Source organism: Desulfosporosinus sp. SYSU MS00001 (assembly GCF_049943955.1).
GTDB lineage: Bacteria > Bacillota > Desulfitobacteriia > Desulfitobacteriales > Desulfitobacteriaceae > Desulfosporosinus.
In genome coordinates this window covers 230,687-288,357 of record NZ_JBNFTW010000003.1, presented here as the reverse complement: position 1 = coordinate 288,357, position 57,671 = coordinate 230,687, and the positions used below count along the sequence as shown (strand labels likewise).

Genomic DNA, 57,671 nt, shown 5'->3' with positions numbered 1-57,671 from the left:
TGGACAAAAATAATAAAATCATGGTGGATCCTGACAAGACTCAATTAGGAAAAGATCTTTCGATCCCTGAACTCAAGATTGGTTTGGCAAACAGTGCTTCCGGAGTAGCAGACTTTAAAGTAAGTGGCAATCGGTATTTCGGAAGCTTTGCTACCTTTAACAAAACAGGTTGGAAATTCGTAGGAGTTATGAGTTACACTGAAGTTCAAGCCTCGACCTCCCAAATCCTCCACCATACTGCCATTGCTTCAATACTTTTAGCTATTTTGGCTATCATTATTGGAATTCTTTTTGCTAAAACTGTTACCAAAGCTTTAAATCTATTAGTTGAGGATGCCCAAAAAATCGGAAATGGGGACTTTACCGTACGTTGTAAACTGACCTCAAAAGATGAAACAGGAATTTTAGCTGCAACTCTTAACGGAATGGTTGAAGAACTTGGAGCTCTGATGAAAAACATTCAAAATCTCTCCCTGAACGTCAGTACATCGGCCCATGATTTAGCAAATACTGCTATTCAAACGAGCAAATCTGCGGAAGAAGTATCAACAACCGTAAGCCAGATTGCCACCGGCGCCTCAGATCAAGCAACTCAGGCAGAACAGGGATCTCTGTTTGTGGAACATGTCTCCAATAATTTCCAATCATTAGAAATGAGCAGCAATAATATGATAGAAGCCTCCCAAGAGGCCGCTCAAGCTAATCAAAGAGGTATCGATTCGGTTAACGAGCTTACAACAACATCTCAAGCCAATAAAGATTCTATCGACAAAATCGAACGTGTTATTTCTCTCCTCAATAATAAAGTGCAAGCTATCAGTACCATTCTCCAAGCCATTACGACGATCTCTGAACAGACAAACCTCCTGGCACTTAACGCCTCGATCGAAGCTGCACGTGCCGGAGAAGCGGGCAGAGGCTTTTCTGTAGTAGCCGAAGAAATACGAAAACTTGCAGAACAATCCTCAGATTCGGCAAATGGCATCCGCCAAATTGTTTTAGACATTCAAAATGAAAGTCAGCATACTGTCGGGGTTATGCAGGAGGTTCAAACGCAAACTGCTGCCCAGATGTCTGCTGTAACCAAAGTCGATTCGTCATTTTCAGATATCTCCAAAGCAATTGAGACGATTCATGAAATTATCCAACAAAATACAGATCATATGAATGAAGCTTCAACTAACAATGCTAAAGTCGTTGAAGTTTTACAAAACATATCTGCTGTTTCCGAACAAACAGCGGCAGCCTCTGAAGAAGTTACGGCTTCAATGCAGCAAACATCAAACGCTGTTGAGCATGTTGCTGAAACCGCAGAGGCACTGGATAAAGTCGCCAAACAGCTTACCGAAGAAATTCTGAAATTTAAAGTCAATAACTAGTCAACCAAATATCCCTTTAATTTAAACAAGGTGCTTTGCTCTCAATGGCAAAGCACCTTGTTATTCTTTCCATTCCATCTAAATGACGAGTTCACAAAGCAGTTACAAAACGATATAATTGATGACAACAATTTATCTGGAGTTGATAAACCGTATGATTATGCGCGAGATCGGCAAGCGAGGCATTATTTTTACCTTCGAAGACGATATTTCTATATATTTAATTAAGGGAAATCATCACTATGTTTTGTGTGATACTCATTTAGGGCCTCTATCAATGAATGTCGTCAAGGAATATCTCACTTCTCAATTAACACCCAAAGATCTCCTTATTTTTAATTCTCATTCAGATTGGGATCATATCTGGGGAAATTGTGCTTTCGAAGATGCCATTATCATTGCTCATGACACAGCAAAAAAACGGATGCAGGAGATCGGAGATTTTGAATTAAATAGATTAAGGAAATTCCATCAGGGGGTAATCAAACTAAAGTATCCAACCCTAACATTCAGTGAAAATCTTTCTTTAGCCGATGAAAATATTAATTTTATCTATGCCCCAGGACATACTTTAGACTCCTCACTATGTTTTGATCAGAGAGATTCTGTCTTATTTGTCGGAGATCTTGTTGAATTCCCTATTCCCTATCTCGACTATTATGATCTTGATGCCTTTATTAAAACATTGGAATTTATTAAAAGCTTGCCTGCCAAAATTAAGATTTCGGCCCATTCCGGCATTATAGGAGATGATCTAATTGAACGCAATCTCTTTTATATTCGAATGATTCAACAGGGCCAATCCATCTCAAATGAAATGATTGGCCCAGCGATAGAAGTCCATCAATACAACTTAAATAATCGCTTACTCCTGAAGTATGAACCAATGATTCGAGAAAAGTTAGGCAAAGAGTTCGATTATGCATCATACAAAGCCCATTTTTCAGATTTAGGAACCATAAAATCTGCCGATTTCAAACGGACACTTAAAGATTATCTGCAAGAGTTAGAAGTGAACTCGTTCAGCTAAAGCTGAACATAGAGACTTCGGTGGGGGACTCTACCCCCACCGAAGAAGAGTACGGGGGAGACCCACTCCCACTTATAGAAGAGGGAGTCTAACGATTGGATTAAAATTGTTTTGAAGCGTTCCAGTATAAATTGAAGATATTAGGCAAATCATAAAAAGAAATTCTAATTCGAGCGGGAGGGAATCAGGGTGGCCAAACCAGATAATCGTGCCGATAACGATGTCCATTTGCAAGAGCACATTAACCATACTCTAGCAAAATTGCATGATGCTGAAGAATATCTTAATGAACATGCCGAAGAACTATCAGCAAATGAGAAACAAGAGATTGAATCCAAAAATGAGCGACGCAAAGAGAGTATTAATGCCTTTATTTCGGAAAAAAAAGACGAGTCTCAGAAATAATACCTTGGTGCATTTAATAAGAATGACAGTCTATCTCTTCCAAGAATAGGACTGCCATTCTTTATTTAGTAAGATTGGTTCTTATGACCTTGATAATAAGAAACTATAGATTAAAAATTTGGGAATACTAAGCCTGAATTTTAAAGGAGGTAATTGAAATGGCTGAAAATAAGTCCAAGGAAAAGTTTATCGCTAACCCTATTGAAAGACACGATACAGCTGCCTGGCGGGGACATATAGAAAATGTTAAACCTGAATCGAATGTTCCAATCCCCAGTGAAGAATCTGTACTCAACGCCAAAGAATGGGTGGATACAAATTCTCTTTCTTAAGTATTACCGGTGAAAGTAACGAGCCCATAACACATCTGTCATGAACGTTATAGTCTAATAATGAACTCCGTACCACTTTCTACCCTTGGAAAGCGATACGGAGTTCTTGTTTTTTATGAGTATCTGTTAATCGGGTGATAATTATAGTTTTTCCAACTTCAGACCTGTCTTATGACCATTAAGGTTCTGTTTTTCCAAACTCGGATCATTAACCTTCCCAATAGTGACGGCTAGAGTTTCCCGTTTAATATAGGTTTCAAACAATGTAACGGCTTCGCTTATTTCCTCATCGCCATCAAAGAAGATATTAATCCTATCCATCATTTCGTAGCCATTATTTTTTCTCAATTGTTGTACCTTGGAAACAAACTCCCTCGCATATCCTTCATTAATCAGATCTTTCGTAAGCGTTGTATCCAGGATTACAAATAAATTGTCCTCCACGGTCATTGTAAAGCCTTCTTTGGCAGAAATCGAAGTAATTACATGATCTTTAACCAGGTCTATAGTTTCTCCCTCTACCTCAAGCGAAACAGTTTCCCCCGCTTCTAATTTAGGCACGATCGAAGAAGCGTCTAAGGCTGCCAACACTTTGCTTAAAGATTTTATTTTCGAGCCAAAGATAGATCCTGCTACTTTAAAATTGGGTTTGAGACTAAAGCTCATATATTGATTTAAATCCTGAGCAAAAACAACTTCTTTAACATTTAATTCCTCTTGAATCAAGGGAAGCATATAGTCTATTAATTGTTGATATTTACCGTCGATCAAAATCTTTTGAATTGGCTGCCGAACTTTAATTTTAACTTGTTCCCTGGCCGCTCTGCCCAGGCCTACAAGATTTCTTACCAAATCCATTCTTGTTTCCAACTCGTTGTCAATCAGCTGTACGTCAACGACAGGATAATCCGCGAGATGAACTGACAGTTCATCTGTTAGTCTCTTAAAGAGCTCTTCAGAGATATAAGGTGCAAAAGGCGCCACCAGCTTGGACAGACCTACAAGAATTTCATAGGTGGTATTGTAGACAGCTTTCTTATCATCCGTCAGTTCTGTACTCCAGAAACGCCGGCGTGCACGCCTGATATACCAGTTGGATAGATCTTCATTGACAAACTCCTGAATCTTTCTGACAGTTTTGGTTAGATCAAAAACACTTAGATCTGACTCAACGGCTCGAAGGAGACTGTTATATTTCGACATGACCCACCGATCAAGCTCTGGGCGATCTTTATACTCAATAAAGAACGTTCTCGGATCAAGCTTATCCGTATTGGCATACAGGGAAAAGAAAGCATAAACATTTCTGAGGGTGCTGAAGAATTTACTTTGTACCTCTTTCAGCCCTTCGATATCAAATTTTGTCGGAGTCCAAGCCGGAGATACATAGAGCAAATACCAGCGTAAAGCATCGGCTCCGTATTGATCAAACAACTCAAAGGGGTTGACAGTATTTCCTTTGGACTTGGACATCTTATGACCATCCTTATCCAGGATCAGATCATTAACTAATACTCGTTTATAAGGAGCAACTCCTTTGACAAAGGTAGAGATCACGAGCAGCGAATAGAACCAACCTCTCGTCTGGTCAATCCCTTCACAGATAAAATCTGCCGGAAAGACTTGATCAAAAGTCTCGCTGTTTTCAAAAGGATAATGTTGCTGGGCAAAAGGCATTGACCCGCTGTCAAACCAGCAATCGATTACATCTGTAACACGGGTCATCGTTGAGCCGCATTTCTCGCATTTAAGATGGATACCATCAACAAAGGGCCGGTGTAATTCCACCGTTTCATCCAGGGGCTCCAGAGATTTCTCAATTAACTCTTTGCGGGAGCCTATGGATGTGGTATGCCCACATTGGCATCTCCAGATATTAAGCGGTGTGCCCCAATATCTGCTGCGGGACAGCGCCCAATCGTTAACATTCTCCAGCCAGTTGCCAAACCTTTTTTCTCCCACATAATCAGGATACCATTCAACACGATTGTTGTTTTCGACCAATTGGTCCTTAAATTTGGTAACTTCAATATACCAGCTCGGTTTCGCATAATAAAGCAGCGGAGTATGACATCTCCAGCAATGGGGATAATTATGATCTACTTTTTCCTTTTTGTATAATTTCCCTTCCCCGTGGAGCCACTTGATGATCTCCAGATCGGCATCCATAACAAAAGTACCTGCCCAGGGCGTGGTCACAAATTTTCCGGTTTCATCAACCGGTTGAAGCACAGGCAGGTTATACCTTCGCCCGGTGTTGTAATCATCTTCGCCAAAAGCTGGAGCTGTATGAACAATTCCTGTCCCATCCTCCGTCGTTACATAATCGCCTAAGGTAACAAAGAAGGCCTTTTTATCTGTTTTTACAAAGGGCATCAACTGTTCATACTCTACATGCTCAAGGTCTCGGCCAAGGATTTCGTCCAAAACCTCAAACTCTTCTCCCAGCACTTTAGCAGACAACGTCTTAGAAACATAATAGACTTCATTATTTTGTCTGACCTTCAGGTATAGTTCCTGGGGATTTACCGTCAGGGCCACGTTTGAAGGCAGAGTCCATGGCGTGGTCGTCCAGACTAAAAAGTATTCCTCAGCATCTTTTTTCTTGAACTTAACATAAACGGTATTGGTCTTTATTTCCTTATATCCCTGGGCAACTTCATGGGAAGCCAACCCCGTACCGCAGCGTGAACAATAGGGCAGGATTTTGTGCCCTTCATAGATTAAACCTTGTTTAAAGAACTGATCTAGAATCCACCACACGCTTTCGATATAGTCATTATTCAACGTTACGTAAGGGTGATCCAAATCAATGGAATATCCCATCCGTTTGGTCATTTCCCGCCACTGTTTCTCATAACTAAATACAGATTCCCGGCATTTTTGATTGAATGCAGCAATACCATAAGCTTCTATTTCCTGTTTATTGGAAAGCTTAAGCTGTTTTTCGACTTCGATTTCCACAGGAAGTCCATGAGTATCCCATCCGGCTTTGCGTTTAACTTGATAACCCTGCATAGACTTTAAGCGGCAGACGGAATCTTTAAGAGTTCTGGCGATAACGTGATGAATTCCCGGTTTACCGTTAGCGGTAGGAGGTCCTTCATAAAAGACAAAAGGAGTCTTACCTTCTCTAATTTGAATGCTTTTATTGAGTATCTCATTTTTGTCCCAGAAATCAGCTATTTCGCTTTCTTTATGAGCCACGTGTTGCTCCGCTAAAGGTTTGAAGTCAGCCATGATTATCTTCCCTTCTCAATGAGTTAATTGTGACAAAATACTACGGCGATAACAACAAAAGTCCCTAAGTCTATGACTTAGGGACGAGTTATCGCGGTACCACCCTTTTTATTAATGGATTGCTCAAGAAACAATCCGTTAATCACTCAAAACATGTAACGTATGTCACACGGAGCAGCTTAATTAGTTCAGCCGCCCAACTCCAAGGTGATTTTCATAAAGAACCTTCGTCATAATCTTTCAGCCAAGGATTATGTCTCTAAGAATCAGATTCTTAACTACTGTCCTTTTCATCGTTGTTTTCCATACTTTAACCGAAATTATAAAAACTTAAACCTTACACCATTAGTCTTCACTTATGGTTAAAATTTACAATCCTCCACGTATCCCCGAATTATAAGACGATACGCCAAAAAGATTGGAAGAAATAACGTAAAAACCCAAATCAGGCCATATGCGAAAGGATTAATAAAATCAGCAATTAGTAGATCTAATTAATAAAGTTTAACCAATATTTTGCTAAAAGTAAACCCTTTGTAGGATAATTCGTTACTTTTTTAACTGGATACTTCTCGCTGCCCACCCTTTACCTAAAAGCATAGCACCTGACATGGGACTGTAAAGTAAACTCCAATAAGAAAGCGGACGTTACAAAAACCTAAGGTTTAAGCAACGTCCTCCCTCTTCACTTCTTTACTTATAAACCGATTTTCAGTATTGCATTTCTGCAAAACGCTTTAAAGTTTGGTATTTATCCCGAGCATGGCCCTCGGCAACATTGAACATTTCTTGTGCCACATCCGGGAATACGTTTAGCAGAGAAGAGTATCGGATTTCGCCCTTTAAGAAGTCTTGGAAAGAAGCCGTAGGCTCTTTGGAGTCAAGTGTGAATGGATTCTTTCCTTGATCTTTAAGGCGGGGGTCAAAGCGCCAGAGATGCCAATAACCGGCCTCAACAGCCTTTTTCTGTTCAAGGATACTTGTTCCCATTCCGGATTTGATGCCATGATTTATGCAAGAAGCATAGGCAATAATGATCGAAGGGCCGTGATAACTTTCGGCCTCAGCAATCGCCTTAATCGTCTGATTCATATTCGCTCCCATGGCTATTTGCGCAACATAGACATAGCCATAGGTTGTGGCAATGAGGCCTAAATCTTTCTTGCGGACCTTCTTGCCTGCTGCTGCGAATTTTGCGATAGCTGCCGTCTGCGTGGCCTTTGAGGATTGTCCGCCGGTGTTGGAGTATACTTCTGTATCCATAACCAGAATGTTTACATCATCACCGCTGGCGATGACATGGTCAATTCCGTTATAGCCAATATCATAGGCAAAACCGTCACCACCGAAAACCCAAACCGAGGGTTTGATGAGATAGTCTTTCTTTTCTTTGATTTCACAGAGAAGCGGATTACCTGCAGCATCTTCATTCTCCATCACTTCAAGCAGACGAGCAGAAGCCCTTTTCGATCCTTCTCCGTCTTCCATGTTATCAAGCCATTCATGAAAAGCATCTTTAAGATTCTCGCTGAGAGAACTTTCTAATCCCTGACGCATTAATTGAGCAAGCTTTGCTCGAATCTGCTTGGAGCCTAAATACATGCCATAACCGAACTCGGCATTATCTTCAAACAGCGGATTCATCCAAGCAGGGCCTTTGCCTTCAGCATTAACCGTATAGGGTACCGAAGGGGCGCTGCCTCCCCAGATTGAAGAACAACCTGTGGCATTGGCAATAATCATGCGATCACCAAACAGCTGAGTTATCAGGCGAGCATAAGGTGTCTCACCGCAACCCGGACATGCTCCGTGAAATTCGAGAAGTGGTTGGGCAAATTGACTGCCTTTCAGGGACTTAACATCCATGAGATGACGCTTTTCCGCGACATGTTTAATCGCGTATTCCCAATTTTCGGATTCCATTTCTATTTCGTGGTCAGCAGGTTTCATGACAATGGCTTTACCCGGCGCAGGACAAACGTCAGCACAGTTTGCACAACCAGTACAATCGAGGGGAGCAACTTGAATACGGTAGTGGTAACCTTCCAGCCCTTTGCCGATCGGTTTCTTAGTTTTGAAAGTATCCGGAGCCTTCTCAAGTTCGCTGTCATCCAAGAGGAACGGACGTATCGTTGCGTGAGGACAAACATAGGAACACTGATTACATTGGATACATTTATCGATTTGCCATTCAGGCAAATAGACGGCAATTCCCCGTTTTTCGTAGCGTGTAGTGCTTAAGGGGAAGGTTCCATCTTCCACCCCAACAAAGGAACTGGTCGGCAAGTCCTCTCCTTCATGACGCGCCATAGGCCTTTGTATGTTTTTAACAAACTCCGGTTCATCTTTGACAGGCATTTCCTCATCCGGAACTTCAGCCCAGGAAGCAGGAACCTCCACTTTATGTAGAGCTTCAATTCCGCGATCCACCGCCTTATGATTCATCTCAACGATGTTGGAGCCTTTTTTGCCATAGACCTTCTGGATAGAGTCTTTAAGGTATTGAATAGCGTCCTCAACAGGGATGACATTGGCTAATTTGAAGAAGGCAGCCTGCATAACCATATTAATCCGCCCGCCAAGACCAATTTCCCCAGCAATGGAAATAGCATCGATAATGTAAAAATTGATATTGTTCTTAGCGATATATCGTTTTAAAGAAGCCGGTAAATGATCTCCGATTTCTTTAGCGCTCCAAGGACAGTTTAAAACAAATGTCCCGCCTTTTTTTAACCCCTTAAGGATGTCATAGTGATAAATAAATGACCTATTATGACAAGCAATATAGTCAGCGTCAAACACCATATAAGAGGATTTAATCGGTTTCTTGCCAAAGCGCAAATGAGAAATCGTTGTGCCACCGGATTTCTTACTGTCATATTCAAAATACCCTTGAACGTAAAGATCCGTATTATCACCAATAATTTTGATGGCACTTTTATTAGCTCCAACCGTACCGTCAGAACCGAGTCCCCAGAATTTGCAGCGTATAGTACCCTCCGGCGAGGTGTCCACAGTCTCCTCGATAGGTAACGAGGTATGGCTCACATCGTCAATAATACCAATGGTAAAGCGATCCTTAGGCTGAGCCTTCTTCAAATTCTGGTAAACAGCGATTATCTGTGACGGAGTGGTGTCTCTGGAACCCAAACCATAACGCCCTCCCACAATTATGGGCTTGGAAGATTCATGATTAAAGATCTGAACAATATCCAGGTATAGAGGTTCCCCCGTCGAACCCGGTTCTTTTGTCCGATCAAGAACGGCAATTTTTTTAACAGATTTAGGCAAAACATCAAAAAAGTATTTTTTAGAGAAAGGACGATATAAATGTACTTTTATTAGCCCGACCTTTTCTCCCCGCTGGGCTAAGAAGTCTATAGTTTCCTCAATGGTATTACAGACAGAACCCATGGCGACAATAATCGTTTCCGCGTCAGGATCACCGTAATATTGGAAGGGATGATACTCCCGTCCGGTTACTTTCTTAATTTCTTTAAAGTAATCTTCAACAATATCCGGAACGGCCTCAAAGAAAGGATTGGAAACTTCCCGGCCTTGGAAATAGATGTCGGGGTTTTGGGCTGTACCTCTGAGAACAGGGTGATTGGGATTTAAAGCTCTATCTCTGAATTCTTTAATCTTATCATAATCTACAAGCTTCCCGATCTCATCGTAGCTTGTCGTTTCTATTTTTTGCACCTCATGGGAGGTTCTGAAACCATCAAAAAAGTGCAAAACCGGAACCCTTGATTTAATGGCTGCAAGATGAGCAACAAACCCCAAATCCATGGCTTCTTGAACGTCATTTGAGCAGATCATCGTGAAACCGGTTTGCCGGGCAGCATTAATATCTTGATGATCACCAAAGATTGATAAGGCATGGGTCGCCAAAGCCCTGGCACTAACATGGAATACTGCCGGCACCAGGTTTCCGGCCATTTTATACATTTCGGGAATCATAAGCAGTAATCCTTGAGAAGCAGTGTAAGTTGTCGTCAGGGCTCCGGCTTGAAGGGAGCCATGAGTTGCAGCGGCAGCTCCTGATTCCGATTGCATTTCCACAACTCTTACAGGTTGATCAAATAAATTCTTCTTGCCGTGAGCAGCCCATTCGTCAACCCCTTCTGCCATTGGGGAAGAGGGCGTGATTGGGAAGATCGTTGCAACCTCAGTCAGAGCATACGATGCTTCTGCTGCGGCTTGGTTCCCGTCCATTGTTTTCATTTTTTTAGCCACACTGAGAGCCTCCTCTGAAAAAACTTTGAATCTGGTCTGAATTAGTATTCGTCATTGGAAAACTCTCATACATGTTTTAAGGAAAAAAAGCAAATTCAACACCCAACGTCAATAATTCGTTGGTTATTAGTGAACTCGCTTACGCTAAAGCTGAACATCGGGGCTTCAGATGCAATAATGTCTAGTGGACATTATTGCCGAGCCGCCTTTCCCAATGGGAATACTTAGCGGCGAAGGAGGACTCTACCCCATCTGAAGTTTACGAAGGACCCACCCCCACTTATAGACATGGAGGGCTTAAAAATTGGATGAACAGGGCCGTCGCAAAATACATAAGTGCCCCTCATAAAAGAAAGCCATGCATAAATAGTGGTTTAGATCATCCACTTATATGCACGGCTTATTCAGGACAGCACCTACCTAAGCGATATTTTTTCATACGCAATTTTAATAAGGTATAAAAACAAGCAAAGATTCAAAATTGAAGTCATCACCGGTATAGTACTAAAAGCCGCTTGGTTAATACCCTCGTTGGTCTGGTAAAGAATAAGGTAGGTATTGACAAAACCCGTAACACTCACCCCTATTGACAATAACATAAACCGCTTATCCTTGGTATAAATAAATGCCAGAAGCGCCAAGGCTGCTGCAGGAAACAAATACCGCTCATGCATGCTGGCCGAAAAAAGAAAGACACCGGATATCAAAATGAGAGCTGAAACCGAAAGAAAACTCTCCTTCTTGCCTTTAGCAAATACGAACCAAGCCAACAAGGTTACAAGAACAATGAAAATCAATCCCCAACTATGATAGTTTAAGAACAAGAAGGGTGAGGTGTCTTTTTTATAGTTAGCGCCCAATAAATAAAAGAAATTAAAAGCATTGACAGATGCATAAGGATATTCACCCAAAGTACTTGTAAAGAGCTTAACAATCCAGAGAGGATTTTGCTGAAGTGAAAACGGCAAAATAATGGTTATCGCTGTCAGCAACCCGGAGATAAGAACTTTACCAATACTTTTTAGGCTTTTCTGCCTTACCAGCTCAAAAAATAAGATGGGAAGGAAAATGATTCCCTGCGGCTTCATAAGGACTGAAGACGTGAAAAAGATGGCCGCATAAACGAGCTTCCTTTCCATTAATAAAACTACCGCAGTTACGATAAGCAACGTGAAAAAGGAATCCACCTGGCCCCAAATCGTCGAGTTGACAAAAACAGCAGGGTTAAAGATATAGAACGCTGCCACCATGGTACTTAATTCTGCAGAGAGATATTTGCAGGCCAGCTTAAAGAGCAGGAGAGCAGTGATTATATCCGCCAGGATCGAAGGAAGCTTAAGCAAAATGGTATAATAAGCACTCATCGCTTTGAGGCTGCCGATTTTACCAATCAAATATAATATGTAAATATACAGCGGAGGATAATCACTGGCATGACGTCCCATGTAGAATTGGGAGAAATTATTGGCTGCTGAGGCCGCCCAGGATTTAAAGGTATTGAGATCAAAGGGATGCCCTTCAATAAGGATACCTAAGGCAATTCTAAGTAATAGCCCGGCACAGATCAGAGTCACCATTATAATTCTTTGGTTACTTCTATCAATGATCAGCTTAGAAAGAATCTCTTTATATTTTTGGGAACTTTTAAGAATAAAGAAACTAACTAGAGCTGCCAGGAAAAATAATACGGTGTAGGCAACGACCTGAACGGTAAAGCGATTACCCGCATTCCTTCTTCTGCCTGGCCCAGGAAATGTGCCCCAATTAAAGGAACGGCCATTAGGGTTAAATTGCCCGTTGGGCGAAGCCTGGACTCCATTTTCATGGGGCCTAATTTTATTTTGCCCCTGGTCTGCGGGTTGCCCGCTAAACTGAGGAGTCTGGACGCTCTGAGACTGATTTTGGAAAAACACTCTGCCAGTAGATGCAGTGTTTGAATTATGATGAACTACAGCATAAAAACACAGAAAAAATGAGGCGGCAATGATCAGAACCGCGCTTAACCTGAATAAAGACCTCTTGACCGGCAACAATCCTCACACTCCTTAGGTACACTTACTCATCTGACTAACCCGAATCCAAGCTCCTGAAAGGTAAAATTACACTCTGGAATTACTTAGACATCACTAGGGTTCTAAATTTTAGTTCGCCTATTAACACTTGTGCTGTTTGCCGGCCGAAAAACCCAAAGACGGCTGCCTAAAAAATTAATGACTACACTTCCTGCTATGGAAAAAAGCCTGCTTACAAGCATCGAAAATCCCCAAGTGGTGTGAACCCAAAGCAATAGTCCATAAGTCAGGGACAGAGTCACTAGATTCAAGACAATAAACTGCACAAGTTGTCTTATAGACTGCTGCTGGACCGATTCCTTAAAGGTCCATTTCTGATTGAGCAAAAAACTGTTCATAACGCCACAGCTGTAAGAAAGAGTATGGGCCGGGAGCAAGGGAATTCCCCAGGCATAGATCATGGCAAAAACGGCAAAATCAATAGCGGAATTAAGGACTCCTACGATACAAAACTTAAGAAATTCCTGTTGACGCTTTGTAACCTTTGCCAATCTTCTTCACTGTCCGTTCATTCTCTTCATTTCTATAACATTCCTGTACGATATACAAGGGACGATGTCTCGCTTCATCATAGATACGACCGATATATTCACCCATAATTCCCATCATGGCAAGAAGAATTCCCGTTAAAATAAACTGGGAAGCTAAGACAAGATTCCAGCCGCTGATTGGAGAATGGTCGGCCTCAAATCCAATTAGAAGAAGTAAATATACGAAACCTATTACTAGGAAGAAAAACCCGCTATAATTCGCCAATTTAATCGGTTTAAAAGAAAAAGAGGTAAGACCGTCAAGACTTAACTTGATCATCTTTCCTAGAGAATACTTCGTTTCCCCGGCTAAACGGGGGTCTCTGCTGTACTCGACGGCAGTTTGCCTGAAACCAACCCAGCTTACCAAGCCGCGCACATAGCGGTTCTTCTCAGGCAATTGTTGTAAAGCATCACAAACTTTGCGGTCCAGCAAACGAAAATCACCGGTATCGACAGGAATATCAATATCTGTACAGGTACGCAAAATTCGGTAAAAAAGACGAGCAGTTAGTTTTTTGAAAAATTTTTCGCCCTTACGCTCACTGCGTTTGGCATAAACGACTTCATACCCCTCCTTCCATTTGGCAATCATCTCTATAATTAATTCCGGGGGATCCTGCAAATCGGCATCGATAACAACAACCGCATCCCCGACAGCATAATCCATCCCCGCCGTGATGGCGATTTGGTGGCCAAAATTACGGGAAAAGGAGATTAACTTTACGGATTTGTCATGATCGCAAAAACCTTTGATAAATTCAACGGAACGGTCTAAGCTCCCGTCATTAACAAAAACTAATTCATAAGGTTCTCGGATCGCATCCATAACCTTTTTTAAGCGCCGATAGGTTTGCTCAAGGACAGCTTCCTCATTAAAAACCGGAACCACAATAGAATAACGAATGTCCGTACTCATAGTTCTGCCTCCTTGTTAAGGATTGACTTCATATAAAGTCCCAGCTCCAAACATTCCTCTGCCTCCTTGGAGAGCGCTCCCCGAGCCGGATTGCCAAGCCGACTGCGGTACTTCCTTGCCATTTTGGCGAATCCAAGATTGTATTTCTGAGCTGCCACTTCCCTGTCCGCCTCCGGACAACAGAAAATATTTAACCTCTTTAGCAGCTATCATTTGCTTTAATTTGTCCACTGTAAGAATCGGGTCGGAACCGGAAAAACCACCCATAGCCATTACTGCCTTTCCGGTTTGGATAATATAAGCTTCCGCTGTACCGGCATTGGCAGAAGCAAACAGGAACTTTTCGCCTGTGTTATGAGCTTCTAAATATGTGACCAATTGAGTATCAACATTTTCCCTCATCTGCCCCGGCCCCTGTCCGGGAACTTGACTAAAGGACTGCTTTTGCCTGCCCTGATAATTAGAACTTTGATCTTGACCTTGACCGGTTATGAAATCGGCGCCGAAGCCTTGGCGCCCATCTCGCCCGGGCTGGGTTGTCAGCCTGGAGAAACCGCCATGATTGAGTTGAGGTCCGGCTTCAGGTATCATACTGTTTCCTCCGTAAAGAAGAGGTGTAGAAGCCCAATATAATGGCGCAGCCAGCAAAACAAGCAATCCGCTGATGGCAGCGGTTCTACTGAACAAAAGCTGACGTTGCTGAAGCTCTGAGCTTACCGACCTGCTCCTGATTAAAGACAAAGCTAAATACAGGGAAAAGACACATCCCAAAATTCCCACGCTTATCGTCCAAATAGAACCAATTTGCGACCGATAAGGCCAAAGAATGTAGAGTTGAAACAAGGTTGTACCGAAAACACCTATGGGCAGCAGCCATCCTTTCCAACCCTCGCGGTTACGATAGAAGCCATAAAACTCTGCCCATCCCGCTCCTGATAAAGCAGCGATAGAAGGCCCCAGCATGATTAAATAGTAGGAATGGAAAAACCCCGCAACACTAAAGAATCCCATCATTGGCAACAGCCAGACCAGCCAAAACAAACTCTCCTTTTGTTTGTCCGTCAAAGGCTGCTTCCTGCGGATTCCAATTAATAAACCAAGAGCTGACAACAGGGCAAAAGGAAGCAGCCAGCTGATTTGACCGGACAATTGAGATTGAAAGAGACGGAAGGGACCGGCTTTCCCCGTGTTAAACATGCCTCCTCCGCCGAAAAAGCTGCCTCCCTCCTGCCTTGATTGTCCCGTTCGGCTGGACGAATTATTACCGCCAAAAGGGCTGTTCCGCTGGATACTATTAGACCTGGCGGCAAAACCTTGACCTGATGCAAAGCCGCCGGAAAACTGTTCTCTGCTGCTTTGCCTTTGATTATTATTTCCGCCCGGACCATGTTGTCCGGTTAAACGGGATAGGCCGTTATAGCCAAAGGCCAGTTCAAGAACTGAGTTCGTTTGGCTGCTTCCGATATAGGGGCGATCCGCCGGAGGGATACTGTCCACAATCAGAGCCCAGGAAAAAGAAACAACGAATAATACCGCTGTCGAGGCGGAGAGAACGGCTAGTCTTCTTTGCCAATTAACCTTAAAAGCCAGCCAATAGAACAGGTAAAATGCAGGGAGCACCATATAGGCTTGAAGCATTTTAATATTGAATCCCAAACCGACTAGAGCAAAAGCTGCCATAAACCAGATTGGTTTGCTCGTTCTGGACCCTTTAAACAAACACCAAACGGCTGCTAAGAGGGTAAAAACCAACAAGCTGTCAACGTTATTGGTACGGCTGACAGCAGCGGCAATGGGAGTAAATGCAAAGATAAAAGCCGAAACTCTGGCTGCCGTTTGACCAAAGGAAGGTTTTACAAGAACATAAATCAGCAAGACAGACCCGATTCCTGCGAGAGCCTGGGGCAAGATAACACTCCAGCCATGAACCCCTAACACAGAAGCAAAAAGTGTCTGCACCCAAAAGGCAACCGGCGGTTTATCGACTGTGACAAATCCTCCTGGATCAAAGGAAGCAAAAAAGAAATTATGAAAACTTTGCAGCATGCTTGTTACTGCCGCAGTATAATAGGCATTGGCAACTTGGTCTTTCCAAATTCCATAACTATTTAAAAACCCGGCGAGTAACGCTGCTCCCATTAAGAAAGGATCGATGCGCTTGACCTTGGGAATCATAGGGTTTCAACTCCTTACCGTACATTAATAAATCAGTGAACTCACTTACGCTAAAGCTGAACATCGAGCCTTAACCTCAAGATATTAAAACATCGGGATAAACCTATGTAACAAATGGTTGACAGAATTTATCCGCAAGAAATACTACAAGTTAGTATAACCACGCACCCATACTAAGGATATTGCATTTGTATTAAGATATTGTGATGACTCTGTGGTGGGTATTTTAAGATCCTGTCAAGGTTATTTATCACACAATAGTAAAGAGGTTGACTTATCTCCGCCCGGGAAGATAAATCAACCTCTTCTCATTATTTTCGTAAAACTCCTCGTTTCTTATTTCATAATAATTCCTTCAGGATCAATAACTTTATAGAGCAAATCCAATTCTTCGTACGTAGGAGTCAGTGTTTCTCCCTGACACCGGGCAATATTAAGCTCGAAACTACAGTTTTCCCGACATTCCTCAGGTGTGAAACCAGGATGAACGGTGTCAAGATACATTTCGCCCTGCTTGTCAAAACGATAGACTCCCATATCAGAAATCACGGCGGCCGGACCGCCATTAAAGGCCGGTCCATAGACTTGTTGCTTGGGTACCCATTCTTTATCCGGCCAATGGGGAATTTTCCAACCCGGCGAGGTGATATAGCTGACTCTCTCCACAAAGCGCCGTTTTTGACCTAACTGAGGCATAATTAAAACACTTCTCTTCGCCAGGGAGTGAATATCTGAATTTCCGCCGCTGCCGGTAAGCCTTTTGCCCGTGGGCCCGCCCATAAAGGTGCAGTTAACGTTTCCATAGCGGTCAACTTCTGCCCCTCCCAGATAAGCTAAGTCAACCTTACCTGACTGGAGCTGCCCGAAGACATCCGTTAAACCATCGGCCACAGCTGCCTGATAACTGCAGCGGGCATCAGCTACCGAGGTCGGCAGATCAATAGGTCTGCCGTCAATTGACCCTGATTCATAAATGCATACAGCTGTAGGGGCTTGAGTATGCTGAGCAACCATGATCGCCAACATCGGCAGACCGGTCCCCGCAAAGACAATTTCACCATCCTTTACTTCTCGAGCAGCGGCACAGGCTAAAAGATCCATGGGCTTAAATTCGCCGGGTTTAGAATATCCTTTTTTGCTCTCCATTATCTCGACCCCCTTTTCATTGTCGAAGAATAGCCTAGAGCAGGATTGGCCCTTAGGGATTCCAGACGGCTGATTCCCAGCTTATTAAGATATTCCTGAAAATCTTTGACACCAAAGATCCATTCCTCAGCCCACTGATCAAAGCCTTCCTGAGTCCGAGTCGCTTTAAAAAAGCTGGCGATAAATTCACCGTCCGGTTCATGTACCCCATATAACCCCGTTGGGTGAGCACCCCAAGGCAACTCAACAATATAGTCAACCAGGTATCCCGGCAGCATATTGCGGGTTGGTTCCTTCCGTAAATATTCCTCTGGAACAATTTGTTCTGTGATAATAATATTGTGCTTCGAAGCTTTGATAACTTCCTGGTCACTGAATTTTAAGCCCTCAACTCTTACAGTTCCTTCATTACCTGCCATCTGAACATGGGTGATGCACCAGTCCGGATTAGCGGCAGGAACGAGGATGATCTCGGAATCTGTAAAAGGCTCTTTATACATCATGTATTTATGCTTGCCGATATGAGGATTGGAGCCATTACGGAGTCCTGCTTTACCAAGATTATCATTCTCCGGATTCAACATATCGCAGCCCATGGCAGAATAGGTCGGCAAAAAGGGCAGACCTTTTGCTCCGGCAGTTAACCGGTTTAAAATATGGATATGGGCCCAATCTTCGTATAAGATTTCGCCCTTTTCGATCCTGCGGGCAAGATTACTGCCAAATTTCCCATAAAGTTCGTGCCCACACCAGCTCGATTCCCATATACCAACGCAGCCGGCGCCGACAAGCATATCATCATGTGTCCCGCCATTGACCTCTACGAGATGAAGATTCCGCTTCTTCTGGCGAATCAATTCATAAATAGCAGCCATAGGACGACGCCAGACTGTAAATCCTCCGAAGGTTAACATATCTCCGTCATTGATCTGCCCGATGGCTTCTGTAAGGCTTACAACTTTAGGCCTAGCCATGACACAACCCCCTCACTGTTATTTCATTGCTTCACTCTGCGAACGTGTAAATCCAATTAATCTAAAAACGGCCGATAACTTCCCGTCCGATAATCATACGCTGAATTTGGTTAGACCCTTCGTAAATTTGAGTAATTTTAGCGTCTCTCATCATACGTTCGACCGGGTATTCCGAGCAATAGCCATATCCACCCATCAATTGCACGCAATTGGTGGTAACTTCCATAGCAGTGTCTGTGGCGAAAAACTTAGCCATTGATGCTTCCTTGTTATGAGGTAATTTATTGTCTTTGAGCCAGGCTGCTCGATAAATTAACATTTGGGCAGCCTCAATTTTAGTAGCCATTTCGGCAATCATAAACTGAACACCCTGATTCGCTGCCAACGCTTTGCCAAATTGTTGCCGTTCTCTGATGTAGTTCGTGGTATATTCCAAAGCCCCTTCAGCAATGCCCAGGCCCTGGGCGCCGATTGTGATGCGGCCGCCGGCCAAAAGCCCCATGGCGACAGCAAAACCGTTATTGATCTCTCCCAGGACATTTTCTTTAGGAACTTTCACGTTTTCGAAATTCAGTTCCACCGTTGGCGAACCATGCATTCCCATTTTCTCAACAGGCTTGCTGATGGTAAACCCCGGAGTGTCCTTCTCAATGATTAAGCAGGTAATCCCTTTGCCATTAGGCTGGGAGGGATCAGTTTTAACAAATGTGCAATAAGTTGTTGCCTGACCTCCATTGGTGATAAATATTTTGCTGCCGTTAACCAGGAAATGGTCACCCATATCCTCGGCCCTGCATTTCAGCGAACCAGCGTCCGATCCGGCATTAGGTTCGGTCAGTGCATATGCCCCGATAATCTCACCTGTGGACAGTCTTTTCAAATATTTTTCTTTTAGCCGCTGACTCCCATATAAGTAAATACTCATGCAGCCTAAGCCGGTGTGTACGCTGGTGATAACTGCCGTCGAGGCACAGGCTTTGGCTAATTCCTCAACAATAATTGCAAAGTCGAGATAGGTACCTCCTCCCCCACCCCATTCTTCCGGAACAGGAAACCCCGTCAGGCCCAATTCTCTCATTTTATTCCAGGTATCCATGGGGAACTCATGACTTTTGTCAATCTTTTCGGCCAATGGAGCAACCTGACTCTTAGTAAATTTCCTTACCATGTCCCTGACCATTAAGGTTTCGTCGCTGAGCTGAAATTCCATCCTGACTCCACTCCAATCTTTTTTAGTGATTACTATTAAAGTCCTTAGTCTGCATCAACACGAATCAGCATGGCGTCGCCTTGAGCATGACCGGCACAAATTCCACAAACCCCATATCCTCCGCCGCGACGTTTTAGTTCATAGGCTAAGGTCATGACAATCCGAGCGCCTGAAGCCCCAATGGGATGACCGTAGGCAATAGCCCCGCCGTTGACATTAACCTTTGCAAACATCTCTTCCTTGGTCATCCCCAGAATACTTCTGGCGCTTACGAGAACCACGGCTGCGAAGGCTTCGTTGATTTCGATAAGCTTTACATCTTCTAACGTCATATTGTTTTGTTCCAGAACCTTCTTGATAGAAAGGCCGGGAACTGTGGCAATGTCCTTCGTGGGCTGTGATACTTCCGCATAATCCACAATGGTAAAGAGAGGCTTCATCCCCAATTCATCAGCTTTAGCGCGGCTCATCAGCAGACAGACATCTCCCCCATCATTCGTACCGGGTGCATTACCGGCAGTTACACTCCCTGGCTTTCCGGTTACGGCACTGACATGATTGAACACCGGTCCAAGCTTAGCCAAACCTTCCAAGGTAGAATTGGCACGCGGCCCTTCATCCTTTTCCATAATTTCCTGTCCCTTTTTGACAGCAACGGGAAAAACCTCATCATCAAGCTTTCCTGCAGCAATGGCAGCCGAGGCAGCCAATTGGGAATGAAGTGCCCATTCGTCCTGATCTTCGCGGCTGAAGCCGAATTCATCGGCTACTTCGGAACCATGAATAGCCATATGCCGATCGTAAATGGAATCCCAAAGGCCATCTTTAACCATTAAATCTTCACAGGCAGCATTGAGCAGACCCATCCTCTTTCCGCGTCTCATATCAGGAAGGGCAAAGGGAATGTTGCTCATGCTCTCTTGTCCGCCGGCAATGACGATGTCCGCTCTTCCCAGGGCAATCATTTGCGCGGCTAAATCTATGGTTTTTACACCCGAAGAACAAACCTTATTCACTGTGATAGAAGGTACATGTTCGGGAAGTCCTGCTAAAAGAGTGGCCTGGCGGCTGGGAACCTGACCGCAGCCGGCTTGAACGACGTGACCCATAATGACATAGTCAACGTCACCAGGGGAAACCTTGCCTTCAGTTCTGTTGATCGCTTCTTTAATAGCTAAAGCTCCTAGTTGAGCGGCATCATACTCGACTAAAGCCCCAAGAGATTTACCATACGGAGTTCGGCAAGCCTCTACGCATACAACCTCTCGTTGTCGCGCAAAGGTATTGCCGATTTTCTGCCCCATGGTTGAATAATCAGGCTTTCGTTCGCCATAAGCACAGATTTTCGCATCTTTGTAGAAATTTTTTCTAACTATTTTGAGCTTTTGTACTTCCTTGGGCATCTGTCTTCCTCCATTCAAACTCTATAATTATTTTCGATATGTCCGAATCGTAAGAATTATTTTGCAATTAATATGCCATTGGAGCCTGTAGTCCTTTATAATCTTAAATTCAGTTGATACATCGGCCTATGCCGTCGCTAATCATGAACTTTATTAACCCTTCGAAGGTGCTTCTTTGTACATGTCAGCCTCTTATAGTACAAAAAAACGTCCCGAATGCGGACACATCTGTTCAAAGTGTGTCCGCTTTCGGGACGACGAGGGATACTTGAAAAATAGAATGTAAGTAAGTGAACTCGTTCAGCTAAAGCTGAACATCGCGGCTTCGGTGGCGAAAGCGCCTAACCCATAACAAATACTATCGGCTGAAGGATGGACTCTATCGAAGCAAGGTATGGGAACACTCCCACTTGAAGTGGGAGTCTTACGATTGGATCAAACTAGTTTTTCAAATTATATTTATTCAATTTATCGTAAAGCCTAGATCGACTAAGATTAAGGATTTTGGCGGCCTTTGTCTTGTTCCCGCCGGCTTTCTCTAAAGCAACGATAATCATGTTCCGTTCTATGCGGGCGATTTGATCTTGATGGCGAATTTCGCCAAAGCTTGCCTGGCCTTCAGCGGAACTGTTGCTTAGGAGTTGATTCGGCAAATGGGTTAAGCGAATCAAACCGCTGCGTGTGTAATTAACAGCCCTCTCGATAACATTTTCCAATTCACGAATATTTCCCGGCCATGAATAGTTTAAGAGGGCTGCCATGGCATCATCGGCAATACCTTTAACATTTCCTTTAAGAATATTATTGAATTTCGCGATGAAATAATAGGTTAACGGTTTAATATCTTCCCAACGCTCCCGTAAAGGGGGTAAATGCAGATTGATAACATTTAAGCGATAAAAAAGGTCGGCACGGAACTGACCTTCGGAAATAGCTCTATTAAGATTTTTATTTGTTGCTGCAATAATCCGGACATTAACTTTAATGCTTTTAGTACTGCCTAAACGTTCAAATTCACGATCCTGCAAAACCCTGAGCAGCTTGGATTGTAAGCCAAGAGGCATGTCGCCGATCTCGTCTAAAAAAAGAGTACCACCATCGGCAATTTCTAGACGTCCTTGTTTTCCGCTCTTTGCGGCTCCCGTAAATGCCCCCCTGACATAGCCAAACATTTCTGCTTCCATTAGGTTTTCCGGAATGGCTGCGCAATTCACCTTTATGAAGGGACCTTTCCAGCGATCACTACAGGCATGTACCGCCTGAGCAACTCCTTCTTTGCCTGTGCCGCTTTCCCCTGTAATTAAAACAGTGGAACTGCTTGAGGCCACAATTGTTATTTCTTCCTTCAGCTTTTTCATTTCGGTGCTTTCAGCAACAATATTATTCATAATATCTTGAGCAGTTTTGTTTCTCTGTAATTCTTCTTGAAAAAAAGTTACTTTGTTTTCCAGTAATCTTATTTTGTCAGCAAGTTCTCTGACTTCAGCAAGTTGGGGAAATACTGCTTTACCTACTGCACCCACAACCTCGCCTTCTCGAACAATGGGCAATCTGGAAACAATAATTGGCTTACCCTGAATTGTCATAACGTCACTTGTTTCCGATACACCGGAACCAGCTACTAAATGAAGCCTGCTGTCGGCCATAATTTCCGTGACGTGTTTTCCGACTATTTCCTTAGAGGGTAAGGCTAAAAAATCTACCATGGCCTGATTAACTAATGCCGTTTTTCCCTTTTCGTCTACCACAATAATACCATCATGAATAATATTAAGAACTGTATCAAAAGTCTTGTTTAAAGCTTTAACCGTCTCCAGTTCTTTAGCAGCCTGCTCCAAATCTGTAAGGTCTTGAAAAATTACAATTCCTCCGGCGATGCTGCCTCCGATAATTAAGGGAGTTATGTTAACAACCATGGTAATGTTGCCATGCTTATGTTTCAATCCTATTTTAACCTCACCATTGCCCAAAGCCGGAGTTAAGTCCAGATTCGGCAATAGTTTATCACACCCGCGCCCAAGACAGCTCTCAGGCTTTAAGCCTAATATACGGCTGGCGCCAATATTCAGGTGCGTTACTATTCCTTTGCTGTCAACGGCAATGACACCATTGTGCATGGAATCTAAAATAGCTTTTAATTGACCATTAAGCAGTTCGGAGTGTCTAAATAACGTCATAACCATGTTCGCTTTACATAAAAGTCCAATAACTTTGCCTTCCTTGTTAACGACGGGAACGGAGCCCACAGGACTCACTTTTACGAAATCGGCTAACTCTTCGTCGGAGATATCCTCGGAAATACTAATCACTTCTTTGATCAGGTAAGGATCGACAATATCTTGATGGGTTGCTCCGTTTAGGATTGCCCGATAAAGACTGCTCCTGCTAAATATACTCACAAGACTTCCTTTTCCATCTAACACGGGGATAATAGCAATTTTCAAATCCATGAAAATCCGCACAGCCTTGGCAATAGTGTCGCCAAGGTTTAAATATGAGATTCGCTTATTAGTCCCTTCCTGCAGGAGCATATTTGATCACTCCTTAATTTTATTCAAATCAGTTTCTTCTTGAGAAGTCCGAGAAGCTTGCACATTCCGTTAAAGTGTCCAACGGTTTTAACTAATTATCTATATATTCTTATTATTCTATACTTTTTAGATATTCCCTGCTCCTTCCCTTCTATATCAAAAAACCTATAAATACCTTCTTTATAAGTTTACTAGGCTTTTATAGCTCCAAGCAATATTTTCTCATTTTTTTCAACTCTTCATCAACGTCCAGTGAGGACTCTGTCCCACCGAATCAAGGTATGGGAACCACTCCCACTTCTACAAGTGGAAGTCTTGCAATGGATCAAAAAACAGACGGAAATTAATCCGTCTGTTTTTTGATATATCTTTGTTAAGTTACTGAGCATTTTTCCATAAACCATGTATCGTACAGTATTCTCGTACTTCCAGGACTTCTGAAGCACTTACTTTAAACAATGCTTCAGGTGGGTCATTGGGCTTGAGTTCCGCTCTAAGTACTTGATCTTTTGTCAACACCTCAATAAAGCGAATAAAATGTTTTTCTTCCATTGGATGTGCAACACTGCCTACTTTTACTTTAACCCAACCAGCAGACGGTTCGATGACGGGAATATGCTTTTCAGTGCTGGCCTCGGTAACACCCGCTTCCAATTTCTCCATGGGCTGATGGCAACACACTAAGGCAGGTGCTCCTGGATTCACTACTTCAACCACATTACCACAAATACTACACTTAAATAATTCTCTCAAATTCGTCATTTCTTATCCCTCCATAAAATCTCAATCGCGGCTCTTTATTTAACCTTTTCCGCTGCGCTTTCCTTAATCAACAGGTTCAAATTGATCTTTGCTAACACCGCATGTGGGACAAACCCAATCCTCTGGGATGTCTTCAAAAGAAGTGCCCGGTGCAATTCCTGAATCAGGATCTCCTAAGGCCGGATCATAAACATAACCACAAACAGTACATTGATATTTTTTCATTGTCTTTTCCCCCTTAATATAATGATTTTAGGTATTAAACTGATTGGTTATCAACGAAAAGCGGAGCATTTATCTTGTTATTATTTTATAATTAATTTAATTATAAATCAAGAATTAAATGCAGTTTTCTTAAAAATTTTTCCGATTTTTTTCGACATAGGTTGATAATAATTTAAAGTTTACAAATAACCGGTTCTCTATTCATTAATTGATCTCGCCATAACTTAAAGACACCTAAAGCGTCCTCCAGTTACTGAGTCCAAATCGAAGAATTTGTTCTAACGTTTGCAAAGTGCCAACAAAAGAAGGGTTTCCACATCGTGGAAGCCCTTCTTTAAAACGTATATTCGAAAAATCCTTAGATATGCTGAATATTCGGAATTCCTATATCCTGTTATCCTTCCTGGGCAGGCCCTTAATAGGTCGGAGCAATTTTATAAATTCCAAACTCCTTGTGCCCAAGACTTTCGGCCTTAGGCATATGCCCGTTGGCAGCTTCAACGACCATCTCGTAGATTCTTTTTCCGACTTGTTCAATTGTTTCTTCGCCGGAAATAATGGTTGAAGCATCAATATCCATGTTGTCTTCCATCATTTTAAATGTGCGCTCGTTGCCAGTGATTTTAATGACCGGGGCAATCGGACAGCCTGTTGGAGTTCCTCGCCCGGTAGTAAAGATAACGACGGTAGCTCCGCCTGCAACCATACCGGTAATTGACTCGATATCCTGACCAGGGGAATCCATAACATACAGGCCCTTGCCCTTGGGAACTTCCCCGTAGGCCAAAACATCCTGAATAGGGGCATGTCCTGCTTTATGGATACATCCCAAAGATTTTTCCTCAATTGAACTTATTCCGCCGGCAATGTTTCCCGGTGTTGGTTGACCGCCGCGTATATCGACGTTCAGGAGTTTTGCCCTCTCTTCACATTCGCGGACATAGCGGATTAATTTTTCTCCGATTTCCGGCGTCTTGCAGCGACGAGCCAAAACATGTTCAGCGCCAATAAATTCTGTGGTCTCTGAAAGCATAGAAGTACCGCCCGCGGCAACAAGCATGTCTGAGGCAATTCCACAAGCCGGATTAGAAGCTAAGCCGGAGGTGAAATCAGAACCGCCGCATTCGATAGCCATAACAAGCTCACTGACATCTATTTTTTCGGGCTGTAAATGAGCGACTTTGCGGGCAAGTTCACCAGCTTTGCGGAGCCCATCAGCCGTAGCTTTGAGCGTCCCGCCAACTTCCTGAATTACTATTACCTCTACTGGTTTCCCGGTAGCGGCGATTTCATCAGCGACCTCACGAATAGGAACACCTTCACAGCCAAGTCCGACGACTAGAACTGCTGCAACATTCGGATTCTTACCAAGGCCAATCAATGTGCGAACAGTTTGTTCATGATCAGCCCCAATTTGACAACAGCCATGCTGATTGGGAAGAGCTACCGCTCCGGGAACCTGAGCTGCAATATTAGCTGCAACTGTACTGGAACATACTGCCGTTGGAATTATAGCAATATGATTACGAATTCCTACTTTACCATCAGGACGTCTATATCCCAAAATCTCCATCATAAAATCCTCCCTTTTTACTTATCTCCACGACCGCGCAAGCTTTCCATGTTATGAACATGAACGTGCTGGCCGATTTTAATATCTGCAGTTGCGCCTCCAAGGCTTTCTCCGTATTTAATAACCTCTTCACCTTTTTTAATCTCCCGAATAGCCACTTTGTGACCAAGGGGGATATCCTGAAGAAGAATTACCGATTGTTCTTGCTCTCCAATAAAATAATGAATTTCGGTACCCGATGTAAAATCGTCCACTAAGGTGGCTACATTGTCTTTAACATTAATCACCACTGCTTGTTTTTTCAAAGAGATTCACCTCCAAAATTAATACCTAATTTATTCACGCAAAAAACATGCCATATTTTAATAATTGTTAAAATTGCAGCTTAAGAGACTCAACTCCAGGCTAATTAGGTGTTTGGAGTTAAGATTATTATTCTTTGCTCATAGATTACATCACAGAAAAAGCAGAATTGTTTTATAATCCAACAACGTTGTGTTGCAAATTAAAACAGTGCTGCTTTATGCAATAATCTATGCGAAATCACTATTACGCCCAGTTCTGAATATGGCAAGAGTGTGTTAAAAGGACCGTCCCCCTGACACTCCTGTCACTCCTGGCGTCTTTTGCGCCAGAGAGTTGAACGGTCAATGCCAAGACGTCTGGCAGCACGGGTAAGATTATGATTCTCTAACAGCACAACCTTCTCAATCACACGTTTTTCGATGTCATTTAAGCTTCCCTGAATAGATATAACGATTTCAGCAGGATCAAATGTCTCAGACAGCTGAGAAAAAGGAGCCTTTTGCTGGCTTTCAGCATTCAGATTAGATCGACCAAAGAGCTGGGCAGACTCGTTTTGGTTTTTAATAAAGGAAATAGCCATTAAACTTTCCGGAGGAATCAAATCGGTTTCAGACAGAACAACAAGTTTCTCAACGCAATTTCTTAATTCCCGAACGTTTCCGGGCCAGTGGTAGTTTTCAAAGGCTTGATAAACTTCTTCGGTATAGTTGAGCTTGGGCTTTCCCAATTTAGGAGCAAGCTCATGAAGGAATTGATTCATCAAAAGCCGGATATCTCCTTTTCGTTCCCTTAGAGGGGGAACCATTAACCCTAAAACATGTAACCGGTAGAATAAATCCGCTCGAAATTCGTTCTTCTCTACGGCTTCATTCAGCTTGCGATGAGTTGCTGAAATAAGCCGCACATCCACCGGAATTACCCGGTCACCCCCAACCCTCATAACTTCCTTTTCTTGCAAAACCCGCAGCAAACGAGCTTGGACATGAAGGGGCAATTCTCCGACCTCATCAAGAAAAAGAGTTCCTCTGTGGGCTAATTCAAAGAGTCCGGCTTTTCCGCCTTTACGGGCCCCGGTAAAAGCCCCCTCTTCATACCCAAACAGTTCACTTTCTAACAAATTCTCCGGCAAGGCAGCACAGTTTACAGCCACAAAGGGACCATTTTGACGCAGGCTCACTTGATGAATTCCCTGGGCTAAAATTTCCTTTCCCGTACCCGACTCCCCTTGAATCAAAATACTGCTGTCTGTAAGAGCGTATTTTTGGGCTTGATTTAGTACCAAACGTACAGTATTACTGTCTCCAATAAAATCCTTTAGTGAGAATTTGGCAATTAATCCTTTGTGATAGAGCTTTCGGCGAATATTATATTCAGCTTGCTGAATCTCCTGTGCATTCTGCAAAGTCACTACTGTGCCTAAGTGGACATCCCGAACAAGTATGGGGTAAAGATTTATAACTAAATCTCTTCCATTTACCCTTTCAGGGTGACCCGTGAGTTTTTTTGAATGAATCCCCTCCAGCAATTGAGATCGGAATAGAGTTTTGGCCGGCTTCCCTAAGATATCCGGAGTAAGCTCCAGCATTTTTAAGGCTTCTGCATTGATGTTAACAATTGCCTCGTTTTTATCAATAGTAACAACACCTTCATGAACTGCATTAAGAATTACAGTACTGAGAGCTGTTTTGGCACGATCCCTTTCCAGAGCTTCAATAAGCCGCTCAGCTTGTAAAATGGCAGCAGCAATTGATTCCGGCCCGGACTTAATGAGATGCACCGGTCGATTTAAAACTTCCGAATAGCGAACAGCAAGAGTGTCACCGATAATTAGTTTTGTTTGCGCCAACTCTTCTTTATTCAGAGACTGCAGCGAATCATTTTCTTCTTCAAGTTCATAGATAAAATAGTTAAGCCCAAACATTTCAGCAACAGTTTGACAGCCTTTAATAACGGAAGGAAAACCAATAATACCGAAATAACCTTCTATACTCCTCAAAGGATAGAAAGCCCGCAAGATATCATAACCGGTCACCTCAACGTCAACGACAGGAATAGTTACGGCTTGACGAATTAAGGAAGCTGTTCCTCCACGGCTAATAATTACTTCAACCCCATCATTAAGGGCATTTTTGGCAGCCGCCGCCCCATCACTCATATCAGCCACGATCACGCGGCACGGTTTTTTCAGTACCTTAACAGTTTTTCTAGCCTCTTCGGCAAGTTCTTCATAAGGGGCAACAAATAAAACACGCGAATAGTCCATAAGTCCTCCCAAAAGTTCTCGTTAAATGCTTAGTTGGTGCTCAAAGACACTGCCCTTCGCGCTTGATTGCCTTTGAGCGAAAGAACCACTGTTTGACCCATAGGAATTAGTCCTATTATATACTATCCCAGCAAGAGGACATACGAATATCTTAAAAATGCCATGACCTTTAAAGTAAGACTTCGCCCACAAAAGCAAACTCATCGCAGCGGAAAGATAACGCTCAATGTCAGGCAACAAAAAAGGGCTTAGGTCAAAGAATAAACGTTTGACCTAAGTCCTTATGCCTTAAGGCTGAAAAATTACAGTTTTATAACCTCAACGGGAACAGGTCCGCAAACACCCACGAAAACAAAGCGATTTGTTCCTGTATTTCTCATCCCATGAGTTTGACCCGCTTTGGCCAAAATAGCCATGCCCTTTTTAATGTTCACTTCTTGCCCTTCACCGACAAAATATAGTCCAGATTCCCCTTCTAAACATATCCAAACATCGTCAGCATTTGGATGGGCATGCAAAAAGACCTCTTGCCCTGGTTCGAGGCACCACATGGCAGCCAGTGTTTTATCAGATTCATAAACTGACACTTTCTGAGGAACATTCTTGTCAAATTTCGCCAGTTGCTCCAAATCAAATACTCTTTCGTTCATCATCATGACCCCCTTCTGATTTTCTACTGGGCAGCAATTACAGGAAGAGCCCCCGGAATGACATAGGCAAAAATTAAGATCATAACAATAACAATGCCCAAAAGTGTTACTGAATATTTCAGAGTACGTCTGAAGATATCTGTCTCCCTCCCGACTAACCCTACGGCCGCACAAGCAATTGCTATGGATTGAGGAGAAATAAGCTTACCAATGATTCCGCCGGTTAAACTGGCAGACACAGTTAGGATAGGATTTAAGCCAAGTTGACCTGCTGTAACTTGCTGTAGCTTACCAAATAAGGCGGCCGAAGAAGTAACAGAACCGGTAAGGAACACACCTAACCAACCTAAAATTGGAGAGAATACGGGGAAAATAACACCGGTTGAAGCGAACGCCAGACCTAAGGTATACGACATGCCCGCATAATTGGCTAAGTAGGCCAGACCAAGCACTGAGGCAATAGTCACCAGCGAGAAGAATAATTGTTTTAAGGTTTTGCTAAAAACTTTTACTCCAGTTGCCGGACTTATTCCTAAAATAATCATGGAGATAATTGAGGCAACTAACATGGCCGTTCCTGGTGCGGCAAAGAAATCCCATTTGTAGTTCGCAGCATAGACGGCAGGTTTAGTTACAATGGGTGCAGCCTTATAAACAAGACCGTCCAAACCCGGCCAATGAGGAATATTAACAAACCACTTTAAATCCTTCGCCACCCAATCTTTAAACATAGACGTGCTCCAAAATCCCATGACGAGGGTTAACACTAAAAAGGGTGACCAGGCCTTAAAAACCTGACCTCCTGTATAGTGAGGTTCATTAGCCGCTGATATTTCCTGATCATTTGGAAAACGCCAAATAGATTTAGGCTTCCAAAAACGCAGAAACAACGTCATGCAAAACAAAGAGACAATCGGGGAAACAATACTTGGAAGTGTTGGTCCCAGGTAATTTGTTACAATGAAAAAGGGAATTGCAAAACTAATCCCAGCCACTAGAACCGCCGGCAAAACCTCTACTGTTTTTTTCCATCCGGCCATGACGATTAACATAGCAAAAGGAATAATAATGGCTACAATTGAAACTTCACGACCAACGGCCGCAGTAATAATATTTTCGTTAATACCGGTGACCGACCCCATCATAATCGTTGGAGTTCCTACAGGTCCAAAAGGAACCGGAGGAACATTGGCCACAAGGCAAATCACAGCCGCCCATAAGGGATCAAAACCCAAACCGATTAACATAGCTGCAGCAATGGCTACGGGTGCACCCTGACCGGCTGCCCCTTCCATAAAGGCTGAAAAGCAGAAGGCAATCAGCAAGGCCTGCATTCGGCGATCGCTGGAGATTGAAGAAATAGAACTTTTAATAATATCGAATTGTCCAGCTTCAACGGTAAGATTGTATAAGAAAACGGCTGAAACAATAATCCAGCCAATGGGAAACAGTCCATTGACCGCCCCTAAGATTGTGGAGGAAACGGCAGCACCAACAGGCATTTTATAAACCAGTACAACATCAATAATTGCTATTAATAATGTTAAAAGTCCGGCGACATGACCCTTCATACGCTTTATGGCTAGGGCCCAGAATAAGAAAAAGATCGGGATCGCAACAACTAATGCGGTTAGACCAGTGCTTCCTAATGCTGAGTAATTCTGTAACCAGTGCATGTCATTCATTCCTTTACCAATTATTTAAGTACAGGAACCACCTTAGAAAAAGATTATCTTAGAAATCTAGCTTCTCTACGCACCGCCCTTCATTAATAAATCAAACAAAATTTGCAATTCTGATTGTATTTTACAAAGAAAAAGTTCACTAAACTTTAATTCAACAAAAAAGACAGGATATTATGTCTAAACAGCCATAAATCCTGTCCGAACGGATTATTTACAGTTTTAAACGTTGCCTTAACGATTTAACGTGCGTACGACTAACGTGAATTTTTGAACCATCTTCCATCGTTAAATTGAATGTGTTATTAAACCAAGGAACAATAGCCCTAATTCTATTGAGATTGGCGATATAACTCTTATGAACTCTTAAAAAAGAGTCTCCTAAAATGCTCTCCAGTTCATTTAAGGAATAATGGGTTAGATAACTGCCATCATCTGCAAACACCCTGACAGATCGCTCTTCAATCGTTGCATAGAGAATGTTTTCGATCGGAATTAAATATATCGTTTCATTTTCTTCGACTTTGAGTTTCGATTTATCGTTATTCGTCCGAAGAAGGGCGTAAATGCTATCTAACTTGTCTTTAAACTCGCTGGACAGAGATCCTTTGTCTCTCTCCATTTCTATGCGAGTTTTTAGTCGCTGAAACGTTTCGAACAACCTATACTCTTTGAAAGGCTTAAGCAAATAATCTGCAGCGTTTAAATCGAAAGCCTGTACAGCATAATGATTATAAGCTGTAGCAAAAACGATGGCAGGCTTGACAGCAAATTCTTTATCCTTCGAAATTCTTAAGGCAGTATCAATACCGGAGCCGTCAGGCATTTCTATATCCAGAAAAACAACATCAGGCTTCAATTCTTTTACTTTATGCAATACTTCTTCGTTAGTTGAGGCTTCACCAATGACCATAACGCCCTGCATTTTAGTCAGTAAATAAACAAGTTCGTCCCGGGCCGGCTGTTCATCATCTGCTACGATAACTCTCATTGCATTCTACTCCTTAGGCGATTTCCAAATGGGATACTTCAGGAATTTTCAAAGTCACCACAGTCCCTCTGCCAAGATCACTGTTAATCGTGAATTTTGCCTGCCCATGGTAGGCATATTTCAATCTCTGTTCAATATTTTTAAGGCCAATGCCTAACCCTTTACTTTGAACGGTTATTCCTGATTGCAATAATGTTAAGGTCTCTTCGGGTATACCTACTCCATTATCAGTGATTTTTATCACAAGATAGCCTTCCTCCTCAACAGCCGAAATAATCACCTGTCCGCCTGAATTTAAAGGATAAATCCCATGTTTAATGGCATTTTCAATTAATGGCTGAAGTGTTAATCCTGGAATTTGCCAATTTAAAGTTTCCTCCGCTATCTGCTCTTGGACATTTAAGCGATCGGAAAATCGCGCTTGCTCAATTGCTAAGTAAGCACGAATATGATCACATTCCTCCCGCAAGGAGACAAAACGATCGCCGCTCTGCAAATTTATTCTAAAAAAGTCACCTAACTGTAATAATAAATCTCTAGCTTTACCAGGGTTTGTTCTGCAGAAAGACACAATGGTATTGATAGCATTGAACAGAAAGTGAGGATTAATCTGGGCTTGGAGGGCCTTCAGTTCGGCTTTGCTAACCAAGCGGTCCTTTGTTTCTAAAGCTGACAGTTCCAATTGTGTCGAAAATAACTGCCCAAGCCCCTCGGCAAATTCCCAATCAACTTTCGTCAGACTTCCTTTTCCTTGCCTGTATATTTTGAGCGTACCTACAACAGTGTTCTTGAACTTTAAAGGAACAATTAAAGCCGAACCCTGAAGGCCAGTATTCTCAAAAGATCCGCTTTCTTCCCCACTCACAGCCAATTTTATTTCACCCGTTCGTATACTCTCCATCGTCTCTTTAGCCATAAAACCCAGGGCATCTGTTTGGTGCTCCGCCGCTTTGCCCACATGGGCCAATACATTATGATCTCCGGTAATCGATACAGCAGTAAAATCGGAGCGTTCAATAATAATATCACAGACTTTCCTGGCCGTTTCTTCATTGAGTCCGAGCCGTAAGATAGGGAGAGTCAAGTTCGCGATATATAATGCTTTTTGTGCCTGCAGAGCACCAATTCGTTCCTCTTCAAGAATAGACTTTTGCCCAATTCCATAAAAAATAGCAATTCCTATTCCATTCATCACAATCATGGGAGGGCCCATAGTTTTGACGACATCCCAACCTGCAGAGGTGGGTTGAGCCAACAAAATCATCGCCATCTCCAGAATTTCAGAACCGATACCAATTAGGACTGTTTGCTTCCAAGTTAACATTTTGTTGGAAGCATGTTTACTTAGTACCCCGGCTAAAAAACCATTGAGTACTGTCGCGATTCCACAGCTCAAGGCTGTTGATCCCCCTAAGAGAATTCGATGCCCCCCGGCAATAATCCCTGAAGCCAAACCTACAATCGGACCGCCTAAAAGTCCTCCGGCGACAACTCCCACGATTCGAGAATTTGCTAAAGCTCCTTTTGTGGGCAGACCAATATACGTCCCAACAATCCCTACACTTCCAAATAGTAAGATGAGAATGGCTTTTTCTTTCGTATTAATCATTCCTTGTATTGTCTTTTTGAATAAGGAAGTTAGGCTTAATAAATAGGCAATAGTTATTATAAAACCTGTGTTTAAGGCAAGCTGCTTAAAAAGACTTGAATACATTTCCAAGCCTCCCTTTATGAAGTTTCGCTTTGACAAGCGTTTAACCTTATCCTAAAGAAAATTTATTTAAAACTCAAAGCAAAATTATTCCAGAAGATTAATAATTAAACACTCATAAAATGCAATTAAACCAACGCGCCATGCCTTCATTTAGATTGGACATGGCGCGCTGGTTCTTAGGTAAAGAGTCGAGTGAATAAAATAAGAGCTATTTAAGAAGGTTCTCCAGATAGGTTAGCCACATACGATAAAAATCCGATTTAAAATGAATACCATCATCTTCATATAAGTTTTTATTGCTGTCATTCAAAATCGAACTTAAATTAACATAATTTACGTTTTCTTTATTTGTCATCGCAATGAGTCCATTATTACATTCTTTAATATGAGCATTGTTAAGGTGAGGGTTTTTAACAACGTTCTCCAAAACAGGAAGCATGGAAGTGACATATATTTGGGAATTTGGCAGATTGGCTTTTAACTTTTCTACTAATTTCGTATAGTCGTCTACAAGGACTTTGCTTGAAGTTCTGTCATCAGCTTCATTTAAACCGATAAGTATGAAGACACGCTTAGGTTTGAGAGCGATGACTTTGTCAGACTCATCAATACCTTTAGTAATACTAAGACCCATTTCAGCAATAACTCTGCTGTCATCTAAATAATCATAAAATGATAAACCTTCCGTTATAGAATCACCAAGGAAAGCATCATCCTTAAAGAATTCTTTAAAATTCAATGCCTGTTGAGTCGCAGGTTCATTGGCAGAAGTTACGGGTTGTGATTTTGTTTCTTGCGCATCAGCAGTATTAGGGGAATCCTTTTGAGAGGTATTTGCTGGAGCCGTCGATTCTTTGTTGGAGGAATCGGCGATTGGATTGTTTCCAGTTGCAGGACTCTGTAGAGAGCCAGAAGCCTGAACTTTATTAGAACCGGCAAAAACGAAAATTGAAACACCTGTGACGGCTGCAACAAAAATTATCACGCCCAGTATTATTGGCCAGCGTTTTAATTTACTAATATCCATAAGCTTCTACCCCCGTGCCCATAGTTATCTTAAAATCATCAAATTAATTGGATGAGTCATTATAAAACGTATTGACATTATATAAAATGAGCAGATCATTGATCTTATTCGTTGAAACTAATTTACTTATGTCATCCTCATAATACCTTGGATCGACAACATAGATTTCACTATAATGACTCATGAGAAAAGGGATTAAGCTGTTAGCAAAGGAATCTTTAACTATTAAAAGCTTTTTCCCGCCGGGAACACTGGTCGTTATTTTAACCAGACCGTAATTTCCGCCAAAAAACACGTTGTACTTATCTTTTGTCTGAAGACTTTTCAGATCATAGATCGTATCAGTAACTTTATTTAAATCAACATAATCCACTGTATAACTTTTTTCATCTTTTGGTACGTATAGTTCAATACTATCTGGTTTTAGAAATTGATAACCACTTTTCGATGACAATGAACCCAAAAAATTATCAGTGACATCCTTAATAGTATAATAGCTTTCATCATAGGCTTTAAAGCCCATATACTTTGAAAGCTCTTGATAAGCATAATAAGCACCCTTCGACGTCCAATGATGATCTGTTCGGTAGAAAATGTAATCATTCTTTTTCGAATTCAAGGTATCGGATACATCAACAAATTTTATACTTTTGTCAAGTAACTGCTTCGTCTGATTAAGAGCAGCTGCTTCGCTGTCCGTTGGTGCATAAGCTGGAAGATCATCCTTTAATATCTCTGCTGTCGTCGGAACCATCATTAAATATTTGTTTGCCAAGGGAGCTTGAGCTGCAATCTGATTAATGGTGTCTAGTTTAGCCTTAAAACTTTGAGTGCTAGGTTTAATGTACGATTGGATTAAGTAGTTATGCTGACTTAAGAATACGCCATTACTTTCATTTTTAAGCAATAGCCTTTCACAGTCCGTTTTAATTCCGATCCACAAATCTCTTAATACGAATTGGTCTTCGATGTACTTCTCATACTCTTTAGTAAACCGTCCCTGAAAGAGGTTTTCCAAGGAAAAGACCGGCTTCTGTTCAAGGTCCCTATTCTCTGTTTCCGAGAAGGTTTTAATCGGTGATATCAAATTAAAGAATACAAGTAAGAGGATATATATTCCCATTAAAATCCCTAAAAAATATTTATATGATAAACTATAATTCTTCAAAATAATTCTTCTTTCCCCAAAATTACATAACTATCAGCACATAGTTAACTCAACCTTCAAGAGAAAGTTGAGTTAGAATCTGAAATATAGAAATGGATTATAGCTTTCATTAACTAAAAAGGCAGTACATAATACGACAATGAGCATGTAGGCAATGGGAATAGCAATAGTTCCAGTTACTTTCATAGACTTCTTAAATTTAGTCAGCAAATGTCGCATAAGGGGTGTGGAACAAAGGGCAAGTATAACGAGCAAAATGCTATTAGTATAGAGATAGTATAATGAATGCCCATCAATCAGTTTATTAGTTCCAATTCCAAACATTGTTCTAATAAACCCTAACCCTTGCGTTAAGTTGTCAAACTCAAAAAATACCCAGCCAACAATGACAACCAAAAGCGTATAGACATGGCATATAAACTTAGGTTTATTGCTGAGCCATTTTAATAAAAAGAACTTCTCAAGTACTACAAAACCTCCGAAGTATAAACCCCACACAATAAAATTCCAGTTAGCTCCATGCCAAAAGCCTGTTAAAAACCAAACGACAAATAAATTCCGCAGTTGTTTCCATTTGCCTTGTCTGTTACCACCAAGAGGTATGTACAAATATTCTCTAAACCAAGTACCAAGAGATATATGCCACCTCCGCCAAAACTCCGTGACATTCCTAGAGATATAAGGGTAATTAAAGTTTATATTTAATTCAAAACCAAGCATCTTGGCAAGACCAATAGCCATATCAGAATAGCCGCTAAAATCAAAGTAAATTTGAAAGGTGAAGGAAATAATTCCTATCCATGCTGTGAGAATAGATATTTCCCCCTGCGGGACTGCCTTGATGCTGCTCCATAAGATCCCAATATTATTAGCAAGCAAAACCTTTTTAGCCAGTCCAATAATAAAAAGCTCAAGGCCGTCTAAAAATTGAACTAAGTTTTGTTTTCTATTGTCAATCTGCTTAGATATATCGATGTATCGTACGATCGGTCCGGCAACCAGTTGAGGAAACATAGTTACAAAAGTAGCGTATGCTAAAATCTTCTTTTGGGCAGGGACTTTCCCCAAATAAACATCAATAATATAAGACATGGACTGAAATGTATAAAAGGAAATCCCCAAAGGTAAAGGAAGACTTTTAACCGTTAAATTAAGATGAAATAAGGCCGAAAAATTGCTGGCAAAAAAGCCATAGTACTTAAAAAAACTCAGCAGGCCAAGATTTACCGTTAAAGACGCAATTAAGCCCAATCGTTTTACAACGATATTCGCAGAATATTTTTCAATGATCAGCCCATTAGTATAATCAAAAACTATTGCAAAGAGCATAATTACGATATAGACAGGTTCTCCCCAAGCATAAAATATTAAGCTTGCCAGAATTAAAATAATGTTTCTGATGGACTTTGGTGCAATGTAGTATAAGAAAAGAGTAATGGGCAAGAATTTAAAGATAAAAAGCAGACTGCTAAAAACCAAATTGCCACTTCCTAAACGAAATCAATTAGATTAACCACTAAGTGAATTAATTAAGCACTTGATCAATTGCACTGGAAATCTTGTCAGCATCCTTGGAGATTATTAAGATAACAAAATTCCCCTTCGCTTTGACGATATTATGCTGAACAAGATATGTCTCATCAGGAAGATATCCGCCGAAGCTCTTTTCTTGCTTATTGATTCGTTTCGTAATTTGGTCTTTAATACCTTGCACATCATTAGAATTTTTAACTTTAAATATAGCTAATTCATCAGCTTTTATATTAGAAGGTGCAGTGTAAAGTGCAAAATCAGAAAGTTCATCACTATTTATTCCATATAACTTCTTTAATTCTGCAGCATCTGCAACTCTCATTTTAGAAATATCAACCGTTTGTTTGATTTTCTGAACTATATCAGCTGCAGAAGGGTCTTTAGCCGCTACCGTTGGCGATGAACCACATCCAACTAAGGTTACGACTGTAATTAACAGCACTAAAGAAATAATTCCAAACTTTTTCACCATTTCCCTTTATCCCCCGTTTTCGTAAATAAGTACCCAATTTTCTTGGTAATATGTGAATAAACTCATGAGTATAGGCTATATTAATCTGAAAACCTTGTCAAGACGCAAATTATTACAGTATTATTACAGTAAGTTTACATTATTATTACGGTGAATTTTCCAATTCCAATCTTGATTTAGGCGTCTCGTAATAGTATATTTATAGCAAAATACCGCAAAAAAAACTGCCTGATTCTATGCGATAGAATCAGGCAAGATGAAGATGTTATACGTTAGACATTAGACTTTAATTTTTTGTTTCGGAAAGGAGGATATATCTTAATGTATATATCTAATCCTGATTTAGTGACCTTACTCCAATCCAGCACTCTTAATCAAGATTCTTCCAGCGAAAACAAACTACCTGCGGTTTTAAATTGCTTTGAAGAATTCTTAAAGTATGAACTTTTACATACCGAAAACTCTACCGGTCTTTCCGACTCCGATTTCTCAAGCCTTGATAATTCGGATAATTCATTTACTAATGTATTAAGTGCCAATAATAATACTCTCACGAGTCAACTTCTTACTAATTTAATTGCCCATACACTACTTGAACCTGTTGAACCTGAAACCGGTTCGCAGCCTTTTGAAGACAGGAATCAAGTTGCCCGAATTTATTCTCAGAACCAGCCCATATACTCCACCTCAGCTAACAGCAATTACAATAAGACATTTAATAATGATGTGTTTTTAGGTGATTCAATAACGAAAGGATTATCTGCCTACAAACTATTAGATGATTCCAAGGTTTATGCCCAAGTTGGAATTGGTACTGACAAGGTTAAGCAGCTGGTTGATTCGGCGGCAAAACAGAATCCCCAAAGAGTTTTTATTATGTGCGGAGTTAATGACGTGGGGAACTATACAAAGGCTCAATTTGCTCAACACTATACGGATTTAATAAATACCGTCAAAGCCGAATGCCCTAATGCCAAAATATATGTACAATCTATCCTTCCTGTACAAAACCAGGCAACTCAAAGAAATCCAGCTTTAAATAATGATAATGTTGACGAATATAATTCGGCGATCTTCCAGATAGCCAACAATGAAAATGTCGGATTTATTAATCCTTCATCCTTGGTAAATTTTAATCCTAGTTACTATGCCAATGACGGAATCCACTATAAACCATCCTTTTATACGTCTTGGTTAAATTTTCTTCAGAACAATGCCTTATAGCGGATAACCATATTTAAATAAACGTAAAAATAAATGTCGTTGCTCAAAGGACAAGAACCTTCACGAAGCAATGGCATTTATTTTTTAATCTTAGTTTTCAATTATTCTGCTGAGATATTCCCGAACTAACCCACTTTTCTCAATAATTTCTCAAACCATAATATTTATGTAAAAGAGTAATATTTCAAATACGTTTATAATTTTCTATAAATGTTAAATTTGTTAGTTAGTGAAAAATGCAACTTAATAAAGTATTTAACTCATTCTATAAAGTTTTAAAATATAAACTTCTTTCCAGGTATTGTAAATTACCTTTTTATATGTGATAATTATTTCATGAACAAAAAAGAGGTGTTTTAAAATGAAAAAACAACTATTAATGTACATTATGGGCTGTCCTGTATATGTTAAAACAAAAGATTCTGTGGAAAAGAAAATACCCGTTAACTTAGCAGCAAAATAGTCCCTAAATAAGCTAAAAAGTTTTGGATTTTGAGGTGCCAAATGCCAAAGTCTGACCTTTAAAAGAGGCCGTTGCCAAACCGAACGAAATCGTTCGAATGCAGCGGCCTTATTGTTTGGGAGTCACAGAATTATAATAGTTGTTTAGCATTATTTCTAATTACCGAAATCCAGAGAGGATACAACTCTGATTTGAAGTGCAGTCCATCGGAACGAAGTAAATTTGTGGCATTAGGAATACTATTGGAAACATCTAAATACTTTACATTTTCTTCACCAGCTACGGCTTTTACAATCTTATTCAGTTTTTGTGGTTCCAAATTCCTTTGCGGTTGATCAATGGTACTCTTCATAGGCATTACAGATTGTAAAATAATTTTAGCCTCGGGGAACATCTTTTTTGTGTATTCAATTAATTCTTTATACCATTTTTGGTAGGAATTCATATCATAGCCAAAATCGTTTGCTCCAAACATAAGGAAAACGTAATCTACCGAACCGTTACATCGACTCCTGATTATATCGCTATTGTCCCCCAAAAGTTTAGCCCCTTCATAAACATGAGCCCCAATTTTGGCATAAACGTGGCCTTGATTTACCGCAGTATTGTCAGATTTCTTAAATCCATATGTTATTGAATCACCGACAAATATTGCATTTGAAAAGTCGGCCTTTATTTCCTTGCTTGGTGCCACCGTCGATAATGAAGATCTCGATTGAGATTCGGCTTGAACAATAGTTTGAGTTGAGGGCACTGAAGGAGGGATTGTATTAGTATTAGTATTAGTTTTGGTCTGGGTCTGGGTCGGGGTTTCCTTTACTTTTGAATCAGAAGATTGCGTGGGATTGTTTGCTTTTCCAGCTCTTAAGGGCAAGAAGAAACCAAAGATTAATAAAAACAATAGCCCTGTAACGATTGTGGTTTTTAGCGATAAGTACCATTTGATGGGTTTCTTTACGTGTTTGCACGTTCTTAAGCTAGCCATTTATCCTACAACTCCTCTCGGCAATTGTGTAACATCGCTTACATATTCTACCATATATGGATACTGATGCACTAGCTTTTCTGCATTATCTTTACTTGTACCCCTCATTGTTTTCAAAACATGCTTCAAAATCAAAAAAACTCTAGCTTCCCGCTAGAGTTTTCATAATCCGTACTTATTAGAACCATTTCGATTATAGTTGCTATGGGAGGATTTTAAAGAATATATACATTTACATATTTAACAGCCCATCTGCGGGCTTCCGCAGATGTATCAAAGAAAACATCAATCCAATTTCCTCGGATTGCCGTACCGGTATCAGCGGCAACAGCAAAACCATAACCTTCGACAAAAACTTTAGTTCCATAGGGTATAACACTGGGATCTACGGCAATCGTACTATATCCGTCCGGATTTCTCACTGCCATTCGTCCGGAACTAGTGCTAGTCCTGCCAACACCATAAACAGCATAGTAGGCTGTCGACTTAACTTGAATAACTTTTTTATAATCGATTTGTTGACCGCCTCTGGATACGGGCATTAAAGGAAAGGTGCCAACAACTACAATTTTATCAACGGCCTTTTTCGTAAAATGCTCATCTATAATTTTTCTTGAAATTTCTTTGCCATTTTCATAAATTGCATCAAATATAGTCTGTTTTTCTCCATTTTGTCCTTCTTGTACAGTTTGTTCATAAGTATTCGGCAAACTGCTGTCAGGTCTTCTAATGGTATTATAGGCAACCGTATCCAGGGAAGAAAGAGACTTATGCTCAACTCGAACCACATCAATCTTTATCCCATCGTACAATTTAGCATCTTTTTCAGGGGTAATTTTATCTTCCGAACCCAAGACGATTCCTTGCGAGGTTAAGAAGTCTTGGACATTATCCTCAGGAGAGTATTTTGTGGTCTCTTTCCCTCCAAGGGTTAGATTTATAGCGACGGCATGTTTTACATTTATGGTCGAATGATTAGTCACTTTAGAATCCAGCGCTGGGGTAACCTTATCGTAAGGAGATAATTTAATACCTTCGCTAAATAATACTTGACTTACATTAGATTTATAGGTAATGACGCTCTTTGAATTGCCATTAATAATAATGCAAATGGATTTTCTTGTGATTAAAATAATAATCACAACAGCAAAAAATGCTGTTAATGTTAAAGATAAGATAGTTTTAAGTATATTTTTTCTATTTAATTTAAGATCACCTCTGATTTTCGCAAAAATATTTGAACATTTGATTCTTAAGCTTACTATGAAACTCACCCCACTTAAATGATAACAAAGGAGGTTTGACGAAGTTGTCACCCTAACATTGGCTTATTGTAGCATATAATTTCGTTTAAGTAAATATTAGTTGTACTAATAGGAAGTTATTCCATAATAAGTAAATTCTTTAGCCACAAAAATACCTGCGGCACGTTCAGTATTTGGCTGCATCTGCCCGTGAGAGATAAGAGTACCTATTGACAAAGGAACTCATTCCATCTAAAATTACAGTAAATTTTAAATTAAATCCTATGATCAGAGAAAGTAACTGATGAATATTGAAAAGCGAGCCGGCAATCGGTGAAAGGTCCGGTACAATGGAAATCAGCGAATGGTTCTGGGAGGAGCAGGGAAAAAAAGCAATGCTTAACTATCCCGCGCCGTCTGTCCCTGCGTTACAAGGGAAGGGTATTAATACTAGGGTTTTACACCTATGTTGCGTACCTTTTGAAGAGAGACCGACTTTCTGAGGAAGTGACGGTTTCTGAATTGGGTGGCACCGCGAGCTATATCGCCCCATATTTATGTGGGCGATATGGCTTTTTTGTATTCAGGTAACCTATGATTTTGAAAATCTTATCAGGGAGGTAAGACTATGGCATTAGAGTTATTAATGGGGAATCAGGCTATCGCTCTGGGAGCAATCCGTTCCGGAGTCGGAGTCGTTACTGGATATCCCGGTACGCCTTCAACTGAAATCCTGGAAACAGTCGCCAAGAGAAATCCCGGCATCTATGTTGAGTGGTCTGTCAATGAAAAATCGGCGTTGGAAGTCGCCGCCGGCGCGGCCTACGCCGGGTTCCGAACCATGGTAACTATGAAACAGGTTGGATTAAATGTAGCTTCAGACCCCTTAATGAGTCTGGCTTACCTAGGCGTCAAAGGAGGCATGGTCATCGTCGTTGCCGATGACCCTGGGCCGATCTCTTCTCAGACAGAACAGGACACCCGGCATTTTGGCATTTTTGCCAAATTACCTGTCTTTGACCCAGCTTCTCCCGAAGAAGCCTATCTGATGATCGGGGATGCTTTCGAATATTCGGAGAAATATAATACTCCCGTGTTATTCCGCCCAACTACCAGAGTATGTCATGGTTACGCCACAGTGGATCTTGAAGAAAAGCGCTTTGAAGTTCAAGCCGAGGGTTTCGTTAAAGATCCCAAGTGGGCTATTTTCCCCCGGCTTTCATATCTTAATCATTTAAAAATCGAAGCACGACAGCCTGTGCTTAGTGAGGATTTTTCGTCTTATCGCTATAATTCCGTACAGGGAAACGGTAAAAAGGGGATTGCTGCCGGAGGAATCAGTTATGCCTATACTTGCGAAGCATTATCAAGCCTAAAGGGGGAATGCAAAGTCTTCCGCGTGGCTACACCGCATCCGTTCCCGGAGAAATTAGCCCTGGAGTTTCTGACAGGTCTTGAAGAAGTTCTCGTCATCGAAGAATTAGATCCTGTTATTGAAAAAGAATTGGTCTATTTATGTGGAAAGCATCATTTACCTGTAAAAATCATGGGTAAGCTGACACAGCATATACAAAATGCCGGAGAAAATTCGGTCGAATCAGTCAGCAAGGCCGTTGCTGAATTTTTACAGATCTCAATTCAGCCTGCAAAACCTTCTGAAGATATGCCCGCGCTTCCCGTCAGACCACCTGTTTTATGTGCAGGTTGTCCGCACAGAGCTTCTTTCTATGCCGTAAAACAAGCGATGAAAGGGCGAAAAGCCGTTTTCTCCGGTGACATCGGCTGCTATACGTTAGGAAATGCTAAGCCCTTGGACATGGTTGATACGTGCCTTTGCATGGGTGCAGGTATTACTATAGCCCAAGGCCTGCATCGAGCAGAACCCGATGCGGTGAATTTCGCTTTTATTGGCGACTCTACCTTTTTCCACACGGGTATACCTGGGGTCATTAATGCCGTTTACAATGAGACAGATATTGTTCTTATCATTTTAGACAACTCAACAACTGCTATGACCGGCCACCAACCCCATCCCGGAACAGGCAAAACTATGATGGGAAACATTTCTGAAAAAATTAAGATCAGCGAAGTACTGAAAGCACTTGGCGTTAAGCATATCTCAACGATGAATCCTTTTAACCTCAAAGACTCTAGCGCAGCCGTCAAAGAAGCAGCCGCCAACAAGGGTATATCCGCTGTTATCTTTAAATCCCCCTGCATTGCTGTTGCCGATCCGGCACCTGTCTATTCCGTTGACAGCGACAAATGTACAGGCTGTAAACTATGTATTAAGGAATTAGGATGTCCGGCTATTGTTAAAGATAATGCCAAAGTTCGCATTGATGCTTCCTTATGTTACGGCTGTTCCATATGTGCGCAAGTCTGCCCATTTAAGGCAATCGGAGGTGCAAACTAAATGATTAATTGCATTTTAGCGGGGGTCGGTGGTCAAGGTACGGTACTTGCATCGAAACTCATTGCTCAAACGGCCATGGACAAGGGTAAAAACGTCCGCACAGCGGAAACTATTGGTATGGCACAGCGCGGCGGCTGTGTCGTCAGCCATGTTCGCATTGGTGAAGAGATTCATTCTCCTTTGGTTCCCCTCAAGTCCGCCGATGTTATTATTGGCTTTGAGCCTGCCGAAGCGGTAAGAAGCTTGCCTTATTTAAAAGAAGAAGGCATTGTCATTGTCAGCCAAAAAGATATCAAGCCGGTTACAGACTCTCTTGCCAACACGAATTATGAAGGAACAGAAATGCTTGACTACCTGAAAAGCCATGTCAAACGTCTGGTCATTATTGATGTTGAACCAATCTTCGCTGCCTGCGGCAGCACTAGAGTTTTAAATATCGCCCTGTTGGGGGCGGCGGCAGCTGTCGGTGTATTCGATATTTCTTTGGAAGAAATAGAGCAGACCATTGAGAAAAAATTACCGCAGCGATTTATTGCGATGAATCTAAAAGCATTGCGTGCAGGCGCTAAAACCGCCATAAAGGAGTAATTTAAAATGATGAATCAGACCCAATTTGACGCCATTAAAGAAATGCTTGTCAAACTTTCCCGAGTCGATGGGTTTTATAAGAAAAAATTTGCAGGCATCGATGTAACGGCTATTCAGAGCCAAGAGGATTTTGAAAAGCTGCCTTTTACCGACAAAGGCGATTTAAGAGAGGCCTATCCCTTAGGGCTGCAGGCAGTTCCCGACAGCGAAATTGTTCGTATTCACTCCTCTTCCGGCACGACAGGCACTCCGGTAATTATTCCCTATACAAAAAAGGATGTCGCTGATTGGGCAGAGATATTCAAACGCTGTTACGAAACTGCCGGGTTAACCAATTTAGACCGGGTCCATATCACGCCTGGGTATGGCTTATGGACTGCAGGGATAGGTTTTCAAACCGGCGCAGAACTGTTAGGTGCTATGGTTATTCCCATGGGACCAGGGAATACGGACAAGCAAATTCAAATGATGAAAGATTTGAAAAGTACGGTATTATGTGCCACGTCTTCCTATGCTTTGCTTTTGGCAGAAGAAATTACCAAACGCAAAGTCAAAGATAAAATTCATCTTACCAAAGGTATTATAGGTTCAGAGCGTTGGGGCGAAAAAATGCGCCGCCGCATAGCTAATGAACTCGGAGTTCAGCTCTATGATATCTATGGCCTGACTGAAATCTACGGACCCGGCATAGCTATGAGCTGTGATCAAGAATGCGGTATGCATTATTGGGATGACTATTTCTATTTTGAGATTATTAATCATAATACCGGCGAACCGGTTCCTTTTGGGGAGATCGGTGAATTAGTTATTACAACTCTCCGCAAAGAAGGCGCTCCGCTCATTCGCTATCGCACACACGATCTGACGCGGTTCATACCGGGAGAATGCGCTTGCGGTTTGAAATATCCCAGGATCGATACCCTTATCGGCCGAACCGACGACATGGTTAAAGTAAAAGGAACAAACATCTTTCCGGCACAAATTGATGAAATGCTGCGGGAAGTTGAAGGAGCAAGCAGTGAATATCAGGTCATTATTGACCATTTGAATGGGAAAGATATTATGACGGTGTTCTTTGAAACGGAGAATGAAGCCGATAAACGAGTTATTGAACAGAACGTCAAGCAACATTGTAAAGCAAAAATCGGAATCACTATTGTGCCAAAGGCTGTTGCTATTGGAGAGCTTCCCCGAAGTGAGAAGAAATCCACACGTATTTTCGATAACAGATATTAAACACTTGGCTTAAAAAGCATGATATAAAGGAAACCTTAGCCGGCACTCGCAAGCACTGTCTGTGCTTTTGTTAGCCTCTGGCGAAAGCGGCAGGTTAATTGCATTGAAGCTAGATGGAAGTCTAAAACTGAAGATTATAATTTCTGATTATACTTTCGGATAATATAAAATAGCCCGAGAAAATCCTAATTGCTGGAAGTTCTCGGGCTTTACTCTAATTCAATCGTAAGGCTCCCGCTTCTACAAGTGGGAGTGGTTCCAAGTTCACTCTCTAAAAATACAATCAAGCGGAGTTTGGCAATGTTGACAATTACCGGGATATAACGCTTATAATTATAATATAGGGCTAGTAATATCTAAGAAATTTTATGCTAACAATTGATAAAAAGGGACGGTAGCTATGGAGCAAGTAGATATTGTTGTTATCGGAGCGGGAGTAGTCGGCTTAGCCGTCGCCGCGGAACTATCAAAACACTTCGCAGATCGTTCTCTGGTCTTGCTTGAGCGGCATAGCAAATTTGGGCAGGAAACCTCCAGCCGCAACAGCGAAGTCATCCATGCAGGTATTTATTATCCAACAGGAAGTCTCAAGGCAAACCTATGTGTTGAGGGCAACCAACGCCTTTATCACTTTTGCCGGGCTTGGAATATCCCTCATCAACGAATCGGAAAATTAATTATTGCCCGAAGTGAACAGGAAATCCCAGTACTGGACTCCCTCCTGGAACAGGGGCAAAAGAACGGAGTTAATGATCTGGAACTTATCGACAACGATCAGATCGCCAGATTAGAGCCCAACATTCGCGCGGTCGCCGCCGTCTTATCTCCTTCTACCGGGATAGTTGACTCTCACCAGTTGATGTTAAGACTTGAATGGTTAGCTCTTGAACAAGGAGCCGTCATAGCCTATCAGCATAACGTCCAAGGTGTTGAACACATAGATAATGGCTTTGAGGTGACTTACCGCAATCCGGAAGACCAACTCGAAGCGCTGCGCTGTCAGTGGCTCATCAACTGTACAGGCTTAAGCTCAGATCAAATTCCTTCCTTCCTGGGGATTGACATTGATAACAGCGGTTACCGCATCTATCCCTGCAAAGGAGAATATTTTAGTGTTCCGAACTCCAAATCCGCACTGGTGTCACATCTTATTTATCCGCCTCCCCTCAAGGCACTGAAGGGTTTAGGCATACATGCGACCAAATCCTTGGATGGTCGCATGAGGTTCGGTCCCAATGCTATCTACACCGAAACGCTGGATTATGATGTTGACGAAGCACATGGCCAGGAATTTTTTAATGCCGTCACAACGTATATGCCATTTTTAGACTCTGAGGATTTTTTGCCTGATATGGCTGGCATACGCCCAAAAATTCAGGCCCCGGGTGATCCCGTTCGTGATTTCATTGTCTGTCATGAAACCGAACGCGGTTTTGAAGGGTTAATCAACCTCATCGGCATAGAATCGCCCGGTTTAACCTCCTCCCTGACGTTGGCTGAAAAAGTAAAGGGTTTAATGTCCTAATGATTTGCCAAATCAGTCAAAAAGACATTTCTTATCATAGGTATACCCCGCAAAATCCAAATAATTGGCTGTTTTTGCTTTCGGGCCCAATTCAACTCCCTTAAGCATCTCCTCTCTAAAGACAGGATAGCCTGTGCGATCCAGGATATAGCCAACATGTTCTTTAGGAAGAGAGCGGTCAATATGCTTACCAATATAATCATAAAGGTTATTACACAGCCGCAGGACTGCTTCTCGTTCTGCCCATTCCAAAAATGGAGCGGCTAAACGGGGATTCTTTTTCCCGGTTCTGCCCATAACCACAACCCGATAATATTGTCCGCCCCGAGTCCAGGCACCTGTCGGACATTTCAAAACACACTCGCCGCAGCCTATACAGCGGGAAGCATCTCGTTTCACTTTATAGTTGACGATGGAAAGAGCCCCGGTAGAAACCTTGGCACAATTTTTAACACAGGCTTGACAGTTAATGCAGCGCTGAGCATCGTAAAGTGGTTCAACCTGTCCTATAATGCCGATATCATGCATATGAACTTTTACGCAGTCATTGGGACAGCCGGTGACTGCGATTTTGACGTGGGGATTATTGGGGTAAATAATTTTCTCGATATCCTTAGCTAAAGCCGTCGTATCAAACACAGCATTAGTACAAACGTTATTGCCGATACAGGCTACCACATTTCGCGTCCCAGCTGCAGGATAACCCTGAGCAGGCTGCTCGAGGAGCACCCCGATATTAACTTCCAGTTCCTCAAGAAATGGCACGAGGAGAGCATTAATTTCCTTCATCTGCTCAAAAGGAATAGCGGGAATTTCCAAGCCTTGTCTTGTCGTGAGATGAACTTCCCCATTGCCGAAGCGTTCGGCTATTTCCTGGATCAGCGGAAGCAGCTTTACCGGCAAATGCCCTCCGGGTACCCTTAGGCGCAGACAGGTAAGATTTCTGTCTTTCGTAATCCGCCAAGCATTCTTCATAACTTTTTTTGTATTAATTGTCATCCTAATCCCTCCAACTAATCCAAGAGAGTTTGCGCTTGAGCAAAATTAAATACCGGACCTTCCAAACATACATACGTTTCGTCAATCTTGCAATGACCGCATTTGCCAAGGCCGCAAGACATTTTGCGTTCAAAAGAAACCCAGATGTTCTCTTTGGCTAAGCCTCTGCACAGGAATTCCTGAGCAGTGAATTTCATCATGACCGGCGGACCAACGATGATAACCCGCACATCTTCCAGGGAGGGTATCTCTACATCCGGAATCAAAGCAGTAATAAGACCCGTTCTGCGGCTGCAGGAATTGGCGATTACTTCGAGGTTTCCAAACTCATCAAGTTTATCAACGGTAACTTCAACTCTGAATGTTTGTGCCCATTTATCTAAATCACGTTTAAACAAAACATCGTTAGGGGTTTTAAAACCGGTTAAAATATCGCACCGCTGCAATAGTTCCGGACGGGCATAAAAGTAATTAATGACACTTTTGACAGGAGCAAGTCCTGTTCCGCCCGCGGCGATAATCAAATGTTTATCGTAAAAGGACTCCAGAGGAAACCCGTTCCCATAAGGACCTCGCAGGAAAAGGTAATCTCCTGGAGCCAGCTTATCAATACCCACTGTCACCTGGCCAACCCGGCGAATGGTCATTTCGATATAGCCATCCCCAAAGTCACTGATGGAAATTGGGCATTCCCCTACTCCGGGAAGGGAAACTTCCATAAATTGACCAGCCATAGGTTGCAGCTGGCACTCTAAACGGTAGGTCCAATCCAGTTCCGTCTGTTGATATTTAGCGAGAATTTTGGACTTAAAGGGTAAATAGTTGTTTTTAACCACAGTTTCCTGCCTCCTCTTTGCCCAGGCGGTCGATGCAGTGAGCCAGGGAGATATATTCAGGACAGGCATTGTCACAACGTCCGCATCCGACACACATATGAACTCCGAATCTTTGTTTAAAGTCTTTTATTTTGTGCATAACTTTGAAACGCATCCGTTCTCCATTATTGCGGCGAAAGCTGTGCCCCCCAGCCATATCTGTAAAACCATCGATATGACAGCTGGCCCAAACCCGTCGTCTCTCTCCGCACTTGGGGTTATCGTCATAGAAAATATCCTGCATTGTATAACAACTACAGCTGGGGCAGACGACAGTACAGCGTCCACAGGCAATACAGCGTGAACCATACTCCTCCCAGATTGGATTTGCAGCTACGGACCCAAGGACTAGATTTTCCGGAACCTTTACCAATTGCTTATTACGTTCAACAAACTTAGGAGACACCTTAATCGTCTCACCATGGAAAGCAAACAGTCCTTCAATGTCTTCTTTGACATCACTTAGATAAGCACCGTTCTCCAAGCGTACAGATGCGCTGTAGTTCTCAGTCTTATTTGTCCCCATACTGACACAAAAACAACTGTCAAAGCTCTCCTGACAATCCATAACAATCATCTTTAGTTTGTTTCTCAGTCTCTCATAGTAATAATCCGCAGAGGGACCGTTTTCTAACATTATTTTATCCAGACGTTCTACCGCCTGTATGTCACAAGCACGCAAGAAAACAATCATACCTTTTTCATCAACAACAGATTCACTAAACCCATTTTCGTTAAAATAGAAGAGTCTCTGAGTCATAGGATAAAAGGTTTCTTTAGGAGAAAAATAGGATTTTTGGTTAAATACAACGTCTTCAATTTTTGAGATTTCAGCATACCCTACCAAATCGGTATCGGAAAACTTGCCTTTGCCTTTTAATAACGTCGGAGCATAGACTCGGTACTTTTCCCTCAGACTCTCAAGAAGCTGATTAAACGCCGCGGCGGTAAACCTATAGCCCAAAGTTCACACTTCCTTTGATTTCTTTTACTTCAACGTTAAGTATAAGCCCTAAACCTTTTTGTGACTGTGATTGTTATCACAAAAAACTTGCCTTAGATCTTAACCTTTTCAGCCTAAAAAAGTTGTTAAAAATTAAACAGCCAGAACAGTTAAACTTCTGACTGTAATTTGAACATCATATTAATTTATCCAATCGCAAGACTCCCACTTCATACAAGTGAGAGTGGTTCCCTTACCTTGCTTCGGTGGGGGTAGATCCATCATTCAGCGCGATAGCATTTGTTATGAGCTAGGGCTTTCGGCGAAAGTGTCACAGGTCATTCCGTCACCGAAGCCCCTATGTTCAGCTTCAGTTGAACAAGTTCACTCCAAACTTTCCATAGCATTTTGGGCCCATTTAGAATCCTTATAGATGGCTCTTCCGACCCCAACTAAATCGGCCTTTTTGTCCCTAAGAACCGCTTCAGCATCTTCAGCTTTAGTAATCCCACCGGTAACTATTACAGGAATTGATACTGCTGCCTTGATAGCCGCAGAATAGGGAGCAAAGTATCCGGGTTCTTGAACACCCGGAAGGGAATATCGGCACATTCCCCCAGAGATATCTAAAATGTCGACCCCGGCCTGAGCAAAAGCTGATGCAGCTTTTTGGCTGTCTTCGATGGTAAGGCCATCTTCTCTGTAATCCGTTGCCCCCATACGCAGAAGAATCGGGAAGTCGCCTACCCCCTCACGAATGGCCTTAATGATTTCTAGGTGAAGTTTTATTCTTCCTGTTATATCACCACCGTACTCATCAGTTCTTTTATTCGTCAGTGGAGATAGGAATTGGTTAAGGAGGTAGCCATGGGCAGAATGAATTTCCACGCCATCAAATCCCGCCTTCTTTACCCTTATGGCAGCTTTTTGGAAATTATCAATGATTTCTTTAATTCCATCTCTATCCAGTGCTATTGGCACTGCTGCATTTTCCTTGGAAGGATTAATCACAGCTGAAGGACCAATGGGGTCCATACCAATCACTTCTTTGCTGGCGGCACTTCCGGCATGGTTAATTTGCATCACTGTTTTGGAACCATTGTTATGGATAAGATTAGACAGCTTTTTCAGTCCGTCTATAAGAGAATCCTCAGCGACGGAGAGTTGGTTTTTGCTAGCTTTTCCAGCAAGAGAGACATAACTATGTTCAATGATTACCAGAGAAAGATAACCACCCTTAGTTTTTTCCTCATAATAATCCAAAACATCCTGAGTGATGCCCCCATCTATTCCAGATTTGGCAGTAGCCATTGGCGGCATTACTAATCTATTTTTTAAAGATAATTTACTGTTTTCTACAGGTTGGTCTAAATACATTGTCGGGAACCCCCTTATTGTTTCTTATGTACTCGTTATACATGATAGTTTAGTAAAATAGAATGAGTTGTCAACATTAATAATGCCTCTATGTTGTATCCTCTGTTAATTTATGGCCCCCTATACTGCTCTTTTTGAAAACTAGTTCTCTCAATTCTTCTGGCTTATATCAGTCAGGAAAATCTTAGATCATCAAGTTAGCCGTTTTATCTAGTTTAAGACCCCCACTTCTATAAGTGGGGGTGGGTCCTTCGTAAACTTCAGGTAGGGTAGAGTCCTCCTTCGCCGCTAAGTATTCCTATTGGGAAAGGCGGCTCAGCAATAATGTCCACTGGACATTATTGTATCTGAAGCCCCGATGTTCAGCTTTAGCGTAAGCGAGTTCACTGCAAATTGAACTTAAAAAAACTATCTAAACCTTATATAATAAGATTATAGAATCTAAAGTTTGGATTAAGGAGCTGTCCTTCGATGTCAAACATTTTCGATAAAATTGCAGAAGACAGAATTCAAGAAGCCCTCAGAAACGGCGAATTTGATAATCTTCCTTCACAGGGTAAACCTATCAACCTCGACTACTGGGCAAGTCTTCCCGCAGGAATCCGCGCCGGATATATGCTTTTAAGGAATGCAGGATTTGTTCCTGAAGAAGTACAGTTGTTAAAGGATATGGAACAATTAAAGGAACAGATGTCAAGCTGCCCTGATCAAGAAGAAAGGCTTGCAATTCAGAGGAAGCTGCAAGAGACGCAATTAAAATATAACTTAATAAACGACTATAAAAAACAAAAGAAATAATTATTTTTGCTCAAGATTATTTCTTAAGTCAAAAACAAGCTGCTCATTTATTGATTTGGGAAGATGTGGCAAGTGCATGTCTTAAATCGCAAGGCCTAATCAAATAGTATTTATGATGTTATTTATTAATGCAATGAAATAATTAAAGGAGTGTCCCCAAAGCAAAGCGAAACTTCGATTTGCTTTGGGGCACTCCTTTTTACGCAGCCGCCTGACCTTATAATCACCGAATTTACAACTCTATTACATTGTCGACCTTAAGGGCATGCTACAATATGAGTTGAGGTGGTTTTATGGCACATATTCTTATTATTGAGGATGAAAAGTCCATCAGCGATCTGATTGCTATGAATCTTGAATTAGTGGGGCATACCAGCCAACAAGCCTATAACGGCCCTGAAGCGCTGAATTACATGAAGCAAAATACCTATTCTCTGATTATTATGGACATCATGCTTCCAGGCCTGGATGGATTCACCTTGATGGAGTATGTCTCTGAAAATACCCCGGTAATTTTTCTCACTGCCATGGGCAGCCTGTCAGATCGAGTCAAAGGGCTAAAATTAGGTGCCGACGATTACATCGTTAAACCTTTTGAAACCATTGAGCTGTTGGCCCGGATTGAAGCAGTTCTCCGCCGTACCCATCGTTCAACGAATACCTTTTCCCTTGATAATACGGTTGTTAATTTGGAAAGCAGAATCGTTACAGTTGACAACAAGGAAATCGAACTCACTCTTCGCGAATATGAATTATTGGAAATACTCATTAAAAATAAAAACATCGCCTTATCCCGCGAAAAGCTGCTCAAAATGGCTTGGAATTACGACTACTTGGGCGAAACGCGAACTGTCGATGTACACATCCAAAAACTGCGCAAAAAGCTCAATTGGGAACAGAGAATAAAGACCGTCTACAAATTAGGATATCGCCTGGAGGTGGACCCTTGAAGTTCTGGCAAAAGGCCTTTTTAGGAATTCTAATAGTATTCATCTTTTCTATCAATGTCTGTTTGTACCTGACTTCCAGTTATAGCTTCTCCCTCAACATGAAGCGAGATACGGACCGGGCATTAGGGGAATACCAACTTATCCTTAATGGTGTCTCAGAAACCATGGACAGTTTATATTACCGTGACCAGGCTTTGCCAACGCCTTCTTCAACAGAAAGTTTGATGCGCTCATATGCGGACTATTACAAACTTCAAAACGTATATTTTGAACTCAAGAAGTCCAAGCAGATCTTGTTTACTAATATTCCCTCCCAGGCCAAATCTGACATCAATACCGAGGGACAAACCCAGAGCTCCAATAACACCTATACCGTTAAAGTTCTGCCCAGCAACGGAATCCATTACTTGTATATCACTGGAAACATCGGGGGGCTTTACAGCGATTATACTCTTACTTACGTGCGTGACCTGTCTGAACTTTATAATGCCCACTCCCAGCTCACCCGCTATTTGATCACCATCAGTACCTTGGTTGAAATTATACTGACCCTGGTACTCTTGCTGATTTTAAGAAAACTCACCCATCCTATAAGAACCATGCAAAAAGCCACCAAAAAAATTGCCGGCGGAGTATACGACGAACGAATTTGGATACCGGGCAAGGATGAATTTCATGATTTAGCCGTGAACTTTAATTTAATGGCTTCAAGCATCCAAGAGAAGATTAACGAGCTTGATAAAAATGCCCAGGATAAACAGCGTCTTATTGATAATCTGGCCCATGAATTAAGAACTCCGCTGACAGCAATTCGAGGCTATGCCGAATATCTGCAAAACGCCCATACCAATGAAGCGAAGCGGCTAAAAGCAGCGGACTATATTATTAGTGAGATCGACCGTTTAAAAAATCTGGCCTTTAAGTTACTGGATTTGGCGCTGATCAGAAACAGCAAACTGGAGCTTCAAGAAATCGTCCCTTTGGAATTGCTTAAGCAGGTTAAATTAGCCTCAGAGCTGACCTTAAAAGAGAAAGGTCAAAAATTAGTCCTTTATTCTACTCTAGATAAACTAAAGGGAGACTCCGTCCTCCTGCAATCGCTGCTTATAAACCTTGTCAACAATGCTGCAAAAGCCTCCGCAGACCATTCGACCATTGAGCTCTCAGCTTATTTTGATTCCTTTCCCATCCTCGAAGTCAAGGATTCAGGCTGCGGTATGAACGAAGAACAGACTGCTTTAGTATGCGAACCCTTTTATCGCGTGGATAAAGCACGTTCCCGCAGTTCCGGCGGCGTCGGTCTGGGATTAGCCCTTTGCCGTGAAATTACCCAAATGCATGGTGGGGAATTACGAATCATCTCCAGCCCTGGAAAAGGAACTAAAGTACAGATTGTTTTTACGACTTCTTTACAACCCTCTGAAAACTCTCTAATCCTCACAGAGATATAATTTGTATGTAGCTACGAACAAACCATTTTAAAAAAGGAGTTTGAAAGATGTTGAAGATTATACCCCAAGCCAAACGAGTCTGGATCTACGGTGCGGCAACCGCGATCATTATCGCAAGCAGTTCTACAATGGCCTATGCTCTCAACAATAACATACCGGAAACTGTCTCCGCTAATGTCGTTGCCTCTGCTAACGTTACAAAAGGGAATAACCAAGCTCAGATTTCCAACGTAAAAATCAGCAGCGAATACAAAGTTGTTGACTTATCTAAGCAGAAGGTCGATCTCACGCAACTAAAAGATGAACTTAAACATAAAGCCGTTAATGCAAACGTAACACCTGAGAAACTTGATGAAGAAATCAAGACCATTTTAGCCAACAGAATTCCCGGTGACAAAGATATTTCAGCAGATCAGGCTGCCGCTTATGCTGCGGCAATCCTGAAAAAAGCTTACGGCGTTGATTTTACCGGTTACACGGCTGAGGCAAGTTTTTCAAGAAACTCTGTGCCCAACTCGGACAATTGGACGGTCATCTTTCACGCTCCCAATGAGAGCAACAGCACAAAAAGGTATCTTGCCAGTGTTAACTCTATAACCGGTTCTATGCTCGATGCAGGTGTCTACGACCTTTCATATAAGGTAGCCGATAATAAAAATCTACAAGATCCCGAGTGGGTAAAAACGGCTGAAGACGATATCGCCAAATTAATCCCAGAAGATCTCACGATCACCAGCAGTAAAGTGGTTGGAGCAACCCCGCAAACCGGTGTCTCGGTTGTCTGTCAATTATCTGACGGCTCTGCTTGTGCGGTTCGCTTAACAGGCGAAAATAAAGAAGCGGCGGCCTATCGATACTTCCCCAGCGGCTATGACGGAAGCTGGGATTATCATCCGGTAACAGCTAATGGAGTCGGCTAAAACAATAACGGACCCATTCCTTTCTCTTTTGTTCATTTTCATTATGGGCAGCAATAAAGATTTATGAAATTCAGGCAAAAATGAAGCGTCCCCACTCCACTGGATTGTGTAGTGAGGACGCTTTATTCTGGATTAAAATGAGATCATTGCTATGGTTTCGAATTGATAGCGGATTGAAGAAATCTGTATTTTATAATAACCTAGCTATTTTTTTAAATACAAAAAGCGAAACTCGTAGACAAAGAGACATATTAACGTTAAGAGTCCGCTGACCGTAAGGCTCATAACCATAGTGCTCGGAGGATGAATGCGGAGATAAATAGGACTTAAGGCTAAGAGAGTTAATAATAGGAATTCAGCAAAGACCAGAAAAAGCTGACCCTTCCTCTTTCTGTTTTTCCCTACAAGGTAGCCAAGGACCGCATAAAACGATAAGGCTGCGATAAGAAAACCTTGGCTCGGCGCTTGAAAGGGCGTAAGGTTTTCGAAAAGTTGAATACCATACCCTCTGAAAATAAGACGAAACAATGAATCAATGACTGTTCCGCCCAGCCAGGCCAAAGCTAAGGGAACCATATGAGCCCAGCGTTTTGTCGTAAACCGAAGTAATCCGCCCGCAATTATAAGAACTATGAGGATAAAAAGATGCGTTCCCAGAGCGTTGACGAATTGCATCAGCGGCACCAGAAAATAGGGAGATGAACTGGCTAACCAAGTCACAACGAGATTATCCGAGGGGCCTACTTCATAAGCCACAAAATCTTGGATTAAACCCATGAAGATAATAAATAGGATCAAAAACAAGAGGCCGCCGACCGTGACGACAAAACGCCGCTTGCCCAAGGACATATACCGTTCAGGCAAGTGTTGCCATTGATGATATAACCAATCCCCCAATCGTTGATGGTATCGGTATACAAAATAGAACGTTAGAATTAGGAAAACAGCCATAAGTCCCAAAATAAAAGCATAACGATGGATAATGGGAAGAAGCATCTTCCAGCGGCTCCCCAGCAGTCTGCCAATGATGACCCAAATTGACACCCAGAGAATGGCCCCAAGATAAGCAAAGAAAGCAAAACTTTTGTAACTTAAACGGGTTAGCCCAGCGATATAACCCGATAAATGACGAACCCCGGGGATAAAATAGCCAATGGTTAAGAGCTTACCGCCATGCCGGTGATACCATTGAAATGCTTTTTCCAGACGCTCACTGCCAGCATGTTTTTTAAGGTGGTGCATGACGTTCTGTTGAAATAATCTTCCCAGAAAATAGGCAATGGTGATACCGGTAATGCTTCCGCTTGCCGCAGATAATACCGCTAAAATAAGATTCAGTTTTCCTTCATAAGTCAAAAATCCAATGAAGACCATTAGTGTTTCATCGGGGAGAGGAATTCCCAAAATGGAAATTCCCAAAATGACATATAGACCCAGATATCCATAGTGCGATATAAAAGCTATAAGAAATGCTGAACTCATAATTGCTCCTTATGGGATCGAAGTTATTCAGGAGTTTGTAATCTGTGTCTGCGCCTTTCAAAATAACCCCATGCGGCCACGGTTACAATTCCTAAACTCATTAAAATAACACCAAAAAGAACGATAATACCCACTAGCGGAAGATTTAAAACGGAAACAAAAAGCAGAGCGAAAATGAACCATTGACTTAATGTTGGATAGTCCAGTATTTTTTCTGAAAAGTATTCCTTTCCAAGATGCTCAA

General features: G+C 41.9%; 45 protein-coding genes and 1 other annotated feature (2 of these 46 running past the window's edge). Of the genes, 13 read left to right on the top strand and 32 right to left on the bottom strand.

The genetic code is table 11. The annotated features are described in order from the left end of the window. The 4 genes from ACPUYX_RS07860 to ACPUYX_RS07845 form a co-directional block, all read left to right on the top strand. Positions 1 to 1,379, top strand: partial view of a methyl-accepting chemotaxis protein gene (locus ACPUYX_RS07860; protein WP_426379173.1) — the 3' portion only. 607 nt of this gene lie to the left of the window's left edge; 1,379 of the gene's 1,986 nt are visible here — the last part of the coding sequence; the start codon falls outside the window, past its left edge; its stop codon occupies positions 1,377 to 1,379. A 154-nt stretch (positions 1,380 to 1,533) separates the two neighbouring features. After that, on the top strand, positions 1,534 to 2,409 hold the full coding sequence (locus ACPUYX_RS07855) for an MBL fold metallo-hydrolase (RefSeq protein WP_426379172.1): 876 nt from the start codon (positions 1,534 to 1,536) through the stop codon (positions 2,407 to 2,409). A gap of 189 nt (positions 2,410 to 2,598) precedes the next feature. Beyond that, positions 2,599 to 2,814 (top strand): small acid-soluble spore protein Tlp, encoded by a 216-nt coding sequence (tlp, locus tag ACPUYX_RS07850; protein WP_426379171.1) that lies wholly within the window; start codon positions 2,599 to 2,601, stop codon positions 2,812 to 2,814. Between the two features lie 158 nt (positions 2,815 to 2,972). Continuing rightward, positions 2,973 to 3,146 carry a CDIF630_02480 family spore surface protein gene (locus ACPUYX_RS07845; protein ID WP_083995852.1) on the top strand — a complete coding sequence of 58 codons (174 nt, stop codon included), beginning with the start codon at positions 2,973 to 2,975 and terminating at the stop codon, positions 3,144 to 3,146. A gap of 141 nt (positions 3,147 to 3,287) precedes the next feature. Here the strand turns inward: ACPUYX_RS07845 and ileS are convergent, their stop codons facing one another. The 24 genes from ileS to ACPUYX_RS07725 all read right to left on the bottom strand — a co-directional run bounded on the left by ileS (position 3,288) and on the right by ACPUYX_RS07725 (position 37,951). Continuing rightward, complete coding sequence (gene ileS / locus ACPUYX_RS07840) at positions 3,288 to 6,386, bottom strand: isoleucine--tRNA ligase (RefSeq protein WP_426379170.1); 3,099 nt, start codon at positions 6,384 to 6,386, stop codon at positions 3,288 to 3,290. Between the two features lie 76 nt (positions 6,387 to 6,462). Next, positions 6,463 to 6,689: a binding site (T-box leader), on the bottom strand. Between the two features lie 408 nt (positions 6,690 to 7,097). Beyond that, entirely contained in the window at positions 7,098 to 10,625 is a 3,528-nt protein-coding gene (gene nifJ, locus ACPUYX_RS07835; RefSeq protein WP_426379169.1) for a pyruvate:ferredoxin (flavodoxin) oxidoreductase, read from the bottom strand. Between the two features lie 416 nt (positions 10,626 to 11,041). Continuing rightward, entirely contained in the window at positions 11,042 to 12,658 is a 1,617-nt protein-coding gene (locus ACPUYX_RS07830; protein WP_426379168.1) for a hypothetical protein, read from the bottom strand. A 101-nt stretch (positions 12,659 to 12,759) separates the two neighbouring features. Next, entirely contained in the window at positions 12,760 to 13,188 is a 429-nt protein-coding gene (locus ACPUYX_RS07825) for a GtrA family protein (RefSeq protein ID WP_426379167.1), read from the bottom strand. Continuing rightward, the gene (locus ACPUYX_RS07820; protein WP_426379166.1) at positions 13,151 to 14,146 is read right to left on the bottom strand and encodes a glycosyltransferase family 2 protein; all 996 of its coding nucleotides are present in this window, start codon (positions 14,144 to 14,146) and stop codon (positions 13,151 to 13,153) included. The genes ACPUYX_RS07825 and ACPUYX_RS07820 overlap by 38 nt, the downstream gene beginning before the upstream one ends. 15 nt (positions 14,147 to 14,161) lie before the next feature. Beyond that, complete coding sequence (locus ACPUYX_RS07815) at positions 14,162 to 16,321, bottom strand: glycosyltransferase family 39 protein (RefSeq protein WP_426379165.1); 2,160 nt, start codon at positions 16,319 to 16,321, stop codon at positions 14,162 to 14,164. 336 nt (positions 16,322 to 16,657) lie between these two features. Then, a complete protein-coding gene (locus ACPUYX_RS07810) occupies positions 16,658 to 17,467 on the bottom strand; it encodes a CoA-transferase subunit beta (protein WP_426379164.1) in 810 nt (269 codons plus the stop codon). After that, entirely contained in the window at positions 17,467 to 18,441 is a 975-nt protein-coding gene (locus ACPUYX_RS07805; RefSeq protein ID WP_426379163.1) for a CoA transferase subunit A, read from the bottom strand. Before ACPUYX_RS07805 ends, ACPUYX_RS07810 begins: the two co-directional genes overlap by 1 nt. Positions 18,442 to 18,502: 61 nt before the next feature. Continuing rightward, positions 18,503 to 19,651, bottom strand: coding sequence for an acyl-CoA dehydrogenase family protein (locus ACPUYX_RS07800; protein WP_426379162.1), 1,149 nt, complete (start codon positions 19,649 to 19,651; stop codon positions 18,503 to 18,505). Between the two features lie 44 nt (positions 19,652 to 19,695). Then, complete coding sequence (locus ACPUYX_RS07795) at positions 19,696 to 21,054, bottom strand: thiolase family protein (RefSeq protein ID WP_426379161.1); 1,359 nt, start codon at positions 21,052 to 21,054, stop codon at positions 19,696 to 19,698. Positions 21,055 to 21,494: 440 nt separating this feature from the next. Continuing rightward, positions 21,495 to 23,585, bottom strand: coding sequence for a sigma 54-interacting transcriptional regulator (locus tag ACPUYX_RS07790; protein ID WP_426379160.1), 2,091 nt, complete (start codon positions 23,583 to 23,585; stop codon positions 21,495 to 21,497). A 378-nt stretch (positions 23,586 to 23,963) separates the two neighbouring features. After that, positions 23,964 to 24,347 carry a desulfoferrodoxin gene (locus ACPUYX_RS07785; protein ID WP_088228206.1) on the bottom strand — a complete coding sequence of 128 codons (384 nt, stop codon included), beginning with the start codon at positions 24,345 to 24,347 and terminating at the stop codon, positions 23,964 to 23,966. 63 nt (positions 24,348 to 24,410) lie between these two features. After that, complete coding sequence (gene rd / locus ACPUYX_RS07780; RefSeq protein ID WP_047808577.1) at positions 24,411 to 24,572, bottom strand: rubredoxin; 162 nt, start codon at positions 24,570 to 24,572, stop codon at positions 24,411 to 24,413. Between the two features lie 415 nt (positions 24,573 to 24,987). Beyond that, positions 24,988 to 26,145 (bottom strand): UxaA family hydrolase, encoded by a 1,158-nt coding sequence (locus tag ACPUYX_RS07775; protein WP_426379285.1) that lies wholly within the window; start codon positions 26,143 to 26,145, stop codon positions 24,988 to 24,990. A gap of 17 nt (positions 26,146 to 26,162) precedes the next feature. After that, positions 26,163 to 26,450, bottom strand: a complete 288-nt coding sequence (locus tag ACPUYX_RS07770; protein ID WP_088228209.1) for a UxaA family hydrolase — start codon at positions 26,448 to 26,450, stop codon at positions 26,163 to 26,165. Between the two features lie 305 nt (positions 26,451 to 26,755). After that, complete coding sequence (locus ACPUYX_RS07765) at positions 26,756 to 28,714, bottom strand: sigma 54-interacting transcriptional regulator (protein ID WP_426379159.1); 1,959 nt, start codon at positions 28,712 to 28,714, stop codon at positions 26,756 to 26,758. Between the two features lie 302 nt (positions 28,715 to 29,016). Continuing rightward, a complete protein-coding gene (locus ACPUYX_RS07760) occupies positions 29,017 to 29,364 on the bottom strand; it encodes a cupin domain-containing protein (protein ID WP_426379158.1) in 348 nt (115 codons plus the stop codon). A gap of 23 nt (positions 29,365 to 29,387) precedes the next feature. Further along, positions 29,388 to 31,040, bottom strand: coding sequence for an L-lactate permease (locus ACPUYX_RS07755; RefSeq protein ID WP_426379157.1), 1,653 nt, complete (start codon positions 31,038 to 31,040; stop codon positions 29,388 to 29,390). A gap of 220 nt (positions 31,041 to 31,260) precedes the next feature. Then, complete coding sequence (locus tag ACPUYX_RS07750; protein WP_426379156.1) at positions 31,261 to 32,037, bottom strand: LytR/AlgR family response regulator transcription factor; 777 nt, start codon at positions 32,035 to 32,037, stop codon at positions 31,261 to 31,263. Between the two features lie 13 nt (positions 32,038 to 32,050). Beyond that, complete coding sequence (locus ACPUYX_RS07745) at positions 32,051 to 33,751, bottom strand: LytS/YhcK type 5TM receptor domain-containing protein (RefSeq protein ID WP_426379155.1); 1,701 nt, start codon at positions 33,749 to 33,751, stop codon at positions 32,051 to 32,053. A gap of 208 nt (positions 33,752 to 33,959) precedes the next feature. Continuing rightward, entirely contained in the window at positions 33,960 to 34,778 is an 819-nt protein-coding gene (locus ACPUYX_RS07740; protein ID WP_426379154.1) for a GDSL-type esterase/lipase family protein, read from the bottom strand. 43 nt (positions 34,779 to 34,821) lie between these two features. After that, on the bottom strand, positions 34,822 to 35,946 hold the full coding sequence (locus tag ACPUYX_RS07735) for a DHHW family protein (RefSeq protein WP_426379153.1): 1,125 nt from the start codon (positions 35,944 to 35,946) through the stop codon (positions 34,822 to 34,824). 72 nt (positions 35,947 to 36,018) lie between these two features. Further along, positions 36,019 to 37,425, bottom strand: coding sequence for an MBOAT family O-acyltransferase (locus ACPUYX_RS07730; protein ID WP_426379152.1), 1,407 nt, complete (start codon positions 37,423 to 37,425; stop codon positions 36,019 to 36,021). Between the two features lie 46 nt (positions 37,426 to 37,471). After that, positions 37,472 to 37,951: a DUF4358 domain-containing protein gene (locus tag ACPUYX_RS07725; protein WP_426379151.1), complete on the bottom strand. Its 480-nt coding sequence runs from the start codon at positions 37,949 to 37,951 to the stop codon at positions 37,472 to 37,474. 321 nt (positions 37,952 to 38,272) lie between these two features. Here ACPUYX_RS07725 and ACPUYX_RS07720 point away from each other — a divergent pair, with 321 nt between their 5' ends. Next, positions 38,273 to 39,175 (top strand): GDSL-type esterase/lipase family protein, encoded by a 903-nt coding sequence (locus tag ACPUYX_RS07720; RefSeq protein ID WP_426379150.1) that lies wholly within the window; start codon positions 38,273 to 38,275, stop codon positions 39,173 to 39,175. A gap of 593 nt (positions 39,176 to 39,768) precedes the next feature. Here the strand turns inward: ACPUYX_RS07720 and ACPUYX_RS07715 are convergent. Together ACPUYX_RS07715 and ACPUYX_RS07710 are read right to left on the bottom strand one after the other, a co-directional pair. Next, positions 39,769 to 40,623: an SGNH/GDSL hydrolase family protein gene (locus tag ACPUYX_RS07715; RefSeq protein ID WP_426379149.1), complete on the bottom strand. Its 855-nt coding sequence runs from the start codon at positions 40,621 to 40,623 to the stop codon at positions 39,769 to 39,771. Positions 40,624 to 40,838: 215 nt separating this feature from the next. Next, entirely contained in the window at positions 40,839 to 41,765 is a 927-nt protein-coding gene (locus ACPUYX_RS07710; RefSeq protein ID WP_426379148.1) for a ubiquitin-like domain-containing protein, read from the bottom strand. A 730-nt stretch (positions 41,766 to 42,495) separates the two neighbouring features. Here ACPUYX_RS07710 and iorA point away from each other — a divergent pair. The 4 genes from iorA (at position 42,496) to ACPUYX_RS07690 (ending at position 47,632) form a co-directional block, all read left to right on the top strand. Beyond that, complete coding sequence (gene iorA / locus ACPUYX_RS07705) at positions 42,496 to 44,283, top strand: indolepyruvate ferredoxin oxidoreductase subunit alpha (RefSeq protein ID WP_426379147.1); 1,788 nt, start codon at positions 42,496 to 42,498, stop codon at positions 44,281 to 44,283. Further along, a complete protein-coding gene (locus ACPUYX_RS07700; RefSeq protein WP_426379146.1) occupies positions 44,284 to 44,871 on the top strand; it encodes an indolepyruvate oxidoreductase subunit beta in 588 nt (195 codons plus the stop codon). A gap of 9 nt (positions 44,872 to 44,880) precedes the next feature. After that, positions 44,881 to 46,107: a phenylacetate--CoA ligase family protein gene (locus ACPUYX_RS07695; protein ID WP_426379284.1), complete on the top strand. Its 1,227-nt coding sequence runs from the start codon at positions 44,881 to 44,883 to the stop codon at positions 46,105 to 46,107. A 400-nt stretch (positions 46,108 to 46,507) separates the two neighbouring features. Then, positions 46,508 to 47,632 carry an NAD(P)/FAD-dependent oxidoreductase gene (locus ACPUYX_RS07690; protein WP_426379145.1) on the top strand — a complete coding sequence of 375 codons (1,125 nt, stop codon included), beginning with the start codon at positions 46,508 to 46,510 and terminating at the stop codon, positions 47,630 to 47,632. Positions 47,633 to 47,644: 12 nt separating this feature from the next. On the opposite strand, the gene asrC is transcribed toward ACPUYX_RS07690, so the two are convergent. The 4 genes from asrC to ACPUYX_RS07670 form a co-directional block, all read right to left on the bottom strand. After that, positions 47,645 to 48,631 (bottom strand): sulfite reductase subunit C, encoded by a 987-nt coding sequence (gene asrC, locus ACPUYX_RS07685; RefSeq protein ID WP_426379144.1) that lies wholly within the window; start codon positions 48,629 to 48,631, stop codon positions 47,645 to 47,647. Between the two features lie 14 nt (positions 48,632 to 48,645). Further along, positions 48,646 to 49,467, bottom strand: coding sequence for an anaerobic sulfite reductase subunit AsrB (asrB, locus tag ACPUYX_RS07680; protein ID WP_426379143.1), 822 nt, complete (start codon positions 49,465 to 49,467; stop codon positions 48,646 to 48,648). Further along, positions 49,460 to 50,470, bottom strand: a complete 1,011-nt coding sequence (asrA, locus tag ACPUYX_RS07675; protein WP_426379142.1) for an anaerobic sulfite reductase subunit AsrA — start codon at positions 50,468 to 50,470, stop codon at positions 49,460 to 49,462. The genes asrB and asrA overlap by 8 nt, the downstream gene beginning before the upstream one ends. 363 nt (positions 50,471 to 50,833) lie before the next feature. Then, positions 50,834 to 51,826 carry an NADH:flavin oxidoreductase gene (locus tag ACPUYX_RS07670; protein ID WP_426379141.1) on the bottom strand — a complete coding sequence of 331 codons (993 nt, stop codon included), beginning with the start codon at positions 51,824 to 51,826 and terminating at the stop codon, positions 50,834 to 50,836. Between the two features lie 471 nt (positions 51,827 to 52,297). Between ACPUYX_RS07670 and ACPUYX_RS07665 the strand changes: the two genes are divergently transcribed. The 4 genes from ACPUYX_RS07665 (at position 52,298) to ACPUYX_RS07650 (ending at position 55,945) form a co-directional block, all read left to right on the top strand. Further along, entirely contained in the window at positions 52,298 to 52,624 is a 327-nt protein-coding gene (locus ACPUYX_RS07665) for a DUF1992 domain-containing protein (RefSeq protein ID WP_426379140.1), read from the top strand. 293 nt (positions 52,625 to 52,917) lie between these two features. Further along, the gene (locus ACPUYX_RS07660; RefSeq protein ID WP_426379139.1) at positions 52,918 to 53,574 is read left to right on the top strand and encodes a response regulator transcription factor; all 657 of its coding nucleotides are present in this window, start codon (positions 52,918 to 52,920) and stop codon (positions 53,572 to 53,574) included. Next, the gene (locus tag ACPUYX_RS07655) at positions 53,571 to 55,025 is read left to right on the top strand and encodes a sensor histidine kinase (RefSeq protein ID WP_426379138.1); all 1,455 of its coding nucleotides are present in this window, start codon (positions 53,571 to 53,573) and stop codon (positions 55,023 to 55,025) included. Before ACPUYX_RS07660 ends, ACPUYX_RS07655 begins: the two co-directional genes overlap by 4 nt. Before the next feature lie 47 nt (positions 55,026 to 55,072). Further along, positions 55,073 to 55,945, top strand: coding sequence for a hypothetical protein (locus ACPUYX_RS07650; protein WP_426379137.1), 873 nt, complete (start codon positions 55,073 to 55,075; stop codon positions 55,943 to 55,945). Between the two features lie 204 nt (positions 55,946 to 56,149). Here ACPUYX_RS07650 and ACPUYX_RS07645 read toward each other — a convergent pair whose 3' ends face one another. Both ACPUYX_RS07645 and ACPUYX_RS07640 read right to left on the bottom strand, forming a co-directional pair. Next, positions 56,150 to 57,427, bottom strand: coding sequence for a DedA family protein (locus ACPUYX_RS07645; RefSeq protein ID WP_426379136.1), 1,278 nt, complete (start codon positions 57,425 to 57,427; stop codon positions 56,150 to 56,152). Positions 57,428 to 57,450: 23 nt separating this feature from the next. Further along, positions 57,451 to 57,671, bottom strand: partial view of a hypothetical protein gene (locus ACPUYX_RS07640; protein WP_426379135.1) — the 3' end only. 637 nt of this gene lie beyond the right edge of the window; only the last 221 of its 858 coding nucleotides appear in the window; its start codon lies off the right edge, out of view; its stop codon occupies positions 57,451 to 57,453.

Coding starts and splice junctions, on each gene's coding strand:
- ACPUYX_RS07795 (WP_426379161.1), bottom strand. CDS start 21,054: ATGCCCAAGGAAGTACAAAAGCTCAAAATAGTTAGAAAAAATTTCTAC.
- ACPUYX_RS07765 (WP_426379159.1), bottom strand. CDS start 28,714: ATGGACTATTCGCGTGTTTTATTTGTTGCCCCTTATGAAGAACTTGCC.
- ACPUYX_RS07725 (WP_426379151.1), bottom strand. CDS start 37,951: ATGGTGAAAAAGTTTGGAATTATTTCTTTAGTGCTGTTAATTACAGTC.
- ACPUYX_RS07790 (WP_426379160.1), bottom strand. CDS start 23,585: ATGCTCCTGCAGGAAGGGACTAATAAGCGAATCTCATATTTAAACCTT.
- ACPUYX_RS07715 (WP_426379149.1), bottom strand. CDS start 40,623: ATGGCTAGCTTAAGAACGTGCAAACACGTAAAGAAACCCATCAAATGG.
- ACPUYX_RS07760 (WP_426379158.1), bottom strand. CDS start 29,364: ATGAACGAAAGAGTATTTGATTTGGAGCAACTGGCGAAATTTGACAAG.
- ACPUYX_RS07720 (WP_426379150.1), top strand. CDS start 38,273: ATGTATATATCTAATCCTGATTTAGTGACCTTACTCCAATCCAGCACT.
- ACPUYX_RS07695 (WP_426379284.1), top strand. CDS start 44,881: ATGAATCAGACCCAATTTGACGCCATTAAAGAAATGCTTGTCAAACTT.
- ACPUYX_RS07750 (WP_426379156.1), bottom strand. CDS start 32,037: ATGAGAGTTATCGTAGCAGATGATGAACAGCCGGCCCGGGACGAACTT.
- ACPUYX_RS07740 (WP_426379154.1), bottom strand. CDS start 34,778: ATGGATATTAGTAAATTAAAACGCTGGCCAATAATACTGGGCGTGATA.
- ACPUYX_RS07815 (WP_426379165.1), bottom strand. CDS start 16,321: ATGATTCCCAAGGTCAAGCGCATCGATCCTTTCTTAATGGGAGCAGCG.
- asrC (WP_426379144.1), bottom strand. CDS start 48,631: ATGACAATTAATACAAAAAAAGTTATGAAGAATGCTTGGCGGATTACG.
- ACPUYX_RS07690 (WP_426379145.1), top strand. CDS start 46,508: ATGGAGCAAGTAGATATTGTTGTTATCGGAGCGGGAGTAGTCGGCTTA.
- ACPUYX_RS07845 (WP_083995852.1), top strand. CDS start 2,973: ATGGCTGAAAATAAGTCCAAGGAAAAGTTTATCGCTAACCCTATTGAA.
- ACPUYX_RS07670 (WP_426379141.1), bottom strand. CDS start 51,826: ATGTATTTAGACCAACCTGTAGAAAACAGTAAATTATCTTTAAAAAAT.
- ACPUYX_RS07805 (WP_426379163.1), bottom strand. CDS start 18,441: ATGGCTAGGCCTAAAGTTGTAAGCCTTACAGAAGCCATCGGGCAGATC.
- ACPUYX_RS07745 (WP_426379155.1), bottom strand. CDS start 33,751: ATGTATTCAAGTCTTTTTAAGCAGCTTGCCTTAAACACAGGTTTTATA.
- ACPUYX_RS07820 (WP_426379166.1), bottom strand. CDS start 14,146: ATGAGTACGGACATTCGTTATTCTATTGTGGTTCCGGTTTTTAATGAG.
- ACPUYX_RS07855 (WP_426379172.1), top strand. CDS start 1,534: ATGATTATGCGCGAGATCGGCAAGCGAGGCATTATTTTTACCTTCGAA.
- rd (WP_047808577.1), bottom strand. CDS start 24,572: ATGAAAAAATATCAATGTACTGTTTGTGGTTATGTTTATGATCCGGCC.
- ACPUYX_RS07810 (WP_426379164.1), bottom strand. CDS start 17,467: ATGGAGAGCAAAAAAGGATATTCTAAACCCGGCGAATTTAAGCCCATG.
- ACPUYX_RS07800 (WP_426379162.1), bottom strand. CDS start 19,651: ATGGAATTTCAGCTCAGCGACGAAACCTTAATGGTCAGGGACATGGTA.
- ACPUYX_RS07665 (WP_426379140.1), top strand. CDS start 52,298: ATGTCAAACATTTTCGATAAAATTGCAGAAGACAGAATTCAAGAAGCC.
- ACPUYX_RS07700 (WP_426379146.1), top strand. CDS start 44,284: ATGATTAATTGCATTTTAGCGGGGGTCGGTGGTCAAGGTACGGTACTT.
- ACPUYX_RS07660 (WP_426379139.1), top strand. CDS start 52,918: ATGGCACATATTCTTATTATTGAGGATGAAAAGTCCATCAGCGATCTG.
- ACPUYX_RS07645 (WP_426379136.1), bottom strand. CDS start 57,427: ATGAGTTCAGCATTTCTTATAGCTTTTATATCGCACTATGGATATCTG.
- ACPUYX_RS07785 (WP_088228206.1), bottom strand. CDS start 24,347: ATGACGAATTTGAGAGAATTATTTAAGTGTAGTATTTGTGGTAATGTG.
- iorA (WP_426379147.1), top strand. CDS start 42,496: ATGGCATTAGAGTTATTAATGGGGAATCAGGCTATCGCTCTGGGAGCA.
- ACPUYX_RS07650 (WP_426379137.1), top strand. CDS start 55,073: ATGTTGAAGATTATACCCCAAGCCAAACGAGTCTGGATCTACGGTGCG.
- ACPUYX_RS07755 (WP_426379157.1), bottom strand. CDS start 31,040: ATGCACTGGTTACAGAATTACTCAGCATTAGGAAGCACTGGTCTAACC.
- ileS (WP_426379170.1), bottom strand. CDS start 6,386: ATGGCTGACTTCAAACCTTTAGCGGAGCAACACGTGGCTCATAAAGAA.
- ACPUYX_RS07775 (WP_426379285.1), bottom strand. CDS start 26,145: ATGGAGATTTTGGGATATAGACGTCCTGATGGTAAAGTAGGAATTCGT.